Consider the following 57671-nt stretch of genomic DNA (forward strand, 5'->3'; position numbering starts at 1 on the left):
GAGACCTACGAGCTGACGACGGGCATCGCCAAGAAATTCGGCGGAGCGTATGGTCTCGGCATCATCTACGCCAAGACCATGTTCGGCGCCTCCGAGGCGCACTGAGCCAAGCGCCTGCCCTACCGCGTTCCGCCTGCCCGCACCGCCTGCGGGCGGGCACTCGATCCATGATGGAGGGAAGCCTGTGATGAAAATCTATCTCCTCTCGCTCGGTGCCGGCCTGCTTGTGGGCGTGATCTACAGCCTCTTGAACGTGCGCTCGCCGGCCCCGCCGGTGGTGGCGCTGATCGGGCTGCTCGGCATTCTCGTCGGCGAACAGATCGTGCCGCTCGCCAAGTCGTTTTGGAACCGTGACCCGGCCGCGCAATCCTGGCTGCAGCATCACGTCAAGCCGCATGTCTTCGGCGAAATGCCGAAGGGCGGAAAACCCTCTGACAGGACACACGCCTGATGCCGACCCGTCGTAAATTCCTCGGCGCGACCGCCGCCGCCCTCACGATGGGCGGCGCCAGCGCGCATGCCCAACAGGAGACCCGTTCGATGACCGCTGATCTCATCCTTCGCAACGGCCGTTTCACCACCCTCGACCGCAGCAATCCGCAGGCGACCGCCGTGGCGATTGCCGACGGCACCTTCCTCGCCGTCGGCGACGAGCGCGAGGTGATGGCGCTGGCCGGGCCGGAAACGCGGGTGATCGACCTCAAGGGCCGCAGCGCCCTGCCCGGCCTTTGCGACAACCACACCCACGTCGTTCGCGGCGGGCTGAACTTCAACATGGAACTGCGCTGGGACGGCGTGCGCTCGCTTGCCGACGCCATGGACATGCTGAAGCGCCAGGTGGCGATCACCCCGCCGCCGCAATGGGTGCGCGTCGTCGGCGGCTTCACCGAGCACCAGTTTGCGGAAAAACGCCTGCCGACCATCGAGGAGATCAACGCCATCGCGCCCGATACGCCGGTCTTCCTGCTGCATCTCTACGACCGCGCGCTGCTCAACGGCGCCGCACTCAGGGCAGTCGGCTACGGCAAGGACACGCCGAACCCGCCGGGCGGCGAGATCACCCGCGATGCCAACGGCAACCCGACCGGCCTGCTTTTGGCCAAGCCGAATGCCGGCATCCTCTATTCGACGCTCGCGAAGGGGCCGAAGCTGCCCTTCGATTATCAGGTCAATTCCACCCGCCATTTCATGCGCGAACTGAACCGGCTCGGCGTCACCTCCGTCATCGATGCCGGCGGCGGTTTCCAGAACTACCCGGACGATTATGCCGTCATCCAGAAGCTTGCCGACGACAACCAGATGACCGTGCGGCTCGCCTACAATCTCTTCACGCAGAAGCCGAAGGAGGAGAAGCAGGATTTCCTCAACTGGACGAAGTCGGTCAAGTACAAGCAGGGCAACGACTATTTCCGCCACAACGGGGCCGGCGAGATGCTGGTCTTCTCCGCCGCCGATTTCGAGGATTTCCGCGAGCCGCGGCCGGACATGCCGCCGGAAATGGAGGGCGATCTCGAAGGCGTGGTGCGCATCCTCGCCGAAAACCGCTGGCCCTGGCGCCTGCACGCCACCTATGACGAGACGATTTCGCGGGCACTCGACGTGTTCGAGAAGGTCAACCGCGATATTCCGCTGCAAGGCCTCAACTGGTTCTTCGACCATGCGGAAACCATTTCCGAACGCTCGATCGACCGCGTGGCGGCCCTTGGCGGCGGCATCGCCGTGCAGCACCGCATGGCCTATCAGGGCGAATATTTCGTCGAGCGCTACGGCAATGCCGCGGCGGAAGCCACGCCCCCCGTCGCGCGCATGCTGGAAAAGGGCATAAAGACCTCCGCCGGCACGGATGCCACCCGCGTCGCCTCCTACAATCCCTGGGTCTCGCTGTCCTGGATGGTGACCGGCAGGACGGTCGGCGGCCTGGCGCTCTATCCGCGCGCCAACTGCCTCGACCGCGAGACTGCACTCAGGATGTGGACGGAAAACGTCACCTGGTTTTCCAACGAGGAGGGCAAAAAGGGCCGCATCGAAAAGGGCCAGTTCGCCGACCTCATCGTGCCCGACAAGGACTTTTTCGCCTGCGCCGAGGACGAGATCTCGTTCCTGACCTCGGAACTCACCATGGTCGGCGGCAAGATCGTTTATGGGGCCGGCGACTTTGCCGCGCTCGACGAAAACCCCGTGCCGCCGGCAATGCCCGACTGGTCGCCGGTGAAGACGTTTGGTGGTTATGCCGCCTGGGGCGAGCCGGAGGGCGCGGGCAAACGCTCGCTGCGGCGCACGGCGATCTCGACCTGCGGCTGCGCCACTTCCTGCGGCGTGCATGGCCACGACCATGCCGGCGCCTGGACGTCGAAACTGCCGATCGGCGATCTCAAGGGCTTTTTTGGCGCGCTCGGCTGCGCCTGCTGGGCGGTATAAGGGAGATAACATGCTGCAAACCATGGAACAGCGCGCGGCAAAGGTCTGCGCGCCCTTCATCATCAGCCATCCGGTGCGGCTTGTCGCCCTGCTCGGGCTCTGCGCCGCCTATATCCAGGGCAGCCTGATGAAGCTCTTCGATTTCAACAGCGCCATTGCCGAGATGGAGCATTTCGGCCTGACGCCCGCCGCCCCCATCGCTGCCGCGGTCATCTTCTTCGAGCTCGCCTGCTCGGCCATGGTGCTGACCGGCTTCTGCCGCTGGATCGGCGCGCTGGCGCTCTCGGCCTTCACGCTGATGGCGACCTTCATCGCGCTGCGCTTCTGGGAAATGACGCCCGGCATGGAGCGCATGATGGCGACCAACGCCTTCTTCGAGCATCTCGGCCTGGCCGGCGCCTTCCTGCTCGTCGCCTGGTATGACCTGCACCGCTGGAAGACGGCACCCCGGGAGGACTGGACCTGATGGCCGCCGACACCGCCCGCCCGCCCGGCGCCTTCGCGCCCCTGCGCCAAAAAGTCTTCGCCGTGCTCTGGGTGGCGACGATCGTCGGCAATATCGGCACCTTCGTGCGCGATGTCGCAAGCTCCTGGCTGGTGACCGACCTTTCCGCCGCCCCGGCCGCCGTCGCCCTCATCCAGGCCGCCTCCACCTTCCCGATCTTCCTGCTGGCGATCCCCGCCGGCGTGCTTTCCGATATCCTCGACCGGCGCAAATTCCTGATCGTCATCCAGCTCATCCTCGCCACCGCCAGCATCTCGCTGCTGACGCTGTCGGCGACCGGCCTGCAATCGATCACCTCGCTCGTCGCCTTCACCTTCATCGGCGGCATCGGCGCGGCGCTGATGGCGCCCACCTGGCAGGCGATCGTGCCGGAACTGGTGACGAAGGCCGACGTGAAGGGCGCTATCGCGCTGAACTCGCTCGGCATCAACATTTCGCGCGCCATCGGCCCGGCCCTCGGCGGCGTGCTGCTCGCAACGTTTGGCGCGGCGGTCACCTATGGCGTGGACGTCATCAGCTATGTCTTCGTCATCGCCGCCCTGCTCTGGTGGCGACGGCCGGCAAACAGCGAGGATGCCCTGTCGGAGCGCTTCTTCGGCGCCTTCCGCGCGGGCCTGCGTTATGCCAAGTCGAGCCGCGAGCTGCATGTCGTGCTCGTGCGCGCCGCCGTGTTCTTCGCCTTTTCCAGCGCGGTGTGGGCGCTGCTGCCGCTCGTCGCGCGCAACCTGCTCGGCGGCACGGCCGGTTTCTATGGCGTGCTTCTCGGCGCGGTGGGTGCCGGTGCCATCGGCGGCGCTTTCCTGATGCCGATGCTGCGCGCGCGTTTCGACGTCGACGGGCTAATGCTGCTCGCCGCCATCGCCGCCGCCCTTGTCATGGCGGGGCTGTCGCTCGCCCCGCCGCAATGGGTGGCGATCCTGCTGCTTCTGCTGCTGGGTGCCGGCTGGATCACCGCGCTCACCACGCTCAACGGCACGGCGCAATCCGTGCTGCCGAACTGGGTGCGCGGCCGCTCGCTTGCCATCTACCTCACCGTGTTCAACGGAGCGATGACGGCCGGCAGCCTCGCCTGGGGCACGATCGCCGAGGCGCTCGGCATTTCCGCGACGCTCCTGGTCGCCGCCGCGGGCCTCCTGGTCGTCGGCCTGGCCTTCCATCGGCTGAAGCTGCCGAAGGGCGAGGCGGACCTCGTTCCCTCCAACCATTGGCCCGAGCCGCTGACCGCAGGCACGGTGGAAAACGACCGCGGCCCCGTGCTGATCACCGTCGAATACCGGGTGGATGCCGCCGACCGCGCGGCCTTCCTTGCCGCACTCGACACCTTCTCCTCCGAACGGCGGCGCGACGGCGCCTATGGCTGGGGCGTGACGGAGGACGCGGCCGACCCGGAGATCTTCCTCGAATGGTTCTTCGTTGAATCCTGGGCCGAACACCTGCGCCAGCACCGCCGCATCTCGAAAGCCGATGCCGACCTGCAAGCGGAGGTGCGCAAATTCCACAAGGGCGACGACCCGCCGACCGTCCGTCACCTGCTCGCCGCCGACCGGCGCTGACAGACGCCAACATCACCCGATCAAAGGAGGAGGTTCATGACCGACTGGAGCACCCTATTGCCCATCACCCGGCGCCAGACGCTGACTGCCGCGGCCCTTACCGGGGCGGCCACGCTGCTGCCCCGCCTCGCCTTTTCTGAGACCCAACCCGAAGGAGCAGAGACCATGAGCACCATCACGACGAAGGACGGAACCCGGATTTTCTACAAGGACTGGGGCACGGGCCAGCCGATCCTGTTTTCCCATGGCTGGCCGCTTTCGGCGGATGCCTGGGATGCGCAGCTGCTGTTCTTCGGCCAGAACGGCTTTCGTGTCATCGCCCATGACCGGCGCGGCCATGGCCGGTCCGATCAGCCCTGGGACGGCAACACGATGGACCAATATGCCGACGACCTCGCCGAGCTCATCGAAAAGCTCGACCTCAAGGATCTCGTCATGATCGGTCATTCCACCGGCGGCGGCGAAGTCGCGCATTATATCGGCCGCCACGGTACGGCGCGCGTCGCCAAGGTGGTGCTGGTCGGCGCGGTGCCGCCCCTGATGCTGAAGACCGAGGCCAACCCGGAAGGCACGCAGCTCGAAGTCTTCGACGGCATCCGCCAGGGCACCGCGACCAACCGCTCGCAGTTCTTCAAGGACCTCACCCTCCCCTTCTACGGCTTCAACCGCGAGGGCGCCAAGATCAACGAGGGTTTCCGCGAGAGCTTCTGGCTGCAGGGCATGGCGGGCTCCATCAAGGGCCACTATGACTGCGTGCACGAATTCTCCGAGGTCGACTACACCGAAGACCTCAAGAAGATCGACCGCCCGACCCTGATCATCCACGGCGACGACGACCAGATCGTGCCCATCGCGGCGTCCGCGGAGAAGTCGGCGAAGATCGTGAAGGATGCGCAGCTGCTCGTTTACAAGGGCGGTGCGCATGGGCTGGCGGAAGTCCAGGCGGAAAAGTTCAATGCCGATGTGCTGGCGTTCGTGAAGGGTTGAAGGGGTTGGGGTGCCGCCAAGGCACCCCCCTCTGCCCTGCCGGGCATCTCTCCCTCAAGGTGGGAGATCGGCAAGAGCCGGGAACGGCACTCAAACTGCACCGTCAAAGATGCGCTAAACGTTGCCCCATCCAATCTCCCCCTTGGGGGGAGATGGCCGGCAGGCCAGAGGGGGGATGCAACGGCCACTCCAGAGCGACGCGGATTCCGCTTCAGCCCCGCCCCCGCCACTCCCGATACCACTCCACGAACGCCGCAATCCCCTCCTCCAGCCCCACGCTCGGCGTAAACCCGGTGAGGCTGTGCAAGAGATCGGTGGAGGCGAAGGTGCGGGGGACGTCGCCTTGTTGCATGGGCATGTAGTTGCGCGTAGCGGGGCGGCCGAGGGCTTTTTCGATCGTTTCGATGAAGGCCATCAGTTCTACCGGGTGGCCGCCGCCGATATTGACGACGCGGAAGGGCGCCTGCGCCGAGAGCGTATCGAAGAGGCCGGGCGTGGTGACGCGGCTTTCCTCCAATGGCACGACGTTGGCAAGGCGGACGATCGCCTCGACGAGGTCGTCGATATAGGTGAAGTCGCGGCTCATATTGCCCTGGCCGTAGACGTCGATTGCGCGGTCGCTGAGGATCGCGTCGGCGAACTTGATCGGCGCCATGTCCGGCCGGCCCCAGGGGCCGTAGACCGTGAAGAAGCGGAAGGCCGTGGTCGGCACCTGGTAGAGATGGGCGTAGGAATGCGCCATGAGTTCCATGGATTTCTTCGAGGCCGCATAGAGCGTCATCGGCTCGTCGGCACGGTCACCCTCGGCAAAGGGGATTTTTTCGTTGGCGCCGTAGATCGAGGAGGTCGAGGCGAGCAGCAGGTGGCGCGGCTGAAGCGCCTTGGCGAGTTCCAGCACGTTCCACGAACCGACGAGGTTGGAATTCACGTATGCGCCGGGGTTTTCCAGGCTGTAGCGCACGCCCGCCTGCGCGGCGAGGTGGATGATCACGTCCGGCCTTTCTAGTGCGGCGGCCGCCTCCAGCGCCGAGCGGTCCTCCAGCATGCCCGTCACCTGGCGGAAGCCGTCGCGGGGGGCAAGCAGCGCGAGACGCGCCTCCTTCAGGCGCACGTCGTAATAGGGCGTCATGCCGTCGAAGCCCGTCACCGAATGGCCGTCGTCGAGTAGGCGCCGCGCGAGGTGGAACCCGATGAAACCCGCGGTGCCCGTGACGAGGAAATGCGTCATTGCGCCGCCTCGGCGATCGGCACGACCATGGGCGACGTGCCGCGGCCGATGCCGACATAGGCGATGCCGTGGCGCTTCACCTCATCCGGCTTGTAGACATTGCGGAGATCGACGACGAGCGGCCTGCCCATGATGGTCCTCAGCCGCTGGAAATCCAGCGCGCGGAACTGGTTCCATTCGGTCACGATGACCAGCGCGTCCGCACCTTCGGCAATGTCATAGGGCGAGGTGCCGTAGGTGATGTTATCGAGCATGGCGCGGGACGCCTCCATGCCTTCCGGATCATAGGCGAAAACCTTCGCGCCGCCGTCCTGCAGGGCCTGGATGATCGAGATCGACGGCGCGTCGCGCATGTCGTCGGTCTCCGGCTTGAAGGTGAGGCCGAGCACGGCGATCTTCTTGCCGCGCACGTCGCCGTTCAGCGCCGAAATCACCTTGCGGGCCATGGCGCGCTTGCGCGTGTCGTTGATGGCGATGGTCGTTTCGATGAGGCGCACGGGGCTGTCATTGTCCTGCGCGGTCTTCACCAGCGCCAGTGCGTCCTTCGGGAAACACGAGCCGCCATAACCGGGGCCGGCATGCAGGAATTTTCCGCCGATGCGCCCGTCGAGCCCGATGCCGCGGGAAATCTCCTGCACGTCCGCGCCGACCTTTTCGCAGAGGTCGGCGATCTCGTTGATGAAGGTGATCTTCATCGCGAGGAAGGCGTTGGCGGCATATTTGGTGAGTTCGGAGGTGCGCCGGCTGGTGAAGAGCAGCGGCGACTGGTTGAGGTAAAGCGGCCGGTAGACCTCGGTCATCACGTCGCGGGCGCGCTCGTCCTCGATGCCGACGACGATACGGTCCGGCCGCTTGAAATCGCTGATCGCGGCACCCTCGCGCAAAAATTCCGGGTTGGAGACGACGGCGACATCCGCGTCGGGCCGGGTTTCGCGCATGATGCGCTCCACCTCATCGCCGGTGCCGACGGGCACGGTCGACTTGGTGACGACCACGGTGAAACCCTTGACCGACTGGGCGATTTCGCGCGCGGCGGCATAGACATAGGAGAGGTCCGCATGGCCATCGCCGCGGCGCGACGGCGTGCCGACGGCGATGAAGACGACATCGGCATCGCCGACCGGGCCGGCAAATTCCGTGGTGAAGGAGAGCCGCCCTGCCCGGACGTTTTCGGCCACCAGTGCGTCGAGCCCCGGCTCGAAGATCGGGATCTCGCCGCGGTTCAGCGCCGCAATCTTCGCTTCCGCCTTGTCGATGCACACGACGGTATGGCCGAAATCCGCAAAACAGGCGCCGGATACCAGCCCCACATAACCGGAACCAATCATCGCGATCTTCATGCTGGTCTTCTCCAAACGGGACTCTGTGGCGGCTGTGCTACCCGCCGATCGTCACAGATAGAATACAATAGGTCGGGTCAACCCCGATACACCGTGAATAGAGCAGTTGATGTGACGCATAGCAGGGTATGCTTTCGAGTGCCGAATCAGAAAAGGCCTTAAGCATGCGGCTTTCATTAGACATCCCTGAAGGGGAAAAGCAAAAAACGTTTATTGAACACCTCAATTCGTGTCTTCGGCGAGAAATAGATGGTTATAGTGGCCAAGCGTACTATAAAAATGGAAATATATTTAATGTTATAACGGGATCGTGTAAGAGTGAAGGTGATTCAATTCGCCCATTTGAGATTAAATTTATGAGAGATAAGCATGGTATTCTGAGGTATGCGGAATTTAAGGACGATTCCATATCGTTTTTTTTAAATAAAGTTTTGGTTAGTGCGTTTTCGGATAGGAGAACGAAATTCCTCTCTAGAGATAAATACTTTTATATCGGACCGTCATTTGAGGGGGAGTATTGGATTGATGGAATTAGAGTTGCTCCCCTCATCCCAAAAGAAGAGCAACCTTTTGAAATTACAGAGAGGGTAATTGCGTTTGATAGTAATGTATTCGCAATTGATCAAATTGATGCTTTCGAAGTCGCACGAGAGAGGTCGGCCAAATTTGCGGCACGACTTTCGTTGCTACTGGATATTGGCCTCTATAGGGAGGACCATTCCAAGCGGTGGGTGGTGCCAGAATGGGAACCGGATGGCTTGGCCAAACCATCTGTTCGGCTCCACTTAGGCTTTCATATAAATGAGCCACCGCCGATTGAAATGCCCGGAAAAGGGCAGATTTGCCAAGCTGGCAGATGGCTAGGGAATTTGGCGTCGCAACAAAGAAATGCTACCGAATTCATTACTTTTCCGAAAGATATCAGAAAAGTACTAAAATATTTTTCGAACACTGACTTGCGTTCTGCACAAGCATTTGATGGAGCGGCTAGGCTTTATCAAATTGAGCTTGGTGTTGGGGCGTGGCTATCCTACGGTCAGCTTAGCTTATAGGGCCGCTGCTGTAGATGCAGCCAGTTTGGGAAGTGAGTTCCCTGGAAAATTTAAAAATTTTATGCTGCACTATGGCGGGAATGACCAAAAATCAATCTACGCTATAAAATATTTATATGAAAAAATTAGAAATTGTCATTTCCATGCGGGCCTCTTTGAAAGAGGAGAATACTCAAAAGAGAACTTTCTCGGTCCTTATATTGACAAGAATTTATTTGCGAATTCTCCGTTAGGATCATTTTGCATGAATATCACAAGAAAAGCGATAATAAATTGGGTAATCGAGAAGACTAAAGAATCGTAGTTTAAATTCTTCTTTTCTGTGTAGTTTTGCAATTTTAGCGCGTTTTGCACCCGCTTATTTGAAGTGGCCCTACCAGGACTTCCAAGCCAACAGCAGCCCGCCATCCCCCGCCTCCGCCCTCCTGCACGCCGCCTCCACCTCCGAGAACGGCGCCCCCCGCGGCAGTTCGGCGGCGACGATGGCCGCATCCGCCAGCGTCAGCGAGCCGCCGCGGGCGATGACGGTGAAGAGGAGCGGGCCGGTCGACCACCAGGCGGGGGCGTCCGGCATGGCTTCGATGGCTCTGGGCAGGGCGTCGTTGAGCCGGAGGATGATCGGGTGATGCGCGGGGGCGGCGAGGAAGGAGTTGGCGAGGAGCAGGCTGCCGCGGCCGGTCTGGCGCGGCACCGCCTCGGCCATGGCGATGAGGCCGGTCATCGGCAGGATATCGTGGAAGCCGATATCGCTGCGGGCCGGATACCAGTCGCAATCGAGATAGATGCCGCCTTCCTGCTCCAGGAGCAGGTAGCGCGCGACATCCACCGCGCCCGGATAATCGCCCTGTTCCAGCATCGCGCGGAAGGCGGCGTTTTCGAAGACGCCGGCGGTTTCGAGGTCCTTTTCGCGCCAGAGGAAATGGCCGTAGCCATGCGTCTTGGCATGGCGCGCCCAGGCCTCGGTCGAGGGCGGAATGGGGCCGTCGCCGATCCACACCTGGTGGATGATCGGCGGGATCGACGTGCGGTTGGCCTCGGCGATCGCGCGGCGCTCGGTGGAGGTGAAGGCGGCGAAGGGCGCGAGTACCGCCGGATCGGGCACGAGATGATACTGGTAGCCGATGCGTTTCAGCGGGTCGCGCTCGGCCTTGGCGAGCTTCAGGAAGGCCGAATGCAGGCGCCGCGGCAGGCCGAGCGCAGTCTCGGGCCCGAGCGCGGAACGCTCCGGATCCTGCGCCACGGCCTCCAGCACCGCGCGCGCCGCGTCAAAAGCGCCGGCATCGCGCTCAGCGGCGGCTTTTTCGAGTTCCGCGTTCAATCGTTGCTTGGCTGACATCAATCTGTCCTAAGGAGGCGCCGGTGCACGGCAATATGGACTGTCATATTCGGTCCGCGCCCGAGCAACGACAACCCCAAACCTGCCGTAAAGTAAGGCGTGGACAGAAAAAAATGCGCGCGCTAGTGTCAAGGCGGGGAACAAGAAAAAGCCGCATGGATAAATATCCGACAGGCGAGAAAGCGCATATGGATTCGAATGGGATCGGCCGGCCGCGAGACCTGCTGCGGATTGAAGGCCTGCACGTCTCCTTCGCGCTGATGGGCGCAAGGATCACGGCCGTCAGGGGCGCGAGCCTCAGGGTGTTACCCGGCAAGGTGACGGCCCTGGTGGGGGAATCCGGCTCCGGCAAGTCCGTCATCAGCCTGGCGGCGATGGGCCTGCAGGCGCCGAGCGCCCGGGTTTCCGGCAAGATCCTGTTCGACGATCCGCTCTCCGACAAAGGCCCCATCGACATCCTGTCCCTGCCGCATGACGGCCAGAAGATCCGCTCGATCCGTGGCGGGCGCATGGGCATGATCTTCCAGGAGCCGATGACCTCCTTTTCGCCGCTGCACACGATCGGCGACCAGATCAGCGAGACGCTGCGCATCCATACCGGCCTGACGGGTGCCGAAATGCGCGAGCGCTGCGAGGACATGCTGTCGCGCGTCGGCTTCCACAATCCGCGCAAGGTCTACGACATGTATTCCTTCGAATTGTCGGGCGGCATGCGCCAGCGCGCGATGATCGCGATGGCGCTGGTCTGCGGCCCGGCGCTCTTGATCGCCGACGAGCCGACGACCGCGCTCGACGTGACCATCCAGGCGCAGATCCTGAAACTGCTCAAGGACCTGCAATTGCAGATGGACATGGCCGTGCTGCTCGTCACGCACGATCTCGGCGTCGTCGCCAACATCGCCGACGAGGTGGTGGTGATCTACCAGGGCGAGATCATGGAGGCCGGGCCGGTCGAGACGATCTTCCACCGCCCCGCCCATCCCTATCTCAAGGGCCTGATGGCGGCGATCCCGCATTTCGGCATGCAGCGCGGCGACCGGCTGAAGCCGCTGCGCGAGATCGAGGTCAACCAGGAAAGCCTGCTGTCGAAGAAATACCAGGCGCGCACCGGGCCGGACATCATCCTGTCGGTGCGTGATCTTTCAAAAACCTTCGCGATCCGCAAGGACAACTGGCAGATGCCGGGCAAGGCGAAGGAAAAGGCGCGGCCCGCCGTCGACGGCGTCAGCTTCGATATCCGGCGCGGCGAGTGCCTCGGCCTGGTCGGCGAAAGCGGCTGCGGCAAGACCACGGTCAGCAAGATTTTGATGCGCGCCATCGAGCCGGACACCGGCTCCGTGCTGTTCGACGACGGCCGCGGGCCGATCGACGTGCTGAAGGCCAAGGGCGCGGAATTGCAGGCGCTGCGCACCCGCATGCAGATGGTCTTCCAGGACCCGCTCTCCTCGCTCTCGCCGCGCATGACGATCGGCGAGATCCTGCGCGAACCGCTCGACATCCACGATTACGGCGACGTCGCCAAGCGCAAGATGGCGATCAAGGCGCTGATCCGCGCCATCGGCCTCGACGAGGCCTCGCTGAAACGCTACCCGCACAGCTTTTCCGGCGGCCAGCGCCAGCGCATCGGCATCGCCCGCGCGCTCGCGCTTGGGCCGAGCATGATCATCTGCGACGAGCCGGTTTCCGCCCTCGACGTTTCCGTGCAGGCGCAGATCCTCAACCTCCTGAAGGACCTCCAGAAGGACCTCGGCCTCACCTACCTGTTCATCTCGCACAATCTGGCGGTCGTCGACTACATGGCCGACCGCGTCGCCGTGATGTGGGCCGGGCGCATCGTCGAGATCGCGCCGCGCGAGATCATCATGACGGCACCGGTGCACCCCTATACGAGGGCGCTGCTCGACGCGGTTCCCTTCCCCGATCTCGAACGCCCGTTGAATTTCGAGACGGCGGGCAAGACCAGCGCCGTGTCGCGCGAAAGCTGGGCGCGCGCCTTCCGCGATGACGACGATGGCGGCGACGGCATGGCGCCGGCCGATCTCGGCGGCGGCCATTTCGTGCTGGCGCGCCGAAATGCCGATGTACGGGAACTGTCATCGTGATCACGCGCCGCGCCACACTCGGCCTCTTGGCTGCCGCCTTCCTCCCCGGTCTCGCCCGGGCGGGCGGTGGAGAATCCAAGTATCTGAAGGAGAAGGTCGAGGCCGGCGAATTGCCGCCCGTCGCCGAGCGCCTGCCGAAGGTGCCGCGTGTCGTCAACACGGCGGCGCTTGGCGGGGAGCCGGGCGTGCAGGGCGGCAGCGTGCGCATGCTGATCGGCGGCCAGCGCGACGTGCGCCTGATGCCGATCAACAGCTATTCGCGCCTCGTCGGCTATGACCGCGACCTGAAGCTCCAGGCCGATATCCTCGAAAGCTACACGGTGGAGGAAGAGCGCATCTTCACCTTCCGCCTGCGCGAGGGCCACAAATGGTCGAGCGGCGATCCCTTCACGGCGGAGGATTTCCGCTATTGCTGGGAAGACGTCATTCTCAACCGCGAGCTCTTGAAGGGCGGCCCGCCGACGGACCTTCTTGTCGAGGGCAAGCCGCCGATCTTTTCGGTGATCGACGACGTGACCGTGCGCTACACCTGGGAAAAGCCGATCCCGGATTTCCTGCCCAAGCTCGCCTCGCCCATCCCGCTGGTGCTGGCGCTGCCCGCGGCCTACATGCGGCAGTTCCACAAGAAGTTCCAGGCCGCCGACGTGCTGGAAAAGCACATCATAAAGCAGCGCGTCGATGACTGGCGCGGCCTGCACATCAAGATGTCGCGCCAGACCCGGCCGGAAAATCCCGACCTGCCGACGCTCGAAGCCTGGCGCCCGCGCACCGCGCCGCCGGCCGAACAGTTCATCTTCGAGCGCAACCCCTTCTTCCACCGGGTGGACGAGAACGGCACGCAATTGCCCTATGTCGACAAGGTGGTGATGAACGTTTCCTCGCCCGACCTTATCTCCGCCAAGACGGCGACCGGGGAGAGCGACCTTCAGGTCGCCAATCTCGACTTCGCCGACTATACGCTGCTGAAGAATGCCGAGACGATCTATCCGATCAACGTGCTCTTGTGGAAGCGCACCCTCGGCTCGCGCGTGGCGCTGGTCCCCAATCTCAACTGCGGCGACGAGGGCTGGCGCAAGGTGCTGCGCGACGTGCGCGTGCGCCGCGCCATGTCGCTGGCGCTGAACCGCACGGAAATCAACAAGGCGGTGTTCTACGGCCTCGGCCAGGAAAGCGCCAACACGGTGCTGCCGGAAAGCCCGCTGTTCAAGCCGGAATATGCCAAGGCCTGGGCGGCCTTCGACCCCGACCAGGCCAATCGCCTGCTCGACGAGGCCGGCCTCGACAAGCGCGACGACGAGGGCCTGCGCCTGCTGCCGGATGGCCGCTCTGCCCATATCGTGGTGGAAAGTGCCGGCGAAAGCACGCTGGAGACGGACGTGCTGGAGCTGATCACCGACCATTTCCGCCTGGTCGGCCTCGGGCTTTTCGTGCGCACCTCGCAACGTGATATCTTCCGCAGCCGCGCCATCGGCGGCGAGATCGTGATGTCCGTCTGGTACGGGCTCGACAATGGCGTGCCGACGCCGGAAATGTCGCCGCTCGAACTCGCGCCGACCGCCGACGACCAGCTCCAGTGGCCGGTCTGGGGCATGTATTACGCGACCGTCAAGACCAAGGGCGAGCCGCCCGACATGCCCGAGGTGCAATATCTCGTCGACAAGCTCACCGCCTGGGAGATGACGACGACCGAGGCGGAGCGCGAGACGATCTGGCACGACATGCTGAAACACCATGCCGAACAGGTCTTCACCATCGGCACGGTCAACGGCATTTCCCAGCCGATCGTGCGCTCGCGCCGCCTGCGCAACATCCCCGCCAAGGCCCTCTGCGGCTTCCAACCCACCGCCTTCCTCGGCGTCTACATGCCGGATACGTTCTGGTATGAGGAGAGTGCGTGATGGGGCAAATGATCTTACATGAACGTCCACCGGCCGGTCGGCTGCCCCTCATCCGCCTGCCGGCACCTTCTCCCCGTGAACGGGGAGAAGGGAATTGCGGCATGGTAGCGGCTCAAGCAAACATTTGGCAGGACAGCGCCACCTCCTCCTTCTCCCCGTTTACGGGGAAAAGGTGCCGGCAGGCGGATGAGGGGCAATCTCCGCGTCGCCACGAAAGGCCCACCCGATGATCCGCTATATCCTCGGGCGCATCGCCGTCATGGTGCCGACCCTGCTTCTCATCTCGATGCTGGTCTTCGTCATCATCGAGCTGCCGCCGGGCGATTATTTCGAGAGCTACATTTCTGAACTGCGCGCCATGGGCGAGGCGACCGACATGGCGGAGATCGAGGAGCTGCGCGAGCGCTACGGCTTCGACAAGCCGCCGGTGCTGCGCTACGTGCACTGGGTCGGCGGCATGCTGATCGGCGATTTCGGCTATTCCTTCGAATATCGCCTGCCGGTGTCCGACGTGGTGGGCGACCGGCTGTGGCTGACGGTGCTGGTCTCCTTCGTGACGATCATCTTCACCTGGCTGATCGCCTTCCCGATCGGCATCTATTCCGCCACCCACCAGTATAGCTGGGGCGATTACGGCCTGACCTTCGCCGGCCTCATCGGCATCGCCGTGCCGAACTTCATGCTGGCGCTCGTCGTGATGTATTTCGCCAATATCTGGTTCGGCGTGTCGATCGGCGGCCTGATGGACCGCGAATATATGGGGGCGGCGATGAGCTGGGAGAAATTCCGCTCCATCCTGTCGCATATCTGGATCCCGGTCATCATCATCGGCACGGCGGGCACGGCCGGCATGGTGCGGCGCCTGCGCGCCAACCTGCTCGACGAGCTCAACAAGCAATATGTCGTGACCGCCCGCTCCAAGGGCCTGCATCCGATGCGGGTTCTCTTGAAATATCCGCTGCGCATGTCGCTCAACTTCTTCATCTCCGACATCGGCTCGATCCTGCCCTCGATCATTTCCGGCGCGGAGGTCACGGCCATCGTGCTGTCGCTCGAAACGACCGGCCCCATGCTGATCAAGGCGCTCCAGACCCAGGACATGTATCTTGCCGGCTCCTTCCTGATGTTCCTCGCATTCCTGACGGTCGTCGGCGTGCTGGTGTCCGATATCGCGCTCGCGATCCTCGACCCGCGCATCCGGCTTGGCGGAGGCAGCCGCAAGTGAAGACGCCGCTTCCCGAACCCGGCGCGCCGCTTGGCCATTACGTCTCCGACGCGCCCTTCGACCCCTATGCCGCCGAGCGTAAGGTCGAGGAGCTGAAGACGATCGCCCAGGCCTCGCAGTTCCAGCTCATGTGGTGGCAGTTCCGCCGCCACAGGATGGCGCTTGCCTCCGGCATCTTCCTCATCGCCGTCTACCTGATGATCGCGATCAGCGAGTTCCTGTCGCCCTACAATCTGCACACCCGCAACATCGACTTCATCTATTCGCCGCCGCAGACGCTGCGCTTCATGCACGAGGGCTCGTTCGTCGGGCCGTTCGTCTACGGCCAGACGATGAGGCTCGACATGGACACGCTGCAGCGCGTCTATACCGACGACAGGACCGACGTGCAGAAGCTGCGCTTCTTCTGCCGCGGCGACAGCTACAAGTTCTGGGGGCTGTTCCAGTCGGATGTGCACCTCGTCTGCCCGGCCAAGGACGGCGAGTTCTTCTTCCTCGGCACGGACCGGCTCGGGCGGGACATGCTGTCGCGCATCCTCTATGGGGCGCGCATCTCGCTCACCATCGGCGCGCTCGGCGTCATGATGAGCTTCGTGCTCGGCATCGTCATCGGCGGTCTTGCCGGCTATCACGGCGGCATTTTCGACCTCATCGTGCAGCGTGTCATCGAGGTGTTGCAATCGATCCCCAGCATTCCGCTGTGGATGGCGCTCGCCGCGATCATTCCGGTCACCTGGAGCCCTATTCTCGTCTATGTCGGCATTACCATCATCCTCGGCATGCTGGACTGGACCGGACTTGCGCGCGCCGTGCGCTCGAAACTTCTTGCCTTGCGCGAGGAAGATTATGTATTGGCGGCCCAGGTCATGGGCGCCGGCAGCGCCCGCATCATCCGCCGCCATCTCGTGCCCGGCTTCATGTCCCATCTGATTGCCAGCGCAACGCTGACCATTCCGGGCATGATCCTCGGCGAGACGGCATTGAGTTTTCTCGGGCTGGGCCTTCGGCCGCCCATCACAAGCTGGGGCATTCTTCTGACAGAGGCTCGCAGCATCAACATCATCGCCCTTTATCCGTGGCTGCTTTTTCCGGTAGTACCTGTCGTTTTGGTCATTCTTGCTTTCAATTTCCTCGGCGATGGACTGCGCGATGCGGCTGACCCCTACAAGTGAGATCGTTGGGACGACCAATGCACAAGAGCAGCTTTTCGACGGCGATCCCGGCGCGAGCCTGGAGGCTTTTCCCGTGAGCCGGAGTTTCGAACACGCCCGCATCCTCATGTACAGCCATGACACGTTCGGTCTCGGCCACCTGCGCCGGTGTCGCACGATCGCGCACGCGCTGGTCGAGGAATACCGCGGCCTCAACGTGCTGATCATCTCGGGCGCCACCATCGCCGGCGCCTTCGATTATCGCGCCCGCGTCGACTTCGTGAAGATCCCGAGCGTCATCAAGCTGCGCAACGGCGAATATACCTCGCTGGAGCGCCATATCGACCTCGAAGACACGCTGACCATGCGCCGCTCGATCATCCGCCACACGGCGGAGACCTTCCGGCCAGACATCTTCATCATCGACAAGGAGCCGATGGGGCTTTCCGGCGAGGTGGAGGAGACGCTTGCCTACCTGAAGGGCCGCGGCACGCGGCTGATCCTGGGCCTTCGCGAAGTGATGGACGCGCCGCACCTGCTCGAAGCCGAGTGGAAGCGCAAGGACGTCATGCACAAGATCGAGAAGTTCTACGACGATATCTGGGTCTATGGACCGCCGGATTTCTACGATCCGCTGATCGGCCTCGACGTGCCCGACGGTGTGCGCGAAAAGCTGAAATTCGTGGGCTTCCTGCATCGTAACGCGCTGCAGATGGACCGCGCCCAGTACCAGCCGACCGGCGACTATATCCTCGTCACCACCGGCGGCGGCGGCGATGGGGCGGATCTCGTGCAGGACGTCATCCGTGCCTACCAGCACGATCCCGAACTGACCCACAGGGCGCTGATCGTGCTCGGCCCCTATATGCCGCAGGGCGAGCGAACCAAGCTCACCCAGGAGGCCGCGAAGATCCCCTATATCGAGGTGATCGAGTTCGATTCGCGCATGGAGGACCTGGTCGCGGGCGCGCAGGGCGTGGTGGCGATGGGCGGCTACAACACCTATTGCGAGATCCTTTCCTTCGACAAGCCGGCGCTGATCGTGCCGCGCGTGCAGCCGCGCGAGGAGCAGCTCATCCGCGCAACCCGCGCTGCCGAACTCGGCCTGATCGACATGCTGCTGCCGGAGGAATCGAGCGATCCGGTCCGTCTTGCCGCCGCGCTGAAGGCGCTGCCGAAGCGCCCGCCGCCGTCGAGCGGCCATCCGGGCCTCCGGCTGGAGGGCCTGCGCCACATCGCCCGCATCGTCGGCGACGAGCTGTCGTCGCGCGAACTGATCCCGTCCGGCGAGTGAGAGGCAAGACCGCGTTGGCGCCCCCGCACAAGATCGTCGTGCTGCTGAAGGGCTATCCGCGCCTGTCGGAGACGTTCATCGCGCAGGAACTGCTCGGGCTGGAGCGGGCCGGGCTCGACCTCGTGCTCGTGTCGCTGCGCCACCCGACGGATCGCAAACGCCATCCTGTGCATGACGAAATCAAGGCGCCGGTGTTCTACCTGCCGGAATACCTGCACCAGGAGCCGATCCGCGTGCTGCGCGGCCTGTGGCGGAGTTTTCGCTTGCCCGGTTTCGGCGCGGCCCTGCGGCAGTTCCTGAAGGACCTGCCGCGCGATTTCAGCCGCAACCGCTTCCGCCGCTTCGGCCAGGCGGCGGTGCTCGTCGGCGAGTGGCCGGAGGGCGCCGGCTGGCTGCACGCGCATTTCATCCACACCCCCGCCTCCGTCGCCAATTATGCCAGCAAGATGCTCGGCATCCCCTGGACCGTCTCGGCGCACGCCAAGGACATCTGGACGTCGGAAGACTGGGAACTCGCCGAAAAGCTCTCGACCGCGCACTGGGCGGTGACCTGCACGAAGACCGGCCACGCGCATCTGCAAACGCTTGCCGCAGAGAACCGCGACCGGGTGCATCTGAGCTACCACGGCCTCGATCTGGATCGCTTTCCGCCGGTTGATGCTGGGAGTTCGCCACAACTCCCCTTCTCCCCCGCGGGGAGAAGGTGGCCCGAAGGGTCGGATGAGGGGGGCGCATGCGACTGTGACAGGGATTTGTCTTCGACATCCCCCTCATCCCGCTGCCGCGACCTTCTCCCCGCGGGGGAGAAGGGGGCAAGCGGCAAGGACGCCGTCCAAAGTCCACCCATTGCGATAAGCGAAACACCGCTCCATCCAATCTCCTCCCCCGGAACCCCCCGCCCACCCCGCGACGGCTCCGACGCCGCCGATCCCGTCACCATCATCAGCGTCGGGCGCGCGGTGCCGAAGAAGGGCTATGACGTGCTGCTGCGGGCGCTGGCCCGCCTCCCCGCCGACCTCCACTGGCGCTTCGTCCATGCCGGCGATGGCGGCGAGCGGGCGATGTTGCAGAGGCTGGCCGAGGAGCTCGGCATAACGGAAAAGCTGAGCTGGCTCGGCGCGGTGGATCAGAAGGACGTGCTCGCCGGCTACCGCGAGGCCGATATTTTCGCGCTCGCCTGCCGCATCACCGCCGATGGCGACCGCGACGGCCTGCCGAACGTGCTGGTGGAGGCGGCAAGCCAGCGGCTGACCTGCGTCGCGACCGATATTTCTGGCATTCCCGAACTGTTCGAGAACGATGTCAACGGCATGCTGGTGCCCTCCGAAGACCCGGAAGGGCTCGCCGCAGCCCTCGAACGCGCGATCCGCGATCCCGCCCTGCGCGACCGGCTCGGCCGGGCCGCCGAAGCCAAGGTGCGCGCCAGCTTTGACCACCACACGAGCATCGCGCAGCTGAAATCGCTGTTCGAAACCGCAGCGCGGGAGACGGCATGAACAGCCCGCGCGTCCTCTTCTACGTGCAGCACCTGCTCGGCATCGGCCACCTGGCCCGCGCCAGCCGCATCGTGCGTGCGCTCGGTGACAACGGTTTCGCCGTGACGCTGGTGACCGGCGGCATGCCGGTCGATGGTTTTCCCGGCCCCGGCATCGACCATGTCGCGCTGCCGGCGATCGCCGTCGGCGACGGCGGTTTTGCGGCTCTGGTGGACGAGGACGGCAAGGTCGTCGACGAGGCCTTCAAGGCCGATCGGCGCGACCGGCTGCTTGCCGCCTACCATGCCTGCCGGCCCGATATCGTCATCATCGAGGCCTTCCCCTTCGGCCGCCGCCAGGTGCGCTTCGAGCTGCTGCCGCTGATCGACGCGATCGAGGCCACCACGCCGCGCCCGCTGCTGATGACCTCGCTGCGCGACATCCTGCAGGAGCGCGCCAAGCCCGGCCGCGACGAGGAGACCATCGACCTCGTGCGCCGCCATTTCGACCGGGTGCTGGTGCATGGCGATCCGGGTTTCGTGCGGCTGGAGGATACCTTTCCGCTGGCCGATGCGATTGCCGACCGCGTCGTCTATACCGGCCTCGTCGGCGCCGGCCCGGCCACGCCCGCGGCCGAGCGCTACGATATCGTCGTCTCCGCCGGCGGCGGCGCGGTCGGCGCGGGGCTGGTCGAGGCCGCCCTTCAGGCCTCGCAGCGTCTTGCCGGCAGCGGCCGCTGGCTGGTCATCACCGGCCCGAACCTGCCGCAGGCCGATTTCGACCGGTTTTCCGCCCAAGCGGGCGAGAATGTCGACCTCGTGCGCTTCCGCACCGATTTCCGCAGCCTGCTTGCCGCCGCGCGCCTCTCGGTCTCGCAGGCCGGCTACAACACGGTCTGCGATGTGCTGGAGGCCGGCTGCGGCGCGGTGCTGGTGCCCTTCGCGTCGGGCGGGGAGACGGAGCAGACGGCGCGCGCCGAGCGCCTGGAGCGACTCGGTCGGGCGGTCGTCGTGGCGGAGCATGAGCTTTCTGCGGAAACGATGGCAGGCGCAATTTCCCGCGCACTTTGCGGCGAAACAGAGAAAAATGTGCCCGATTTGCAACTGGATGGCGCCAATCGTACCGCGAATATCCTGAGGGACCTTCTAAAAGGCCACACGGCTTCCTAGCTCTTGCGGTATTGCCGCTGTCTTATAATCTTCATACGGACAGCCGCCGTTCACGCGCATAGAAGTCTCCCATGGAAAAAAGTCTCGCCCGATATATTTGGGACCACACCCGGCCGCAGCAGCTCTTCATCCTGCTGATCGTCGCCCTGTCCATGATCCCTTATTATCTCGCCTTCGACCTGCCCAAGCAGATCGTCAACGGCCCGATCCAGGGAAGCGGCTTCGACCAGCCGGGCGATACCGAGCTGTTCATGCCGATCAGCTTCGACATTCCGTTCTGGGGGCATGTCGAGCTTTATGGCGGCCTGCCGCTGGAGCGCATGCCGTCGCTGCTCGCGCTCAGCCTGACGTTCCTCGTGCTCGTCATCATCAACGGCCTGTTCAAATATTACATCAACACCTACAAGGGCCGCCTCGGCGAGCGGCTCTTGCGCCGCATCCGCTATGAGCTCGTCGACCGCATCCTCCGGTTCCCGCCGAAATATTTCAAGCACGTCAAGGCCGGCGAAGTCTCCTCCATGGTCAAGGACGAGGTGGAGCCGCTCGGCGGCTTCACCGCGGATGCCTTCGTGCAGCCGGCCCTTCTCGGCGGCCAGGCGCTGACGGCGCTGATCTTCATCTTCATCCAGCATTTCTGGCTGGGCTTCATCGCCTTTGCCATGGCGATGATCCAGGTCGGCATCATCCCACGCATGCGCCGCCGCCTGATCGAGCTTGGCCGCGAGCGCCAGATCACCGCCCGCCAGCTTGCCGGCCGCGTCGCCGAGATCGTCGACGGCATCGGCACGATCCACGCCTACGACACCTCCAACTACGAGCGCGCCGACATCGCCGCGCGCCTCGGCCACATCTTCCGCATCCGCTACGACATCTACCAGTGGAAGTTCCTGGTCAAATTCCTCAACAACTTCCTCGCCCAGCTCACGCCCTTCCTGTTCTATTGCATCGGCGGCTACCTCACGATCGTCGGCAAGCTCGACGTCGGCCAGCTCGTGGCGGTCATCAACGCCTACAAGGAACTGCCCGGCCCGCTGAAGGAACTGATCGACTGGGAGCTGGTGCGCCAGGACGTGCAGGTAAAATATGAGCAGGTCGTCGAGCAGTTCGATGCCGACAACCTGATCGAACCGGAAATCCAGGCCCTCAACGCGGCGAACGGCACCATGCTGAACCATCCGCTCAGCGCCACCAACCTGGTGCTGGAGGACGATATCGGCGGGCGCGTTCTGGAACACGTCTCCGTCAAGATATCGCCCGGCGAAACCGTCGCCATCATTGGCACGGCGGCGAGCGGCGGCGACAGGCTGGCCGAAGCGCTCGGCCGCATCATCTGGCCGGCCGGCGGCAAGGTGACGGCCGGCGACGACGACCTGTATGCGCTGCCTGAATCCGTCACCGGCCGGCGGATCTCCTATGCCTCGCCTGACGCCTATTTCTTCCATGGCAGCCTGGAGGACAACCTGCTCTACGGCGTCAAGCATGCGCCCGTTGAGCCCGCCGCCTACAAGGGTGCGGCCTCCGACCAGCGCAAATGGGACGTGCTGGAAGCGCAGCGCTCCGGCAATCCGGATTTCGACCTCAAGGGCAACTGGATCGACCTCGAGACGCTGCATGCCAATGGCTCGGCCGGGCTGTTCGGCTCGATGATGGCGGTGCTCGACATCGTGGAACTGTCCGACGACGTGCTGCAGCTCGCGCTGCACTCGACGCTGCCGGCCGATGCCGAGGTGGCATCCGCCATCGCTGCCGAGATCGTCGCCCTGCGCCGGGACCTGCGCGAGGAATTGAACCGCCGCGACATGAACAACCTCGTCATCCCCTTCGAGGAGGACGCCTACAACACCGAGGCGCCGGTCGCCGAAAACCTGTTCTTCGGCATGATGCCGGACCCGAAGGCCTCGACCCGGGCGATCGTCAAGACGCCGTATTTCCGCAACATCATGCGCGAAAGCGGGCTTGGCGACGCGCTGTTCAAGATGGGCCAGGGCATTGCGGAAAGCACGGTCGAGCTCTTCAAGGACCTGCCGCCCGACCATCCGTTCTTCGAGCAGCTGACCTATATGCGGGGCGACGAGATCCCGACCTATCAACACCTGCTTCAGCGCCTGCGACACAATGCCACGCCGAGCGACGAGGACCGCATCGCGCTCATCCGCCTTTCGTTCTTCTATGTCGAGCCGCGGCATCGCTTCGGCGTGCTCGACGAGGCGCTGATGCGCAAGATCGTAGAAGTGCGCCACCAGTTCCATGCAAACCTGCCGCAGGAACTTCAGGGCTATATTGAACGTTACGACCCGAATGCTTATCTGACGTCAGGAACGCTGGTCGACAATATCGTCTTCGGCAAGCTTAACCATCGTTATAGCGATGCTGTTCCGAAGTTGAGAGAGATCGGCGGAGACCTGCTCAGGAAAAGGCCCGAGCTTTACCGCGCGCTGATGGCGCTGGGGCTCGAGTCGAATGTCGGGGCAGGCGGACGGCGGTTGAACAACTTGCAACGGCTGAAGCTCAGCCTGGCACGCGCGCTCATCCGCCGATCGGATTATTACATCTTCAACCGGCCGCTCTCGGGGTTGGACCACCACCTCCAGGAGCACATCGTGGAGGCAGCACTTGCGTTCCTGGCCAAGAGCGGTGATAATCCGGCGATTGTCTGGGTTTTGTCAAATACCCCGCTTGCAAAACACTTTAAAAGAGTGCTTGCTTTTGATGGCGGAACATTGGTGGAAGACGGAGCCTACGACACGATTGTCGAAAGCGGTACGGTATACAAGCAACTGATAGCATGACTGGTGAGAATTGATCGAGTAGCCGAAATCGAGGCGGTTGACTATTATGATCCTGAACGACGAAGTACAGATGCTACGACGGGTTCCGCTCTTCTCGGGGATTGATGCGGCAAAGCTCAAGCTGCTCGCATTTGCCTCCAACCGCGTCTGCTACCGTGAAGGCCAAGAACTCTTCCATCAGGGCGACGAAGGCGATGCTGCCTATGTCGTGCTGTCGGGCGTCGTCGATGTCTACAAGGCAGGCCCTTCTGGAGACGAGAAAATTGCCTCCGCCGGCTGCTGTTCGGTCGTTGGCGAAATCGCCATCCTCTGCGGCACGGCGCGCAATGCCACGGTGAAGGCCTCAACGGCCGTCGAGGCCCTGCGCATCAGCAAGGACTGCTTCCTGAAGGTCCTCTCGACCTGCCCGCGCAGCATGGCCGAAACCATGCGTGTGGTCGGCCAGCGGCTTGCCCATAGCCACTGAAGGCGTCTTCAGCGCTTCCTCTTCCGACGACAACCTGTCCGGTGTCGCCCGCCTTTCGGCGGGCGTTTGCGTTTCCAGTAGTCTTGCCGATCGACTGCATTCGTTCGCGAATCCGCCTGTTTGCGTGGCGAAGAAATGCCGGCGAAATGCGGCGGAAACAAGGGGATAAGGTTAACGCCAGCTCATATTTCCGTGAGCAGATCGTCAACGCCGAACCAGCCGCAATCGGCTCTCCCAGCGGTCGCCTCGAACACCAGCGCCATCACATCCCAAGCCGCTTCGTCATGCACGAGATGATGGGTGAGAAGCCCGATCGGCCCCGCCTGTGCCTGCGATACCCGCACCAGATCGGCGATTACCGCCTCCACTTCCCGCCCGCCGCGCGTGCCGCGCCAGTCGATAATGTCGACATGGGTGTTCAGCATCTGGAGTGGCGCCGGCTTTTCCGCGCCGAAAACCGAAAGCGCCCGAAAGCCGATGCCCGGCAGGCCGGCGACGACGGACGGGGCGATGCGGTTCCACGGCGGCACGAGCATCGGCACGAAGCGGCCGGCATGCAGGGTGGACAGTTTTCCAAACCCCTCGCTCAGTTCGGCGAGAACCTCTTGCGCTGGCCGATGGTCGCCGAGTTCCTGGTTCTTCTCGCCCGCTCCCGCATAACTTTTGTGCGCCCAGCCGTGCACCGCCACTGAGACGCGGCTTTCGCTCGCAAGGCGATCGGCCAGCGCCTGCCCGGTGAACGCCGGAATGGCGGCGAGCAGGACCGGAACGTCATGCGCGGCGGTCAGCGCGAGCAGGTGGTCGAGCGCGGCGGTCGGCTCGACGGCGTCGTCGTCGCGCAGCCACAGGCGGAGCGGCTTGCCGCTATCGGCCCGGCGGGCGATTTCGTCCAGCAGGGGTTTTGCGATTGCAGGCAGCGTCATCTCTTCTCTCCGAGGGATTGGCGCAGGATGGCATCGAGGGCCGTGGCGGCGGCCGGCAGGGAATGCTCCGCGACAACACGGGCGCGGGCATTTTTCGCCATGCGGCTGCGCTCCGCTTCATTGCTAAGCAGGGCCGAAATCGCCGCCGCATAGGCGGCGGCATCGCCCGGTTCGGTCAACAGGCCTGTTTCGCGGTGTTCGACGACCTCCGGCACCCCCGCCGTCGCGAAGGCGACGACCGGCAGGCCGGCGGCCTGCGCCTCCAGATAGGCAAGCCCATAGGCCTCGCCGCAGCCCGGCCAGACATAGAGCGCACCCTTCGACAGGATATCCGCCACCTCCGCCCGCTCCCGCTGCCCCAGCCAGTCGATCCGCCCTTCCCCAAACCCGGCAAAGAGCGCTTGCACCTCCGCGCGCAACGGCCCATCGCCGACCACGGAGAGGCGCCAGGGCACGTCCACGATGCGGCTCAGGCCATCGGCGAGCGCGCGAAAACTCGCCAGCTTGTCGCCGACGCGCATCATGGCGACCGTGACGAGGTGGTGAGGCTCCGGCTGCGCCGCTTGCGCGGTAAAAAGCCGCTCGTCGATGAAGGGTTTCAAGGCGGCGATCGCCGCATCCGGGGCGGCATCCGTAAGGCCCGCGCGGTCGCGGGCGGTGAGGCCGATATTGACGGCCGCGCCGCGCACCGCCTCCAGCACGCCGGCCTGCATCTCGATCCAGATGCCGAGATTGCGGCGCGGCGAATAGGAGGCTTCGGCCGTGACATAGGCGAGCCCGAACATCTGGCAGAGCGCCGGCCCGATCAGGTCCGGCGCCTTGTAATAGGGGTGGTAGCAGAACCACAGGTCCGGCGCGCCCTCGTCCTGCCACAGCGTCGAAAGCCGGGTGATCTCCGCCTCGGCCGCCGCCTTGAGGCGCGCATAACCGGCTTCATCCGCGCTATCGCCGAGGAAGGCGCGCAGCCCGGAGGCAAGCGTCACCTCATGGCCGGCGCGCTTCAGGCATTCGACGATCTGGCGCGCCATCAGCCGGTCCCCCGAGGGAACGGCATGTTCCGGCGACTTCAGCGGGGCGTAGAATGCGATCTTCATGGACTCGTTGCGCTGGTTTCGGCGGCGGATGGGCGAGACTTGACAGGCCGGCCAAACTCTCCCATCTGAACACGCCGGTCTTGTATATGTGCGCGGAGTGCCGATGCCAACAGCCTTGCCTTCCCACGAGACGCTGCTTGCGCGCATCCAATCCCGCGAGGCGCGCATCGGCATCATCGGCCTCGGTTATGTCGGCCTGCCGCTCGCCATCACCGTCGCGCGCGCCGGCTTCACCGTCCTCGGCTTCGACATCGACCCCGGCAAGATCGTCGCGATCGACGCGGGCAAGAGCTATATCGAGGCGGTTTCCAGCGAGATCCTCGCCGAGGAACACCGCGCCGGCCGCTTTGCCGCCACGAGCGATTTCGGCCGGCTCGGCGATTGCGACGTGATCGCCATCTGCGTGCCCACGCCGCTCACCCGCCACCGCGATCCCGACATGAGCTTCGTCGAAAAGACCTGCCGCGACATCGCGCGCACGCTGCGGCCCGGCCAGCTCATCGTGTTGGAATCGACCACCTATCCCGGCACCACCGACGGCCTCGTGCGCCGAACGCTGGAGGCCGGCGGACTGAAATCGGGCCATGATTTCTTCCTCGGCTTCTCGCCTGAGCGCGAGGACCCCGGCAACCGCCAATTCCAGACCTCGACCATCCCGAAGGTCGTCGCCGGTGATGGTGCAGAAGCGCAGGCGCTGGTCGTCGCCTTCTACGGCGCGGTGGTGAAGACCGTCGTGCCGGTTTCATCCACCGCCACGGCGGAGGCGGTGAAGCTCACCGAAAACGTCTTCCGCGCCGTCAACATCGCGCTGGTGAACGAACTCAAGGTGATCTACGAGGCTATGGGCGTCGACATCTGGGAGGTGATCGACGCGGCAAGCTCGAAACCCTTCGGCTACATGCCCTTCTATCCCGGCCCCGGCCTCGGCGGCCATTGCATCCCGATCGATCCCTTCTACCTCACCTGGGCGTCGCGTGCCTATGAACTGCCGACCCGCTTCATCGAGCTTGCGGGCGAGATCAACTCCGCCATGCCGCGCCATGTGGTGGAAAAACTCGCCGAAGCGCTCGACCGGCGGCAGGGCAAGGCGCTCAGCCGCTCGAAAGTGCTCGTGATCGGCCTCGCCTACAAGAAGAACGTGCCGGATATCCGCGAAAGCCCCTCGCTGAAGCTGATCGAACTGATCGAGGAGCGCGGCGGCTCGGCGAGCTATTACGACCCGCATGTGCCGGAAATCCCGCCGACGCGCGAATATGGCGCCTTCAAGGGCCGGCCCTCGGTCGCCTGGGGCGAGGCGGAAATCCGCGCCTTCGACGCCGTGTTGATCGCCACCGACCATGACGGCGTCGACTATGCGGCGATCGCCGACTGGAGCGCGCTCATCGTCGACACCCGCAACGTCTTCGCCCGGCGCGGCATAACCGCCGACACGATCATCAAGGCCTGATATCCATGAGCCGTCTGGAAAGTTTTATCCGCCGCATGTCCGCCCAGCGCGACGTCATCGATCATGTGCGCGAGAGCCTGCCGCTGCCCGCCACCGGCGCCATCCTGGAAATCGGGCTCGGCAATGGCCGCACCTTCGATCACCTGCGCGAAAAATTCCCTGGCCGGCGCATCGTCGCCTTCGACCGGGCTTTTGGCGCGCATACATCCTCCGCGCCGCCGGCCGAAGACCTGGTGCTCGGCGAGATCGCCGAGACGGCGAAGGCCTTTGCCGGCACGGGTGCGGCCCTCGTCCATGCCGATATCGGCACCGGCTACGAGGACAAGGACGCCATCACGCTGACCTGGCTGCCCGGCATCGTCGCGCAGGCGCTCGGCACGGGCGGCATCGCCGTCAGCGGCCTGCCGCTCGACCATGCGGCCCTCGAACCGCTGCCGCTGCCCGCAAGCGTCGATAACGACCGCTATTTCCTCTATCGCAGAAAGCCGTGACGCCATGCCGGCCGTCGCCGTCATCGCGGACGCCCATTTCCACGACATCGAGGGCGACTACGATTTCGCCGGCATTACGCTCGCCGGCCGCAAGCTGACGGTGCGCAGCTGGGCCGATACCGCTGCCTCGACCCGCGTGTTCAACGAAAGTTATGCTGCCTTGCCCGCCGCCCTCGACCGCATCGTCGCGCGCGGCATCCGCCATGTCGTGCTGCTCGGCGATTACAGCGACGACGGCCAGCGCGAGACGGTGGCGAGCCTGGTGCGCCTGCTCGAAAGCTACCGCGACCGCCACGGCCTCGCCTTCTATGCCACGCCCGGCAACCACGACGTCTTCGGCCCGCTCGGCAAGCATCGCGACACCCGCTATGTCGATGCCACCGGCGGCACGACGCTGGTGACGAGCGACGCCGAAAAGGCCGCCGCCGACCCCGGCAACCCGGTCGTCACGCCAAAAATGTATTGCGAGGGCATTCCGGCGGGCCTCATGCCGATGCGCGATTTCGGCTACTTCCGCCGCCCGGAATATCTGCACTGGGAGACGCCCTTCGGCGAGAGCGACGACACGGCCGCGCGCGAACACGACCTCTTTTCCGCCGACGGAAAGACCGTGCGCCGGCTGATGGACGCCTCCTATCTGGTCGAGCCGGAGGCCGGCCTCTGGCTGCTGATGATCGACGCGAATGTCTTCGAACCGCGCAATGGCGGGCGCGATATCTCCCGGAAAAAGGCCTTCATCGACAGTTCGGACGCCGGCTGGAACGCGCTTTTGCGGGTCAAACCCTATCTCATCGACTGGATCGCCGACGTCACGGCGCGCGCCGAGCGTGAGGGCAAGCAGCTCCTCGCCTTCTCGCATTATCCGGCAATCGATCCGTTCGAGGACGATGCGCAAACCGAGCGGCGGCTGTTCGGCGAGACCAATGTGGCGAAACGCACGCCGCGCCCCGCTGTGGCGGAGACGCTCTCCAAGGCCGGCCTGCGGCTGCATTTCAGCGGCCACCTGCATGTCGAGGCCCGTACCCGCCTCGCTGGCCTCATCAATATCGCCGTACCCTCGCTCGTCGCCTTCCCGGCCGGTTTCGTCGTCGTGCATGCGGAAGGTGACGCCCCGGTGGTGGAGAGCGTGTCGCTCGCCGAAGAGCCGCTCGATGCCGATCTCCTCGCGCTCTACCGCGCCGAACACGCCCGCGCCGGCCTCGCGCCGGACCCGGCAATGGCGGCGCCAGACTATGGCACCTTCCTCCACCGCCACATGCGCCCGCTGGTGCTGGAGCGCTTCCTGCCGAAGGAATGGCCGCCGGAAATGGCGGAGCGCGCGCGGCGCATGACGCTGTGGGATCTCGGCCTGTTGATGGCCGGTGCGGAGCTGGAGGCAAAGGCGGCGGAATCCGGCGTCGATGCCGCCTGGATGCAGGCCCGGCCCCTGCTGGATCTCGTGGTCGACGGGTACTCCCTGCGCCAATCGCCAGCGCAGGCGCCCGACTACATTCCGCCCGAAAACCTGCACGCCTACCGCTTTCTCGCCGAGGCCTATGGCGACAGGCAGGCCGACCCGCAGACGCCGCGCGGCTTTTTCGCACTCTTCCTCGGCGTGCTGGCCGTGAGCCTTGAGCGCATGGCGCGCGAGGGCGTTATTGCAGCGCGTCCATGAGGGCCGGGACGCGCTCTTCGAAATATTTCGAGAAGGTGGCGATGCGGGGTGGCAGCGCCTGGTAGGGCGGGTAGTAGAGGGTCAGCCACAGGTCGGGCGGCGACCATTGCGGGAAGACATGCACGAGCCGGCCGGTTGCCAGGTGCTCGGCGATGTGGAAGTGCGGCAGCAGCGCCACGCCTGCGCCTTCCGCCGCCATGTCGGCGAGCAGGTCGCCATTGTTGGCGCTGAAGGCGCGGCCGGCGGAGATTTCCACGCTGGCGCTGCCGTCCGTCAGAAGCCAGGCCTCGCGCCGGCTCTCGCCGTTGTAGGCGAGGCATGCATCCGGCGTCAACTCGCCCGGATGCGCCATGCCCGCGAACCGGCTGCCGGGGGCGGCGACCAGCACGCGGCGGATCAGGCAGACCTTGCGCCAGATGGTGAACTTGTCGGAGGGGGCGGCCGAGATGCGGATGGCGAGATCGAAATCCTGGTCGAGGATGTTGACGAAGCCGTCGGCGAGCGAGATCTCGAAATTGATCTTCGGGTAGAGCGCGCGGAAACCCGAGAGCACGCCCGGCAGCGCGGTCTTGCCGAACCAGGTCGGCGCGCTGATCCGAAGCCGCCCCTGGTCCGCCTTGTTGGCGTTGATCACGTCCTTGCGCGCCGTCTCCAGCGCCTGCATGGCCGGCTGCACCTGGGCGGCGAAGATCGCGCCGTCCGTCGTCAGCGACACCTGCCGCGTCGTGCGCACGAAAAGCTGGATGCCGAGGTCTTCTTCGAGTGCGGCGATCGCCCGGGTGATGGCGGCGGGCGCCATGTCGAGCTCGCGCGCCACCTGGGCGAAGTTGCGCTTTTCGGCGGCGAGGAGGAAGATGCGCAGGGCCTTGGTGTCGTTCATCTCTATTATTCCAAAAATCGCAATTCAATCGGAATTATTATTGCAATTCCGTGGTCCAATCAACTCCGGTAGCTTCATCTCCATAGACAGCGGCGCCACGGCGCACCAACCCGAGAGAGGAGAACACCATGTCCGGCAAACTCGAAGTCCTGACCCCGAAGAACAGCCAGCTCATCTTCATCGACCAGCAGCCGCAGATGGCCTTCGGCGTGCAGTCGATCGACCGCCAGATGCTGAAGAACAATGTCGTCGGCCTTGCCAAGGCGGGCAGGATCTTCGATATCCCGACCACCATCACCACGGTCGAGACCGGCTCGTTTTCCGGCCATACCTATCCTGAGCTGCTCGCCGTCTTCCCGGAAAACGACATTCTCGAACGCACCTCGATGAACTCCTGGGACGACCAGAACGTGCGCGACGCGCTGGCGAAGAACGCCGCCAACGGCCGCAAGAAGATCGTCGTCTCCGGCCTCTGGACGGAAGTCTGCAACACCACCTTCGCGCTGTCGGCCATGCACGACACCGACTACGAGATCTACATGGTGGCGGATGCCTCCGGCGGCACCTCGGTCGACGCCCACAAATACGCCATGGACCGCATGGTGCAGGCCGGCGTCGTGCCGGTGACCTGGCAGCAGGTGCTGCTGGAATGGCAGCGCGACTGGGCGCACAAGGAAACCTACGACGCCGTCACCGCGCTGGTGAAGGAACATTCCGGCGCCTATGGCATGGGCATCGATTATGCCGTGACCATGGTCCACAAGGGCGAGGAGCGCGTCCACCACGGCAAGCGCATTGGCCCGAACCCGGCGAAATAAGCCTCCCAGATGCAACGATGCGACCGGTCCCGCGAGGGGCCGGTCGCTGCTTTTTCGGAGACCGCTTTAGCCGCGACCTAATCAGCGCTGAAGCAAACGCTCATGTCGAGCATTTCCGGCGTGCTTTACACCTGTGGTCATGCATCAGCCGCGCGGGCTGAACACCCTGGTAAAGCGAAGAGGACGCCGGCATGTCAGTGGAAAAAGTGGATACGCTCGTCATCGGCGCCGGCCAGGCCGGGGTGGCGATGAGCGAACATCTCGGCAAACGCGGCGTCTCCCATCTCGTGCTGGAGAAGAACCGCATCGCCGAAAGCTGGCGCACCGCGCGCTGGGATTCACTGGTGGCGAACGGTCCGGTCTGGCACGACCGCTTTCCCGGCATGAATTTCGACGATTACCAGCCGGATGAATTCGCGCCGAAGGAGAAGGTCGCCGACTATTTCGTCGCCTATGCCGAGCAGATCGAGGCGCCGATCCGCTGTGGCGTCGAGGTGAAATCGGTGGTGAAGGACGGCGACATTTTTCGCGTGGAGACCTCCGAGGGCGCAATCGAGGCGCGGAACGTGGTCGCCGCCACCGGCGCCTTCCAGCGACCGATCATCCCCACCGTCGTGCCGGCGGAAACGGGCATCATGCAGATCCATTCGCATGCCTATCGCAATCCCGGCCAGCTGCCGGAGGGTGCCGTGCTGGTGGTCGGCGCCGGTTCCTCCGGCACGCAGATCGCCGACGAGCTGCTGCGCTCCGGCAAGTCCGTCTACCTCTCCATCGGTCCGCACGACCGGCCGCCGCGGCGTTATCGCGGCAAGGATTTCGTCTGGTGGCTGGGCGCGCTCGGCATCTGGGATCTCAAGGTCCCCGCCCCCAACACCGAACATGTGACGATCGCCGTTTCCGGCGCCTATGGCGGCAACACCGTCGATTTCCGCAGGCTTGCCGCGCGCGGCATGACGCTGCTCGGCCGGGCGGAGACATTCGAGGACGGCAAGCTGCATTTTGCCCCCGACCTTGCAAAGAACATCGCGCTCGGCGACGCCAACTATCTCTCGCTGCTCGACCAGGCCGACGCCTATGCGACCCGGAACGGCCTCGACCTGCCGGAAGAGCCTGAGGCCCGCGAGATGGAGCCAGACCCGGCCTGTGTCACCGACCCGATCCTGACGCTCGATCTCAAGGTCGCTGGCATCACCGCGATCATCTGGGCGACCGGCTATGCGCAGGATTTCGGCTGGGCGAAACTCGACGCCTTCGACGAGAAGGGCCGGCCGGTGCACGAGCGCGGCGTCTCGAAGGTGCCGGGCCTCTATTTCGTCGGCCTGCCCTGGCTGTCGCGCCGCGCCTCCTCCTTCATCTGGGGCTGCTGGCACGATGCGGATTATCTCGCAGGCTACATCGCCGAAGGGCAATCCAGCCGCTCCAGCAAGAGCGCCTGACGGTCCCCTATCGAGCAGCGTCCCGGGCCGTCGGGGCGCGGCGTGCCGCAAGCAGGAAGCGAGTTGACCATGATCCGCAACCCAGATCCACGCGAGGTCCCTGCCTTTCCATCCTCCGGCAGCGAGGCTGCCCTTTCCCCGCGCATGAATCTGTTCCTTAATTGGCGGCTCAACAAGGATACAGACATGGTCTTGCGCTTCACGCTTCGGCAACTGGAATATCTCGTCGCGGTCGGCGAGTACGGCTCGGTCACGGAAGCCGCCGAGCGGGTGAACGTGTCGGCGCCCTCCGTTTCCGCCGCGATCTCCCAGCTGGAGCGGGAATTCGGCATCACGCTCTTCGTGCGCCGCCATGCGCATGGTCTGTCGCTGACGCAGGCCGGGCGCATCTTCGTCGACCAGGCCCGCCAGATTCTCGGCGAGGCGGCGAAGCTCAACGCGCTCTCCAACGAACTGACCGGGCAGATCCGCGGGCCGCTGCATGTCGCCTGCCTCGTCACCTTCGCGCAGGCCGTCATTCCCTCGCTGCGCCGCGCCTTTTCCGATACCTATCCGGATGTCGATTTCTTCCAGTACGAGCGCGACCATGCGCGCATCCTCGAAGGCCTGCGCATGGCGCGCTTCGACATCGCGCTCTCCTATGATCTCGACATTCCCGCTGACATGGAATTTCACGAACTCGCCGTGCTGCCGCCCTATGCCGTGCTGCACGAGGAGCATCCGCTGGCGGGCCGCAGCGACGTGACGGTGGAGGATCTGGCGCCGCACCCGATGATCCTGCTCGACCTGCCCTATAGCTCCGCCTATTTCCTCTCGCTCTTCCGCGAGGCGGGGCTGACGCCGCATATCGTCGAGCGCACGCGCGACATGTCGGTGATGCGGGCGATGGTCGCCAACCGCTTCGGCTATTCCATCGCCAATATAAGGCCCGTCTCCACCTATGCGCTGGATGGCGGCAAACTCTCCTTCGTCTCGCTCAACGGTAACCTGCGGCCCATGCGCATGGGCATCATCGCCATGCGCGGCGCAAGCCCGCCGCTGACCGTGCGGCGCTTCATCGATTTCTGCGGCGAAAAGATCCTCGGCATGGGCATGGACCTGCCGGTTTCCGCCGACGACACCCCGGAACAGAAAGGCATTTCATGACCACGACCGATTGGCGCAGCCGCGCCGCGAGCCTGAAATTTCGCAACGGCCTCTATATCGACGGCGGCTTTCGCGAGGCCGCGAAGGGCGGGCTCTTCGAGACGGTGAACCCTGCCAATGCCCAGGTGCTGACGGCCGTCGCGCGCGGCACGGCCGAGGACATCGACGCCGCCGTCGCCTCGGCGCGCCGTGCCTTCAACGATGGCCGTTGGTCGGGAAAATCGCCGGCCGAGCGCAAGGAGGTGCTGCTGCGCCTTGCCGCCCTCATCCGCGAGAACGTGCCGGAACTGGCGCTGCTCGACACGCTCGACATGGGCAAGCCGATCAGCGACAGCACGACGATCGATGCGCCCGGTTCCGCCCATTTCTTCCAGTGGCATGCGGAAGCCATCGACAAGCTCTATGACGAGATCGCGCCGACCGGCCGCGGCGACCTCGCGCTGATCCGCCGCGTGCCGCTCGGCGTCATCGGTGCCGTCGTGCCGTGGAATTTTCCGCTCGACATGGCGACCTGGAAGCTGGCGCCGGCGCTCGCCACCGGCAATTCCGTGGTGCTGAAGCCGGCCGAGCAATCGCCGCTGTCCGCCCTGATGCTGGCGGAACTGGCCTCCGAGGCCGGCCTGCCGGATGGCGTGCTCAACGTCGTGCCCGGCTTCGGCGAGGATGCCGGCCGCGCGCTGGGCCTGCACCCGGATGTCGATGCGCTGGTCTTCACCGGCTCGACCAAGGTCGGCAAGCTCTTCATGACCTATGCCGGGACAAGCAACATGAAGCAGGTCTGGCTGGAGACCGGCGGCAAATCGCCGAACCTGATCTTCGCCGACGCCGATCTCGACAAGGCGGCCGAAATGGCGGCCTTCGGCATCCTGTTCAATTCGGGCGAAGTCTGCTCCGCCAATTCCCGCCTGCTGGTGCACCGCTCCGTGCAGGAGGAATTCACGCAAAAGCTGATCGCCGCCACCGCCGCCTGGCCGCTCGGCGATCCGCTGGACCCGGCGACCCGCATGGGGCCGCTGGTGGAAAAGACCCATGCCGACCGCGTGGCGGGCTATATCGACATCGGCCGCACGGAAGCCCGCCTCGCCCACGGCGGCGCGCGCGAGACGCGCGACGGTTCGGACTGCTATATCCAGCCGACGATCTTCAACGACGTGCCCGCCGACGCCCGCATCGCGCGGGAGGAAATTTTCGGCCCCGTGCTCGCCATCACGCCCTTCGACCAGGACGAGGAGGCGCTGCGCATCGCCAATGACAGCGAATACGGCCTCGCCGCCTCCGTCTGGACGCGGGACCTGTCGCGGGCGCTCTCCGTGTCCGACCGGCTGAACGCCGGCACGGTTTCGGTGAACACCGTCGACGCCCTCTCCGCCATGACGCCGTTCGGCGGCATGAAACAGTCCGGTTTCGGCCGCGACCTCTCGCTGCACAGCTTTGACAAGTATTGCGCGCTCAAAACTGTGTGGGTCAAATACTAGGCACCTGCCCGCCCCGCGGCACGGCGCTGCCTACGCCATGAGCATATGAAGCGATGGTTCCCGAACGCAACGGAAGGCGCTATCGGGAGCCGGCATCCGCTTCGCCGCAACGACTTGAAAAGACGAGAGAATTTTCCGGCCGTCTTTGCTCGGCCGGCCCTTCGCGCCAGGATTGAAATCTGGCGCAACCACACGGAAGCCCTTGATTAGTCTGAACCTAATCCCTGTTTCCGGAACGCGTCATTTACCAAGACCCCTTCGCCCAATCCAATAGGCCCTGTAAAACCCCGAGGACTGCCATGCGCGACGCCAAATACGATATCCTGTTCGAACCTCTCGCGATCGGCCCGCACGTCGCGAAGAACCGGTTCTACCAGGTGCCGCATTGCAACGGCGGCGGTTACCGCGACCCCTCCGCCGCGGCCGCCATGCGCGGCATTAAGTCCGAGGGCGGCTGGGGCGTCATCTTCACCGAGCAGACCGAGATGCACCACACCTCGGAAATCACGCCTTTCATCGAACTGCGCCTGTGGGAGGACAAGGACATTCCGGGCCTGCGCCGCATGTCCGACGCGATGAAGGTGCACGGCGCGCTCGCCGGCATCCAGCTCGCCTATTCCGGCATCAACGGCCCGAACTTTTACACCAAGGAAGTGCCGCTCGCCCCCTCCGCGCTGCCGATCCGCACCTTCACCAACGACCCGGTGCAGGCCCGCGCGCTGGACCGCACCGATATCCGCGACCTGCGCCGCTGGTTCGTCAACGCGGCGAAGCGCTCGAAGATCGCCGGCTTCGACCTGATCTGTCTTTACGGCGCGCACGGCTTCGGCATCTTCCAGCACTTCCTGTCGCGCGCCACCAACCAGCGCACCGACGAATACGGCGGGAGCCTCGAAAACCGCTCGCGCTTCGCCCGCGAAGTGGTGGCCGATATCCGCGACGCGGTCGGCGACACGACCGCGATCACCATGCGCGTCAGCCTCGACGAGACGATCGGCGAACTCGGCTTCTCCAATGCCGAAGTGCGCGAATTCGTCGAGATGAATGCCGACCTGCCGGACCTCTGGGACCTCGCGCATGGCGCCTGGGAAGACTGTTCCGGCCCCTCCCGCTTCAAGGAGGAGGGCGCGCAGGAGATCCTGGTCAAGGGCATCCGCGAACTCTCGACCCGCCCCGTCGTCGGCGTCGGCCGCTTCACCTCGCCGGATGTGATGGCGCGCATGATCCGCCAGGGCATTCTGGATTTCATCGGCTGCGCCCGCCCCTCGATTGCCGATCCCTTCCTGCCGAGGAAGATCGAGGAAGGCCGCATCGAGGATATTCGCGAGTGCATAGGCTGCAACATGTGCATCACCGGCGACATGACCATGTCGATCAGCCGCTGCACGCAGAACCCCACCTTCATGGAGGAATGGCGCAAGGGCTGGCACCCCGAACGCATGAACGAAAAGGGCGAGAGCCAGACCGTGCTCGTCGTCGGCGCCGGCCCCGCCGGCCTGGAGGCCACCCGGGCGCTGGCACTGCGTGGCTACGACGTGACGCTCGCCGAAGCCACCACGACGCTCGGCGGCCGTGTCGCCCGCGAACGGCTGCTGCCGGGCCTCTCCGCCTGGGGCCGTGTCGTCGATTACCGCCAGTACCAGATCAGCCAGCGCACCAATGTCGAGACCTATTTCGACAGCCGGCTCACCGCCGAGGACGTGCTCGCCTTCGGCTTCGAACATGTCGCCATCGCCACCGGCTCGCACTGGCGCCGCGACGGCGTCGCCCGCCAGCATGTCGTGCCCATGCCGATCGACCCGGGCATGACCGTCTGGACGCCCGACGACATCATGGGCAAGGTCCACCCGGAAAACCTCGCGGGAAAAACCGTCGTGGTCTATGATGACGACCACTATTACATGGGCGGCGTCATGGCCGAGGTGATGGCCAAGGCCGGCGCCAAGGTCATCCTCGTGACGCCCTCCGCCTACGTTTCCGACTGGACGCGCAACACGCTGGAACAGGGCGCGATCCATGTGCGCCTCGACGATCTCGGCGTCGACATCCGCCTCAACCGCGGCGTCACCGCCATCCGCGCCGGCGAGGTCGAGACGAACTGCACCTATACCGGCCGCCGCAAGGCCATTGCCTGCGACGCCGTCCTCATGGTCGCCTCGCGGCTTTCGGAAGATGCGCTCTACAACGATCTTCTCGCCCGCCAAGGCGACTGGGCGGATGCCGGCATCAAGAGTGTAAAGATCATCGGCGATGCCGCGGCACCCGCCCCCATCGCCTGGGCGACCTATGCCGGCCATCGTTATGCGCGGGAGCTCGACACGCCCGACATCGGCGATGCCCTGCCGTTCCGCCGCGAAGTCACCCAACTCGAACCGGCATGAGGAACGGGTCATGAGCAAGGCCATCGAAGTGAAATCGGTCTCGAAAAGTTTCGGGACCTATCAGGCGCTGAATTCCGTCAGCTTCGACATTGGCGGCAACGAGTTCTTCACGATGCTCGGCCCCTCCGGCTGCGGCAAGACCACGCTTTTGCGCATGCTGGCCGGCTTCGAAAGCCCGAACAGCGGCTCGATCCTGCTCAATGGCCGGGAGGTCGTCGACATCCCGCCACACAGGCGCCGCGTCAACACGGTGTTCCAGAGCTACGCGCTCTTCCCGCACATGACGCTGGAGCAGAACGTCGCCTATGGCCTGGAAAACCTCGGCTGGGAGAAGGTGCGCATCAGGAACCGCGTCGGCGAAATGCTGGAGCGCGTGCACATGTCGGCGATGGCCAGGCGCAAGCCCGCCCAGCTTTCCGGCGGCCAGCGCCAGCGCATCGCGCTCGCCCGCGCGCTGGCGCCCGAGCCGGAAGTGCTGCTGCTCGACGAACCGCTCTCCGCCCTCGACCTGAAGCTGCGCCAGGCGATGCGTGACGAGCTGCGCACCCTGCAACGCGACACCGGCATCACCTTCGTCTTCGTCACGCACGACCAGGAAGAGGCGCTGGACATGTCCGACCGCATCGCCGTGCTCGGCGGCGGCGAGGTGCAGCAGATCGGCACGCCGACGGAAATCTACGAGGAGCCGGTCAACCGCTTCGTCGCCGATTTCGTCGGCGAGACGAACTTTCTCGACGTGGAAGTGCTGGAAAGTGCCGCCGGCCAGGCGACCATCCGAACCCCCTTCGGCCTGTCGATCACCGTGCCGTCACCCGGCCATGCCGCCAAGGGCCGCGCGACGCTGTCGGTGCGCCCGGAGAAGATCAACCTCGGCGACCAGGCCCAGGGGATCACTTTCGAGGGCCGCATCACCAACAAGAACTATATGGGCGGCTACACCCATTACACGCTCGACGTCGCCGGCACGGAACTGCGCGCCTCGCGCCGCAATGCCTCGCGCGAAGGCGACACGATCCCGCTCGGCGCCACCGTTCCCGTCGGTTTCGTCGCCGGCTCCGCCCGGGTGCTGGCGGCATGACCGACACCGCCCTCCACGCCCCCGCCGGAACGGACAGCGCCCCCCGCGCCCGTTTCTGGCATGACCTCTCCTTCTGGGGCCTGCTGCCGTCCTGGCTGCTGATGGGCTTCGCGCTGATCCTGCCGATCGCCATCATCGCCGCCGTCTCCGTCGCCACGCGCGGCGCCCATGGCGGCTTCGCCTGGGATTTCAACCTTGCCGGCTATCGCCAGATCCTCTGGAACGAAGGCTGGACGGGCGAGCTGGAATTCACCCCGCAATATCTGCTGATCATCGCGCGCACCTTCCTGCTCGCCGGCGCCACGACGCTGATCTGCCTCGCCTTCGCCGTGCCGGTCGCCTATTTCATCTCCCGCCAGCCGCCGGGCCGCAAGGCCATCCTCGTCTATCTCGTGACGCTGCCCTTCTGGGTCTCGATGATTCTCCGCGTCTACGCCTGGATGATCATCCTCGGCAAGGACGGCACGCTGCCGAAAGCTCTGGAATTCCTCGGTTTCCCCGCCGGCATGAGCTTCATGTTCAACGACGGCGCGACGCTGACGGCCATGGTCTACACCTACATGCCCCTGATGGTGCTGCCGGTGTTCGCCTCCATCGAGAAACTGGATGGCACGCTGATCGAGGCCTCGCACGACCTCTACGGCAACCGCTGGGTGACGCTGCGCCGCGTGATCCTGCCGCTGACCGCGCCCGGTATCATCGCTGGCGCCATCCTCGTCTTCGTGCCTTCGCTCGGCGCGGTGCTGGAGCCCTCGCTGATGGGCGGCGGCAAGGAGATGATGATGGGCACGCTGATCCAGCTGCAATTCGGCGGCGGCCGCAACTGGCCGTTTGGCGCGGCCATCGCCATGGCGCTGATGGCGCTCGTCATGCTCTTCCTGGTCTTCACGGCGCTCCGCGCCGCCCGCAGGGAGGCCGCCCAATGAGCCTCCACCACGACGTCAAGCGCTATCCCGGCCTCGGCCCCCTCACCGCGCTGTTCTTCGTCTATCTCTACGCGCCGCTCGCCGTCATCGTCGTCTATTCCTTCAACGCCAACCGGGTTGCCGGCGTCTGGACGGGGTTTTCGACGCAATGGTACGCCTCCGCGCTGAACAATGCGGCGCTGATGAACGCGCTTGAAACCTCGCTGATCGTCGCCGCCATCGCCACCACCGTCTCCACGCTGATCGCGCTGTCCGCGGCGCTCGCCATCATCCGCGGCAAGAATGTGCGCTTCCGCAAACTCTCCGAGACCGTCGTCAACCTGCCGCTGCTGCTGCCGGAAATCGTGCTGGCCGTCGCGACCCTCATCCTCTTCTCGCTGATCGATGTGCAGAACGGCATGCTGCGGCTCACCATCGCGCATTCCGCCTTCTGCACGCCCTTCGCCTTCCTGCCGATCCGCGCCCGCCTGCAAGGCATGTCGCTCGACCTGGAAGAAGCGAGCGCCGACCTTTACGCCGACCGCTGGACGACCTTTCGCCGCATTACGCTGCCGCTGATCTTCCCCGGCGTCTTTTCCGGCGCGATGCTCGCCTTCCTGATCTCGATGGACGACTTCATCACCTCGAACCTGCTGTCGACCGGCGGCTCGACGACGCTTCCCGTCTACATCTTCTCGCTGATCCGCGCCGGCACCTCGCCGGAGCTGAATGCCATCGCGACGCTGCTGATCCTGGCGTCGCTCATCCTCGCCACCGTCGCCCTGCTGGTTGCGGCGCGGGGCGCCCGAGAGACTGCCTGAGCCATAATCCCAGAACCATAATCAAGAGAGGAACGACCATGAAAAAATACCTAGCCGCCACCGCACTCGCCCTGTGCTTCGCCACCGCCGCGCACGCGGAAGGCCAGCTCAACATCTACGCCTGGGCCGAATCCATCTCGCCTGCGCTGATCGAAAAGTTCTCCAAGGAGAACGACGTGAAGGTCAATGTCGACAGCTTCACCTCCAACGAGGACCTGCTGACCAAGCTGCAGGCCGGCTCCTCCGGCTACGACATCGCCACGCCCTCGCAGCATTTCCTGCGCGTGATGATCGATGAGGGCATCATCGAGAATTTCGAGGCCAACAAGCTGAAGGCCTTCGAGAATGTCGAGGAGAAGTGGCGCAATCAATGGTGGGACGAGAAACAGGAATATTCCATCCCCCTCGCCTATGGCACCGCCGGCTTCGTGGTGAACACCGCGCAGTACAAGGGCCCGACCGACAGTTTTAAATACTTCTTCGAGCCGGATGGCGAGCTGAAGGGCAAGATCGCCATGCTCTCCTATCCCGACGAGATCATCGGCGCCGCCCAGCTCTATCTCGGCGTGCCCTTCTGCTCGGAAGACCAGGCGGAGATGAAGAAGGTGCTGGACCTCTTGATGGCGCAAAAGCCTTCGGTCGCGGTCTACTCCTCTGACAACATCGCAAGCCGACTATCCTCCGGCGAAGTGTCGGCGCATTTCTGGTGGGACGGCGATTCGCTGCGCGCCCGCGTTGCCGGCTCGCCGGTCAGCCTCGCCATGACGAAGGAAGGCCTCGTCGGCTGGATGGACAGCCTGGTCATCCCCAAGGGTGCGCCCAACCGCGACAATGCGATCAAGTTCATCGAGTTCATGTCGACCACGGAAAACGCCACCGAGCAGATGAATTTTTACGCCCATTCCTCGCCGATTAAGGTCATCCAGGACAAGGTCGTCTACACCAAGGACAAGGCGCCGGAGCTCTATCCGGAGGTGCCGATCACCTTCTCGCGCACTTGCTCGGCAGCGGCGCAGGACCTGGTGACGCGCGTCTGGACGCAGCTTCTGCAGTAAGCCCGCCGCCGCGCCGCGGGTCACTGCGGCGCGGCCTTACCATTCATACCCATCAAAGGAGACATCCATGCCCGTGCACACCCGCATCCGCCCGTTCAACACCAAGGAAACCTATCCGGAGCAGAAGCTGAACAACGATCTCTGCCAGGCGGTGGTGGCAAAGGGGGCGACGGTGTTCGTGCGCGGGCAGATCGCGCAGGATCTCGATACGCGCGAGAGCCTGCATATCGGCGATGCCGGCGCGCAGGCGCGCAAGGCGATGGAAAACATCAAGATGCTGCTGGAAGAGGCGGGCTCCGACCTCAGCCATATCTGCCGCGTCGTCGTCTATTTGATCGATATCCGCTACCGCGAGGCCGTCTATACCGAGATGGGCAAGTACCTCCAGGGCGTCTTCCCGGTCTCGACGGGCCTCGTCGTCTCCGCGCTCGCCCGGCCGGAATGGCTGGTCGAGATCGAAGCGACCGCCGTCATTCCCGACGAAGGCTGAGGAGGGCACCATGACCTTTTCCGTCTCCGGCCGCTGCGCCGATACCGGCATGTTCGGCATCGCCGTCTCCTCCTCCTCGCCGAGCGTCGCGGCACGTTGCGCCCATGTGCGCGCCGGTGTCGGCGCCGTCTCGACCCAGAACGTCACCGACCCGCGCCTCGGCCCGAAGGGGCTGGACCTGATGGCCGGCGGCCTCTCCGCCGAAGCCGCCCTCGAACGGCTGATCGCCGAGGCTCCCCATATCGAATACCGCCAATTGGCGCTGGTAGACGCGCAGGGCGGCACCGCCGCCTATTCCGGCGCGAAGACGCTCGGCACCCACGCCACCGCACGCGGCGACAACGTGGTCGCCGCCGGCAACATGCTGACGACCACCGACATCCCGCAAAAAATGGTCGAGGCCTTCGAGGCCGCGAAAGGCCAACATCTCGGCGACCGCCTGATCGCCGCCATGCGCGCCGCCATCGCCGCGGGTGGCGAGGAAGGGCCGGTGCATTCCATGGGCCTCGTCATGGTCGACACGGTATCGTGGAACGTCGCAGACCTGCGCGTCGACTGGACGGACGGCGACCCGATCGAGGAATGCGCGGCGCTGTGGGAACGCTGGCGCAACGAGATGGACGCTTATGTGACACGCGCGCTGAACCCGAGCGGAGCGCCGAGCTATGGGGTGCCGGGGGATTTGTGATCTGCCGTGACAGTGCGGCACCCTCCCACTGATCTCCACCCTTGTGGGGGAGATGTCGGCGAAGCCGACAGAGGGGGGTGGCGACGGTTCGGCAAAATCAGCCGTCTGAGGACCGGATGCGGCGCACCCCCCTCTGCCCTGCCGGGCATCTCCCCCTCAAGGGGGGAGATCCGCAAGAGGCACGAACCCTGCTCAAGTCTCGACGCCATTGATTGGGCAGAACACTTCCCCATCCAATCTCCCCCCCTTGAGGGGGAGATGCCCGGCAGGGCAGAGGGGGGGTGCTGCCTCGATACGTCGCGAAACGCCGTAGGTTGATCGCCCTGCTATTCTATCTCCACGAACGGACGGCCATATGATCCCACCCACCCCGGAAATCCTTGCCCGCCTCATCGCCGAACCAACCGTCTCGCGCACCTCGAACCTCGCGCTGCTGGATTACGTCGAGGCCCTGCTCGCCCCCACCGGCGCGCGCATTGAACGTTTCGCCCACCCGGATGGCACTCGCGCCAATCTCTGGGCGACGATCGGACCGGAGGGGCCGGGGGGCGTGGTGCTTTCGGGGCATACGGATGTCGTGCCGGTCGAAGGGCAGGATTGGAGCGGCGATCCGTTCACGCTGGTCGAGCGCGACGGCCGGTTCTTTGGCCGGGGCACGGCGGATATGAAGGGGTTTGTCGCGGCGGCACTGCGGGCAGCGCTTCTGGCCGCCGAGCGGCCACTGAAGACACCGCTGCATCTTGCGCTGTCCTATGACGAGGAAATCGGCTGCATCGGCGTGCGCGGCCTGATCGAGGCTCTTTCGGCGCGGGCGGAGCGGCCGGCGCTCTGCATCGTCGGCGAGCCGACTGGCATGCGCATTGCCACCGGCCACAAGGGCAAGCTGGCGCTAAAAGCCTGCTGCCATGGGCAGGAGGGCCACTCCGCGCTTGCGCCCAATGCGCTGAACGCGCTGCACCTCGGTGCGGCTTTCGTCACCGCGCTGCAAACGCGGCAGGAGGAGTTGGCGTTCAAGGGCGCGCGCGATGCGGATTACGACATCCCCTATTCCACCATCCATGCCGGCATGATGCGCGGCGGCACGGCGCTCAACATCGTGCCGAACCGCTGCGAGATCGACTTCGAGATCCGCAACATCGCCGAGGACGACCCGTTGAAAATCCTGGAAGGCATTACGGCCGACGCCGAAACCATCGCGGCGCCCTATCGCAACCGCTTTCCCATGGCCTGCATCGAGATCGAGCAGATTTCCGGCTATCCCGGCTTGAACACCACCCCTGACGCCCCGGCCGTGCGCCTGCTGGGCCGCATCCTCGATCACGACGACCCGACGCTGAAGGTCGCCTTCGGCACGGAGGGCGGGCTGTTCCACGAGACGCTCGGCATCTCCACTGCCGTCTGCGGCCCCGGTTTCATGGACCAGGGCCACAAGCCCGACGAATTCGTCAGCGCCGAGCAGCTCGCGCGCTGCGACGCCATGCTCGCCCGGCTGGTCGATGTGCTGGAGGCCGGCAACCCCTGACTACGCCACCGCCTGCGCCCCCGTGATTTCCACCAGCGAGCCGCAGATGAAGGCGGCCTCGTCGGAGGCGAGGAAGGCGACGAGGGCGGCGACCTCTTCCGGCTTGCCGATGCGGCCGAACGGCACGAGCCGGTCGAGATCGGCGATGGTGCGGCCCGAACGTGTGACGCCCGCCTCCAGCATCGGCGTGTGGATTTCGCCGGGGCAGACGGCGTTGACGCGCACCTTGTCCGGCGCGTAGTCGCGGGCGAGGTTCTGCGTGAAAGCGGCGACGGCGGCCTTGGTCGTGTTGTAGGCGATGTGGTTGGGCGCCGGGTAGAGCCCCCATTGCGAGGCGGTGTTGACGATGGCGCCGCCGCCGGCCGCAATCATATGCGGCAGCACGGCGCGGCAGAGGTGGAACATCGAATCGAGGTTGACGGCGAAGCTCACCGCCCAGTCCTCATCCGAAAGGGACAGGAGATTGCCGCGCCGGTTGATGCCGGCATTGTTGACCAGCACGTCGATCCGGCCTTCGAGCGCGAGGGCCTGCTCGACGAGGCCGAAGCAGGCGTCCTTCTGCGCGATGTCGGCGGCGATCGCCACCGCCTTGCCGCCGCCGGCTTCGATCTCGGCGACCACCGTGGCTGCCGCCTCGCGGTTGACATCTGTCACCACCACCAGCGCGCCCTCCTCCGCCAGCCGCCGCGCGATGGCCGAGCCGATGCCGCCGCCGGCACCGGTGACGATGGCGACCTTGTTGTCGAAACGCTTCATGAAAAATCCTCCAAAATTACCGGATATAGCTGCCGCCGTTGACATCGAGCGTCGCGCCGTTGAGCGAGCCCTGCGAGGGGCGCAGCACGAAGGCGACGAGCTCGGCCACCTCTTGCGGCGACGCCATCTCGCCGATCGGGATATCGGCCACCGCGGCCTGTTTGCCATGGGCGGCGATGAAGTCCTCCGCCATGTCGGTGCGCACCCAGCCCGGCGCGATCGCCACGGCCGTCACGCCATCGGCGCCAAAACTGCGGGCGATGGATTTCGTGAGGTTTACCAGCGCCGCTTTCGTGGCGCCGTAGGGCATGGCATCCGCCGCGTAACCGCGCTGCCCGGCCCGGCTCGCCATGTTGACGATGCGCCCGCCGCCTTCGGCCTTGAAATGCCGGATCGCCTCCTTGCAGAGATCGGCGGCGGCGAAGAGATTGACCTGGAACTCCCGCTGCCACGCCACCTTCCAGTCCTCGAATGAGGACTCTATGGAGATTTCCGTGCGGATGCCGGCATTGTTGACGAGGCCGTGGATGCGGCCTGCCGCGGCGGTGGCCTTCGCCCACAGCTCGAACGGACCCTCCGCGGCGGAAAGATCGACCTGCACGACAAACCCGTTGCCGCCGATCTGCGCCAGCAGGCTTTCGGCGCTCGCCTTGTCCCGCCCGTAATGGATGATCGGCCGCGCACCTTCCGCCGCGAGGCGCCTGACGATGGCGGCGCCGATGCCGCCGGAGGCGCCGGTGACGAGGATGGTCTGTCCGTTGAGGTCCATGAAAACTCCTATTTCAAAAGGCCGACCTGCGGCCCCCAAGTATCGGACAGCGCAAACCCGGTGGCGAAGGGATCGTCCCCGTCGAGACGCAGCTCAGAGCGGCCATAGACATAACCGCGCCCGGTGATGCGCGGCAGCACGGCGCGGCGCCCGCCGATCTCCGTCTCGCCGATCGCCTCGGCGCGGAACTCGCCGCCGATGATGGAGCGCGAGACGCGCGCATCGCCGACCGACACCTCGCCACGGGCGAAAAGCACCGCCAGGTTGGCGGAGCTGCCGGTGCCGCAGGGCGAGCGATCGACCCGGCCCGGCTGGAGTGTCGTGCAGGTGCGCACCGCGCCGTCCGGTTCCCTGTCGCGGAACATGGCATAGGCGATCTCGTCCACGCCGGGCAGCGTCGGGTGCTGGACTTTTATCCGCTCGGCAAGCAGTTGCTTGAGTTCGATGCCCGCTTCGGCGAGCGCGCGGGCGTTTTCCGGGGCGATGGCCAGGCCGATCTGCCCGACATCGACCAGCGCATAATAGACGCCGCCGAAGGCGATATCGACCTTTAGGCGACCCCAGGCCGGGGTGTCGATTTCGTGGTCCAGCAGTTCGGCAAAACTCGGCACATTGTCGAGGCTGACGGAAAGGCAGCGCCCGCCCTCGCACCGCGCCCGTGCCAGGATCAGCCCGGCGGGCGTATCGAGCCGCACGATGGTCTCCGGTTCCTGCATCGCCACCCGGCCGCTTTCCAGCAGCGCCGTGACGACGCAGATGCAGTTGCTGCCGGACATCGGGTGGGCGCGGTCCGCCTGCAACACGATGAAGCCGGCATCCGCATCCGGCCGCGTCGGCGCGGTGATGAGGTTCACCGACATGGCGACATTGGCGCGCGGCTCGAAGGTCACGAAGCGGCGCAGGCTGTCGTCCATCGTGTTGATGTGGTTCATCTTGTCGAGCATGGTCGCGCCCGGAATGTCCGGCGCGCCGCCGATAAGCACATGGCCGAGCTCGCCCTGGCAATGGACGAGCAGCAGGTCGAGGGATTTTTCGAAATGCATGGCGCCGGCTCCTACTTGATGTACCAGCCCCAGGGGTCTTCGCTGACGTAGCGGGTGATCTGCTTGACCTCCAGATAGTTGTCGAGGCCCCAGCGGCCGAGCTCGCGGCCGATGCCGGATTCCTTGTAGCCGCCCCAGGGCGCCTCGGTGAAAGTCGGTTGCGAGCAGTTGATCCAGACGATGCCGGCGCGAAACGCCTTGGCGACGCGCTCGGCCCGCGCGTCATCTGCCGACATGACGGCGGCGGCGAGGCCGAAGCGGCTGTCACTGGCAAGCGCGATCGCCTCCTCTTCCGTCTCGAAGGGGCGCAGGCAGACGACCGGGCCGAAGATTTCTTCGACCCAGGCGGCGCTGTCGAGCGGCACGTCGGTGAGAATCGTCGGGCGGAGGTAATAGCCCTTGTCGAAACCCTCCGGCCGCGTGCCGCCGCAGGCGACCGTGGCGCCCGCCGCCCGTGCCGCCGCGATGGCGGCGACGACCTGTTCGTGCTGTTTCTTGGAGACGAGCGGGCCGAGCAGCACGCCCTCGTCGAGGCCGTTGCCGATGGCGATCTTGTTCGTCTCCTCGATCAGCCGGGCCAGCAGTTTCTCATAGATGCCCGCCTGCACCAGCACGCGCGAGGTCGCCGAGCAGACCTGGCCCTGGTTCCAGAAGATGCCGAACAGGATCCATTCGACGGCCTTGTCGATCTCGGCATCGTCGAAGACGACGAAGGGCGACTTGCCGCCGAGTTCCAGGCTGACGCGCTTGATGTCACGCGCGGCGGCCGCCATGATCTTCGAGCCGATCGGGCCGGAGCCGGTGAAGGCGAGCTTGTCCACGCCTTTGTGATCGATGATCGCCTGTCCGGCGACGGAGCCCGCGCCGGTGACAATGTTGAGCACGCCGGGCGGCAGGCCCGCCGCGTCGGCAATGGCGGCGAGTTCCAGGGCGGTGAGCGAGGTGACTTCGGCGGGTTTCAGCACCACGGTGCAGCCGGCGGCAAGTGCGGGGGCTACCTTCCACGAGGCCATCAGCAGCGGGTAGTTCCACGGGATGATGGCGCCCGCGACGCCGATCGGTTCCTTGACCGCCTTGGAGGTGAAGCGGTCGTCGGAAAGCGCGATCGTCTCCTCCGGATGGCCGTCGAGCTGTTCGGCGAGGCCGGCGTAGAAGTCGAAGCAGCCGGCGGCGTCGGCGATGTCCCAGTCGGCTTCCGGGAAGGGTTTGCCATTGTCGAGCACTTCGAGGCGGGCGATTTCGGCCTGCCGGGCGCGGATGCCGTTTGCGATGGCGCGCAGGTATTTGGCGCGCTCGGTGCCCGTCTTATGCGGCCAGCCGCCCGTGTCGAAGGCGCGGCGGGCGGCCTTGACGGCGGCATCGACATCCTCGGCCGTGGCGGCGGCGATGTGGTGGATCACCTCTTCCGTCGCCGGGTTGATGACCTCGAAGGTTTCGCCGTTGGAGGAGGGTTTCCACGAGCCGTCAATGTAGAGTTCGCTGCGCATGAAAAGTCCTTTCAGAAACGGTCGATGCGGTAGGGCTTGAGATCGACGGGCGGGGTGGCGCCCGTCATGAGATCGGCGATCAAGCGCGCGGTCGTGGCGGCATAGGTGAGGCCGAGATGGCCGTGGCCGGTGGCGTAGACGACATTTTTGCGCGTGGCCGAGGGGCCGATGACGGGCACGGTATCGGGAAGCGCCGGGCGGTGGCCCATCCATTCGCTCGTCTGTTCGGCCTTGAGATCCGGCAGGGCTTCCTTCGCCCGCTTCACCAGCACTTTTGCGCGGCGGTAGTCCGGGGGTGCGTCGAGGCCGGCCATCTCCACCGTGCCGCCGACGCGGATGCCGCCGGCCGTCGGCGTCACCATGAAGGCGCGGGCGGGCCAGATGATGGAGTGGCGCATGGAAATGCCGGGCGCCATGATCTGCGTGTGATAGCCGCGCTCGGTTTCCAGCGGGATCGGCTCGCCGAGCAGCTTCGACAGCCGCCCGGTAAAGGCGCCGGCCGCCAGCACCACCCGGTCCGTCGTCAGCCGGCGGCCATCGGCAAGCCGGAGCGCTAAGACGCGGCCTTCGCTCTCCTCGAACCCGGCGACTTCGCCAGTCTCGATGATGCCGCCGAGTGCCTGGAATTTTTCCGCAAGCGCCGTCACCAGCTTGTACGGGTCGGCCACCGAACGGTTGTCGGGGAAGAGCACGGCCTTGGCGATGCTGCTCGTCAAAGCCGGTTCGAGATCGCGGATGGCATTGCCGCCGAGGATTTCGTGGCGGAAGCCGAAACGTTCGAGGATTTCGATGTGATCGCGGTCGGCGCGGAACTCCGCCTCGTCGGCATAGAGGCTGAGGCAGCCCTCGGCGCTCAGCATCTGGGTAAGGCCGGTTTCCGCCAGAAGGGCGTCGAGGTCTTCATGCGCGCGTCCGCAGAGGGCGGCGCCGGCGGCCTCCAGTTCGCGCAGTTTCGAGGGGCGGCTGGCGGCGAGAAAGCGTAAAAACCACGGCACGAGTTTCGGCATATAGGCGGGGCGGATGCGCACCGGGCCTTCAGGATCGAGCAGCCATTTCGGCATCTGCGCCCAGACGCCGGGGCGCGAGGCGGGCATGAATTCGGTGACCGCGATGCTCGCCATGTTGCCGTAGGAGGCGCCCCGGCCCGGTGCGTCGCGGTCGACCAGCGTCACGGCGAGGCCGCGACGCTGGAGGGCATAGGCGATGGTCGTGCCGATAATGCCGGCGCCGACGACGGCGATGGATGACACGGGGTTTTCTCCTGCGCTCGGTCTCGTTAGAGCATTTCCGGTGAACCTCGGTTCACCGGAAATGCTCTAGGGGCTGGAAATGCTCTAGTTGAGGATCGGCGCGATGGCGGCGCGGAAATCGGCCTTTTCCTGCGCGGTCAGTTCGCCGAGTGGCGCACGGCAGGTGCCGACGGGCGTGCCCTGGAGCTCGCAGCCATATTTGATCTTCTGCACGAACTTGCCGCTCTCCAGGATGTTCATGGCGCGGTAGAGCACCGTCATCTTGTCGCGCGCGGCTGCGAGATCGCCTGCGCGGAAGGTGCGGTCGAGATCGACGCAGGCCTCCGCCATGCAGTTCGCCGGGCCGCAGATCCAGCAATCGGCGCCCCAGAACATGAAGTCGAGCGCGATGTCGTCCGAGCCGGAGATCAGGTCGATGCGGCCCTTGTAGCGGGCATGGATATCGACGGCGCGTTGCAGCACGCCGGAGCTTTCCTTGATGGCGATGACGCGCGGATCGTCCGCCAGCGCATCCATCAGCTCGAAGCCGATCTCGATGCCGTCCTTCGGCGGGTAGTTGTACATCACCAGATTGACGTCGGCGGCATCCAGCACCGCGCGGTAATGGGCGAGAAGCTCGTCCTGCGTCGGGCGGGTGTAGAAGGGGGTGGCGAGCAGCACGGTGTCGTAGCCGATTTCCTTGGCGCGCAAGGTGTTCTCGATGACCTCGCGCGTGGCGGGCGCATTGGTGCCGGCGATGAGGGCCTCACCCTCGTTGGCGAAATCCTTGACGAATTTCAGCACGTCCTCGCGCTCTTCGGTCGACATGGAGAAATATTCGCCGGTCGAGCCCAGTGGCACCCAGCCGGTGACGCCGGCGGCGCGAAGGTTGGTGAGGTGTTTTTCGAAGGCCTTGAAGTCGACCCGGTTGTTGGCGTCGAAGGGGGTGACGAGGGCGGGCATGACGCCGGACAGTTTCATGGTCTTTCTCCTAGATGGCGAGTTTCTTGAGGATACAGCCTTCGATGAGCGTGACGGCGCGCGTCAGCGGGAAGGCGATGGCGAAATAGATGAGCGCGACGATGGTCAGCACTTCGACGGGGCGGGCCGTGTTGTTGGAAATGTTCTGGCCGACGAACATCAGGTCGGCCATGCCGACGGCCGAGACGAGCGCGCTTTCCTTGAACAGGCTGACGCAGTTGGACAGCAGCGTCGGAACGGCGCGCAGGACGGCCTGCGGCAGGATGACGTTGAGGATCTGCGCCCGCTTGGGCAGGCCGAGCGCGACGCAGGCGTCGAGCTGTTCGCGGCCGATGGATTTCAGCGAGGCGCGGAAGGTCTCGCTTGTAATGGCGCCCATGTAGAGCGTCAGCGCGATGACGCCGGAGGCGAGGTTGGAGAGCTCGACGCCGAGGATCAGCGGCAGGCAGAAGAAGATCCAGAACAGCTGGATCAGCACCGGCGTGCCGCGGAAGAATTCGACATAGACGCTGGCAATGCCGCGCAGGATGACGCTGGGCGCGGTGCGGGCAAGGCCGACGAAGAAGCCGAGCGTGCAGCCGAGCACCATGCAGATCAGCGTCAGCTTGACCGTCGTCCAGAGGCCGAGCGCCAGCGCTTCCTGGAAGCGCAGCAGGACGGAGAAATCGAGCGCCATGGGTTTCTCCTAGCTCGTCAGGATCTGGCGGCGGCGTTCGAGCCAGCCGACGACCTGGGTGACGGGAAACGACACGGCGAAATAGATGAGCGCCGCGATGGTGAAGGTCTCGATCGGCCTATACGTCTCCGTCGCCAGCGTCTTCGCCTGGTACATGAGGTCCTGCACGGCGACGATGGCGACAAGCGCGCTCTGCTGGAAGATGACGATGCCGTTGGTGAGCAGCACCGGAATGGAGGCGCGCAACGCATTGGGCAGCACGATATGGAACACGCGCTGGAAGGGATTGAGGCCGAGCGCGATGCCGGCGTCGAGCTGCTCGCGCGGCACGGCCTGGATGGAGGCGCGGTAGGCCTCCGCGTTGAACGCCATGAGGTTGAGGCCGAGCGCCAGGATGCCCATCGTCATCGAGCCGAGGAAGACGTTGAACAGCATGGGCACGCAGTAGAAGAACCAGACGATCTGGACGATCGCCGGCGTGCAGCGGAAGAACTCGACGAAGAGCGTCGCCGGCCAGCGGATGACGGCGACGCGGCTCATCAAAAGCAGCGCCAGCGGGAAGCCGAGGATCACGCCGATCAGATTGGCGGCGATCGTCAGCTCCAGCGTGACGACCAGGCCCTCGATCAGCGGCCCGAGCGAGACGGCGTTGAAATCGAACGTATAGTTCACGGCCCGCCCCTATTGCTTGATGTGGAAGACGCGGTCGATGAATTCGCGCGTGCGCTCCTCGCGCGGCGCCGACAGAACCTGCTCGGGCGGCCCATCTTCGACCACCACGCCGCCGGCGCAAAAAATGACGCGCGAGGCGATGTTCTTGGCAAACCACATGTCGTGGGTGACGATCATCATCGGCATGTCCTGCCGGGCGAGCTGGAGGATGACCTGCTCGACTTCCGCCACCAGTTCCGGATCGAGCGCCGAGGTGACCTCGTCGAACAGCATCAGCTTCGGATCGAGCATCAGCGCGCGGGCGATGGCGACGCGCTGTTTCTGGCCGCCGGAAAGCTGGGCAGGGAAGGCGTTGGCCTTGGCCGCGAGGCCGAAGCGCTCCAACAGGGCGAGCGCGCGCTGCGTGGCGCTCGCCTTCTTCTCGCCGCGCACCTTGCAGGGGGCGAGCACGAGGTTCTGGATGACGCTCAGATGCGGGAAGAGCGTGTAGTGCTGGAAGACCATGCCGATCGAGCGGCGCACCTCGGTGTCGATCAGCGTCTTCGCCTCGGCGCTGGCGGACGAGATATAGGGTTTTCCGCCGAAGGTGATGGCGCCGCTGTCGATGGTTTCGAGGCCCATCATGACGCGCAAAAGCGTCGACTTGCCGCCGCCGGAGGGGCCGATGACGACGACGCGCTCGCCGGGCTTCATCTCGATATCGAGACCCTTCAGCACCTGGATATGCGGGCCGAAACTCTTGTGCAGCGACTGGATGGAAACGAGCGGAGCGGATGCGGACGTCATGACATGCCTCCCTGATGGGGCTTCCTGTGAACGGGAGGGAAAAGCACGCGGCCACCCCCCTCTGCCCTGCCGGGCATCTCCCCCTCAAGGGGGGAGATCGAATCGCGGTGCCGCCCTGCCCCATCGCGAAGGGCGCTTTTCGAGCCGGGTCCTCGCCCCCTCCAATCTCCCCCTTGAGGGGGAGATGCCCGGCAGGCCAGAGGGGGGTCCTATGCGGGCGGAGGCCGTTTACTGCGCCGCCTTCAGCACGTCGTCGACGGCTTTCTTGATCAGCGCGTCGACATGGCCGGTGGCGACCCGTTCTTCGAGGAAGATGTTGACCACCTCGACATCGGAGGCGGAGAGCTGGTGCGGCAGGCCGAAGGCGACGCCCTGTTTGGCGAGCGCCGGCGTCGGGTTCAGCGCGACGGCCCAATCGGGGTTCGACTGGGTGAAGAGCTGGTTGGTGTCGGACGCATCGACCAGGATGTCTGCACGGCGCGAGACGACGGCAAGGCGCGTCTCGTCATTGCCGGGCAGGCGCAGGATGGTGGCGTTCTTGACGGCGGCGGAGATCGCCTTGTCCTGCGCGGTGCCGGACATGACGGCGAGCGTGACGTCGGCCTTGTCGATATCTGCGACCGAGACGGCGCTGGCCGGGATCTTCGGGTTCTCCTTGTTGTAGGCAAGCGAGATCTGGTACTCCATCGCGGGAATGGAGAACTGCACGGCCATGGCGCGCGCCGCGGTGCGGTTCAGCGCCAGCGACACGTCCCATTTGCCGGCCTGGAGGCCCGCGACGATATTGTCCCAGGTCGTGTCGACGAATTCGGGCTTCACCTTCAGCACCTCGGCGAATTCGCGGCAGAGATCGGCGAAGAAGCCGGAATATTCGCCGCTGGCCGGATCGCGCATCACATAGGGCGGTGCCACGGCCGCGCCGCAGCGCAGCGTGCCGTTCTTCTGCACGGTCTGCCAGTATCCCTCGGCGGTCTGAGCCGAGGCGGTGGTGGCCGAAAGGCCTGCCATAAGGGCGAGCGCCGCCGTCGCCCGCAGTGCGGACGTCATCCAGTTCGAAAGCATGTGCGTTCCTCTTTTTTGAGCGCTTGGAAAGCGCGGTTCCACCCGTCGGCTTCGGCCGTTTTTTAGTCTTTTTCTGTCGGCTCCGTGTCGACTGACAAATTTATGTCGTCTGCGTGTCGACAAAGTCAAGCGGAAATTTTACGATTGCTGTGCCGTCGGTTTTCTGGCCCAATGGCCACGGAATACGGAAAGGGACGTAAGTGTCTGACGAAATTGAAATGAAACGGGTGCGCGGCACCGGCTGGAAAAACGTCTACGACACGCTGCGCACGGAAATCCTCGCGCTGGCGCTGCCGCCGGGCCAATTGCTCGACGAGACGACGCTGGCCGAGCGGTTCGACATGTCGCGCTCCCCCGTGCGCGAGGCGCTGATCCGGCTGGCCGGCGAGGACCTGGTGGTGACGCTGTCGAACCGCAGCACCATCGTCGCGCCGATCGAGGTGGCGAGCTTTCCGAAATATGTCGAGGCGCTCGACGTCGCCCAGCGCATGAACACGCGGCTTGCCGCAGCACTCAGGACCGATGCGGACCTGAAGATCATCGCCAAGCGGCAGAAGGAATTCGAGGCGGCGGTGAAGACCGGCCAGCACCTGAAGATGTCGGAGGCCAACAAGCAGTTTCACATGGCCGTCGCCTATGCCGGCAAGAACGCCTATCTCGCCGCCTTCTACGAGCGGCTCCTGAACCAGGGCCAGCGCATGCTGCACCTGCATTTCGAATATCTGGAACGCACCGGCGACGGCTACCTGCTCACCGACGAGCACGACGCCATGCTGGAGGCGATCCGGGCGAAGAATGTCGAGCTTGCCGACGAGCTGGCGCACGCCCATACGCGGCAGTTCCAGGATAATTTCATCGCGTTCCTGCGCGAAAACTACACGACCGACGTGTCCTTCGGGCCCCTCGCTGCAGCGGAATAAAAGATGTCCCTCCCCCAGAAAATCGGCTTCATCGGCACCGGCGCCATCACCGACGCCATGGTGCGCGGCCTGCTCGCAAAACCTGCCGCCGTGCCGCATGTCATGGTCTCCATGCGCAGCGCCGACATTTCGGCGGCGCTTGCCGCGGATTTCCCCGCCGTGCTCGTTGCCGGCGACAACCAGGCGATCGTCGACGGCTGCGATACCGTGGTGCTGGCGATCCGCCCGCAGATCGCCGAAGAGGTCATCCGCCCGCTGCGCTTTCGCGATGGGCAGGGCGTGATCAGCGTCGTCGCCGCGACGGGGCGGCCGGCCCTGCTCGACTGGATCGGCGCGGATGTGCGCCTCGTCCAGGCGGTCCCGCTGCCCTTCGTCGCGCGGCGCAAGGGCGTCACCGCGATCTATCCGCCGGACCCGACGACCGCAGCACTCTTCAACGTGCTCGGCAATGCCGTGGAATGCGACACCAAGGAGGAATACGACCTGCTGGCCGCCGCAAGCGCCCTGATGGCCACCTATTTCGGCCTGATGCAGCGCACGACCGACTGGCTTGCGGCAAAGGGCCTGCCGGAGGAGAAGGGCCGCGCCTATCTCGCGCCGCTCTTTGCCGAACTCGGCCAGACCGCCGTCGCGGCCGGCGACGGCACGGCCTTCATCGACCTCAGCCACGAGTTCGCCACCAAGGGCGGCCTCAACGAGCAGGTGTTCCGCCATTTCGACGAGGGCGGCGGCTCGCAGGCGCTGGCCGAGGCGCTCGACCGCGTCTATGCGCGCATTTCGGGATAAGGTTTTTCCTACTCGCGCGGGCTTTGTTGCCGATTTGCAACAGGGGTCGGGAGATTTCGGGAGCATCGGGCGGACGGTCTTCGCTCAGGCAAGCGGCTATCTGTCCGAATAATATGAGTTTTCCGTGAAGGTTTTCCTCTTCGAGGTGTCTCCCCGCCTAATCCGTTGAACTTGCGCGACAATCGTGCTTCGGCGAAAGGTGCGGCTGGACATCAACCCGCCGCCACCGGGCGTGGCGGCAGGACCGAAGGGAAGGGCTCGCGATGAGCTGGGATTTCTCGAACCTCTTTCGCCGCCATGCGAAGGACATCACGCGCACGCTGCGCCGGCGCGGCCTGAGCGCCGAGACGGCTGCCGACCTGACCCAGGACACCTTCGTGCGCGTTTTGGCCTCCCCGCCGAGAGACGGCGCCGGCGTGCACAATCCCGTCGCCTATCTCTTCCGCATCGCACGCAACCTGCGCATCGACCATCTGCGCCGCGAGCGGCTGTTCGTGCGCGTCGAGCTCAGCGACGGCGAATTCGCCGAGATCGCCGACCACGCGCCCAATGCCGAAACCATCGTCTACGACCGCCAGCGGCTCGCGCTCACCAAGGCGGCGCTGGCCGAACTGCCTGAGCGCACGCGCCGGGCCTTCGAGCTGCACCGGCTGGGCGACCTGACGATTGCCGAGACCGCAAGCGCGATCGGCCTGTCGACCACCCGCACCTGGACCCTGCTGCGCGACGCCTACGAACATATCGATGCGCGCCTCAACGGCCTGTGATAGACGTCCCGCCACGGAAAATCCCGCGCCCCCATTCGTAGAACAGGTATGAGCGCCTGCCGACGGGGCCTGCGCGACTGAGGGACGGGTCATGAACGAGTTGTCCGAGGACAGGCGCCTCTTCCGCGAGGCGGCCGATCTCGCCATCCGCCTGCAGGGCGACCCGGACAATCCCGTGTCGATCGACATGGTGCGCGCCTGGACGGCCCGCAGCCCCGCGCACCAGAAGGCCTGGGCGCGGGTCGCCGAAATCCACGGCATGACCGGCCGTATCCTGACCGAGCGATATGACACGGGCGAGCGTTCGGGCGGCATCGGCCGGCGGACCTTCCTGATCGCGGCGCTGGCCGGCACCGGCGCGCTTGCCGGCGGATCGCTGGTGCTGCCGGATCTGCTCGTCGGGCTTCGCGCCGACCATGCCACCGCGACGGGCGAAATTCGCCGCATCGCGCTCGACGACGGCAGCGTGGTGACGCTCGGCCCGGCAAGCGCCATCGATGTGGACTATGCGGCGGCGGCCCGCACCATAAGGCTCCTCGCCGGCATGGCCTATTTCGAGGTCTCGGCCGATCCTGGCCGCCCGTTCTCGGTGGTCTCCGACGACGTCAGCGCGACGGCGCTCGGCACCGCCTATGACGTCTCCAACGATGCCGGCATCGTCTCCGTCTCGGTCGATCACGGCCGGGTTGCGGCGCGCATGGCGGATGGTTCGGTGGCCGAAGAACTCGCCGCCGGTGACTGGATCGTCTTCGATCCGGACCGCCACGGCATCGCGAGCCGCGGCACGCGGGAGGCCACCCAGATCGCCGCCTGGCGCAGCGGCATGATCGTCGCCGAGCGGGAAACCGTTTCGGCGCTGGTTGCCCGGGTGTCGCGCTGGCTGCCCGGCAAGGTCGTCGTCGCCGATCCGTACCTCGGCGCCCGTCTCGTCAGCGGCGTCTTCGACCTCGGCGATCCGCTGCGCGCGCTGGAGGCCGTGGTGCGGCCGTTTGGCGCGCGGGTGCGCACCGTCGGGCCGGTGACCGTCGTTTCGCCCGTCTGAAAAACAAAAGGGAAAAAATCCCGATCCCGCTCGTAGAGGCCTTTAGGGGCGCACGGCGACCGGCCGTGCCGATGACAAAGTTTGACGGAGTGCTTTCATGGGACGGGGATCTCGAAACGGGTTTGCCGGCATCGGCCGCAAGGCTTTGCTGGCGACGATGCTGGCGACGATGCTGGCGACGGCATCGTTTGCCGGGGCGACGCTTGCGGGCGCGCTGCCGGCCTTTGCGCAGGTGCAGACCTATGCCATCCCGGCCGGCCCGCTTTCTTCGGCGCTCGCGGCCTTCGGCAGCCAATCGGGCACGCAGATAGCCTATGATGCCTCGATTGCGCGTGGAAAAACCTCGCCCGGCCTTTCGGGCGCTGCCACCCGCGAACAGGCGATCGCCCGCCTGCTCGCCGGC

51 protein-coding genes and 1 pseudogene (2 of these 52 running past the window's edge) are annotated in these 57671 nt (G+C 65.1%); 36 read left to right on the forward strand and 16 right to left on the reverse strand.

Going from position 1 to position 57671, the window contains the following annotated elements:
- The 6 genes from AC1RWL_RS29195 to AC1RWL_RS29220 all read left to right on the forward strand — a co-directional run.
- Window positions 1-105: the 3' portion of a hydrolase gene (locus AC1RWL_RS29195; protein ID WP_493096992.1), read on the forward strand. 546 nt of this gene lie to the left of the window's left edge; only the last 105 of its 651 coding nucleotides appear in the window; its start codon lies beyond the left edge, outside the window; its stop codon occupies window positions 103-105.
- A gap of 82 nt (window positions 106-187) precedes the next feature.
- Window positions 188-451, forward strand: coding sequence for a XapX domain-containing protein (locus AC1RWL_RS29200; protein ID WP_439629346.1), 264 nt, complete (start codon window positions 188-190; stop codon window positions 449-451).
- Window positions 452-540: 89 nt separating this feature from the next.
- Window positions 541-2418 carry an amidohydrolase gene (locus tag AC1RWL_RS29205; RefSeq protein ID WP_493096991.1) on the forward strand — a complete coding sequence of 626 codons (1878 nt, stop codon included), beginning with the start codon at window positions 541-543 and terminating at the stop codon, window positions 2416-2418.
- A 22-nt stretch (window positions 2419-2440) separates the two neighbouring features.
- Entirely contained in the window at window positions 2441-2884 is a 444-nt protein-coding gene (locus AC1RWL_RS29210; protein WP_256119362.1) for a DoxX family protein, read from the forward strand.
- The gene (locus AC1RWL_RS29215; protein ID WP_493096946.1) at window positions 2884-4476 is read left to right on the forward strand and encodes an MFS transporter; all 1593 of its coding nucleotides are present in this window, start codon (window positions 2884-2886) and stop codon (window positions 4474-4476) included. Before AC1RWL_RS29210 ends, AC1RWL_RS29215 begins: the two co-directional genes overlap by 1 nt.
- Window positions 4477-4641: 165 nt before the next feature.
- Window positions 4642-5463, forward strand: a complete 822-nt coding sequence (locus AC1RWL_RS29220) for an alpha/beta fold hydrolase (RefSeq protein WP_493096990.1) — start codon at window positions 4642-4644, stop codon at window positions 5461-5463.
- A gap of 211 nt (window positions 5464-5674) precedes the next feature.
- Here AC1RWL_RS29220 and AC1RWL_RS29225 read toward each other — a convergent pair whose 3' ends face one another.
- Window positions 5675-6691: an NAD-dependent epimerase gene (locus tag AC1RWL_RS29225; protein ID WP_493096945.1), complete on the reverse strand. Its 1017-nt coding sequence runs from the start codon at window positions 6689-6691 to the stop codon at window positions 5675-5677.
- A complete protein-coding gene (locus tag AC1RWL_RS29230) occupies window positions 6688-8031 on the reverse strand; it encodes a UDP-glucose dehydrogenase family protein (protein ID WP_493096944.1) in 1344 nt (447 codons plus the stop codon). Before AC1RWL_RS29230 ends, AC1RWL_RS29225 begins: the two co-directional genes overlap by 4 nt.
- 128 nt (window positions 8032-8159) lie before the next feature.
- On the opposite strand from AC1RWL_RS29230, the gene AC1RWL_RS29235 reads away from it, so the two are divergent.
- Complete coding sequence (locus tag AC1RWL_RS29235) at window positions 8160-9083, forward strand: hypothetical protein (RefSeq protein ID WP_493096943.1); 924 nt, start codon at window positions 8160-8162, stop codon at window positions 9081-9083.
- Window positions 9084-9456: 373 nt separating this feature from the next.
- On the opposite strand, the gene AC1RWL_RS29240 is transcribed toward AC1RWL_RS29235, so the two are convergent.
- Window positions 9457-10419, reverse strand: coding sequence for a glycosyltransferase family 32 protein (locus AC1RWL_RS29240; protein ID WP_493096942.1), 963 nt, complete (start codon window positions 10417-10419; stop codon window positions 9457-9459).
- Window positions 10420-10607: 188 nt separating this feature from the next.
- Between AC1RWL_RS29240 and AC1RWL_RS29245 the strand changes: the two genes are divergently transcribed.
- The 9 genes and pseudogenes from AC1RWL_RS29245 (at window position 10608) to AC1RWL_RS29285 (ending at window position 23988) form a co-directional block, all read left to right on the forward strand.
- Window positions 10608-12521: a dipeptide ABC transporter ATP-binding protein gene (locus AC1RWL_RS29245; RefSeq protein WP_439629316.1), complete on the forward strand. Its 1914-nt coding sequence runs from the start codon at window positions 10608-10610 to the stop codon at window positions 12519-12521.
- Complete coding sequence (locus AC1RWL_RS29250) at window positions 12518-14419, forward strand: ABC transporter substrate-binding protein (protein WP_493096941.1); 1902 nt, start codon at window positions 12518-12520, stop codon at window positions 14417-14419. The genes AC1RWL_RS29245 and AC1RWL_RS29250 overlap by 4 nt, the downstream gene beginning before the upstream one ends.
- A gap of 226 nt (window positions 14420-14645) precedes the next feature.
- A complete protein-coding gene (locus tag AC1RWL_RS29255) occupies window positions 14646-15644 on the forward strand; it encodes an ABC transporter permease (RefSeq protein WP_439629312.1) in 999 nt (332 codons plus the stop codon).
- Complete coding sequence (locus AC1RWL_RS29260) at window positions 15641-16816, forward strand: ABC transporter permease (protein WP_493096940.1); 1176 nt, start codon at window positions 15641-15643, stop codon at window positions 16814-16816. Before AC1RWL_RS29255 ends, AC1RWL_RS29260 begins: the two co-directional genes overlap by 4 nt.
- A 73-nt stretch (window positions 16817-16889) precedes the next feature.
- Window positions 16890-18089, forward strand: coding sequence for a glycosyltransferase family protein (locus AC1RWL_RS29265; protein ID WP_435268172.1), 1200 nt, complete (start codon window positions 16890-16892; stop codon window positions 18087-18089).
- A gap of 896 nt (window positions 18090-18985) precedes the next feature.
- Window positions 18986-19585 (forward strand): annotated as a pseudogene (locus AC1RWL_RS29270) (glycosyltransferase); the annotation flags it as partial.
- On the forward strand, window positions 19582-20733 hold the full coding sequence (locus AC1RWL_RS29275; RefSeq protein WP_493096939.1) for a glycosyltransferase family protein: 1152 nt from the start codon (window positions 19582-19584) through the stop codon (window positions 20731-20733). The pseudogene AC1RWL_RS29270 and the gene AC1RWL_RS29275, both read left to right, overlap by 4 nt.
- 71 nt (window positions 20734-20804) lie before the next feature.
- Complete coding sequence (locus AC1RWL_RS29280) at window positions 20805-23522, forward strand: ABC transporter transmembrane domain-containing protein (protein ID WP_493096938.1); 2718 nt, start codon at window positions 20805-20807, stop codon at window positions 23520-23522.
- A gap of 46 nt (window positions 23523-23568) precedes the next feature.
- A complete protein-coding gene (locus tag AC1RWL_RS29285; protein ID WP_256119233.1) occupies window positions 23569-23988 on the forward strand; it encodes a cyclic nucleotide-binding domain-containing protein in 420 nt (139 codons plus the stop codon).
- A gap of 182 nt (window positions 23989-24170) precedes the next feature.
- Here the strand turns inward: AC1RWL_RS29285 and AC1RWL_RS29290 are convergent, their stop codons facing one another.
- Both AC1RWL_RS29290 and AC1RWL_RS29295 read right to left on the reverse strand, forming a co-directional pair.
- Window positions 24171-24911, reverse strand: a complete 741-nt coding sequence (locus AC1RWL_RS29290; RefSeq protein WP_493096937.1) for a polysaccharide deacetylase family protein — start codon at window positions 24909-24911, stop codon at window positions 24171-24173.
- Complete coding sequence (locus AC1RWL_RS29295) at window positions 24908-26005, reverse strand: glycosyltransferase family 4 protein (protein ID WP_493096936.1); 1098 nt, start codon at window positions 26003-26005, stop codon at window positions 24908-24910. The genes AC1RWL_RS29290 and AC1RWL_RS29295 overlap by 4 nt, the downstream gene beginning before the upstream one ends.
- 103 nt (window positions 26006-26108) lie before the next feature.
- Here AC1RWL_RS29295 and AC1RWL_RS29300 point away from each other — a divergent pair, with 103 nt between their 5' ends.
- From AC1RWL_RS29300 to AC1RWL_RS29310, 3 genes are read left to right on the forward strand one after another with little or no spacing between them, the layout of a single operon-like run.
- The gene (locus tag AC1RWL_RS29300) at window positions 26109-27452 is read left to right on the forward strand and encodes a nucleotide sugar dehydrogenase (RefSeq protein WP_493096935.1); all 1344 of its coding nucleotides are present in this window, start codon (window positions 26109-26111) and stop codon (window positions 27450-27452) included.
- A gap of 5 nt (window positions 27453-27457) precedes the next feature.
- The gene (locus AC1RWL_RS29305; RefSeq protein ID WP_493096934.1) at window positions 27458-27943 is read left to right on the forward strand and encodes a class I SAM-dependent methyltransferase; all 486 of its coding nucleotides are present in this window, start codon (window positions 27458-27460) and stop codon (window positions 27941-27943) included.
- Between the two features lie 4 nt (window positions 27944-27947).
- Complete coding sequence (locus AC1RWL_RS29310) at window positions 27948-29597, forward strand: metallophosphoesterase family protein (protein ID WP_493096933.1); 1650 nt, start codon at window positions 27948-27950, stop codon at window positions 29595-29597.
- Here AC1RWL_RS29310 and AC1RWL_RS29315 read toward each other — a convergent pair.
- Window positions 29578-30477 carry a LysR family transcriptional regulator gene (locus tag AC1RWL_RS29315; protein WP_439617231.1) on the reverse strand — a complete coding sequence of 300 codons (900 nt, stop codon included), beginning with the start codon at window positions 30475-30477 and terminating at the stop codon, window positions 29578-29580. The two genes, AC1RWL_RS29310 and AC1RWL_RS29315, sit on opposite strands and share 20 nt — an antisense overlap.
- A gap of 128 nt (window positions 30478-30605) precedes the next feature.
- Between AC1RWL_RS29315 and AC1RWL_RS29320 the strand changes: the two genes are divergently transcribed.
- From AC1RWL_RS29320 to argE, 12 genes are all read left to right on the forward strand, one after another.
- On the forward strand, window positions 30606-31295 hold the full coding sequence (locus AC1RWL_RS29320) for a hydrolase (RefSeq protein ID WP_493096932.1): 690 nt from the start codon (window positions 30606-30608) through the stop codon (window positions 31293-31295).
- A 191-nt stretch (window positions 31296-31486) separates the two neighbouring features.
- Window positions 31487-32731 (forward strand): flavin-containing monooxygenase, encoded by a 1245-nt coding sequence (locus AC1RWL_RS29325; protein WP_493096931.1) that lies wholly within the window; start codon window positions 31487-31489, stop codon window positions 32729-32731.
- A 186-nt stretch (window positions 32732-32917) separates the two neighbouring features.
- Complete coding sequence (locus tag AC1RWL_RS29330; protein WP_493096930.1) at window positions 32918-33877, forward strand: LysR family transcriptional regulator; 960 nt, start codon at window positions 32918-32920, stop codon at window positions 33875-33877.
- Window positions 33874-35352: an aldehyde dehydrogenase gene (locus AC1RWL_RS29335; protein WP_493096929.1), complete on the forward strand. Its 1479-nt coding sequence runs from the start codon at window positions 33874-33876 to the stop codon at window positions 35350-35352. Before AC1RWL_RS29330 ends, AC1RWL_RS29335 begins: the two co-directional genes overlap by 4 nt.
- A 299-nt stretch (window positions 35353-35651) precedes the next feature.
- The gene (locus tag AC1RWL_RS29340) at window positions 35652-37733 is read left to right on the forward strand and encodes an oxidoreductase (RefSeq protein WP_493096928.1); all 2082 of its coding nucleotides are present in this window, start codon (window positions 35652-35654) and stop codon (window positions 37731-37733) included.
- A 10-nt stretch (window positions 37734-37743) separates the two neighbouring features.
- Window positions 37744-38811: an ABC transporter ATP-binding protein gene (locus tag AC1RWL_RS29345; protein WP_493096927.1), complete on the forward strand. Its 1068-nt coding sequence runs from the start codon at window positions 37744-37746 to the stop codon at window positions 38809-38811.
- Entirely contained in the window at window positions 38808-39737 is a 930-nt protein-coding gene (locus tag AC1RWL_RS29350; protein WP_493096926.1) for an ABC transporter permease, read from the forward strand. Before AC1RWL_RS29345 ends, AC1RWL_RS29350 begins: the two co-directional genes overlap by 4 nt.
- Window positions 39734-40537 carry an ABC transporter permease gene (locus AC1RWL_RS29355; RefSeq protein WP_493096925.1) on the forward strand — a complete coding sequence of 268 codons (804 nt, stop codon included), beginning with the start codon at window positions 39734-39736 and terminating at the stop codon, window positions 40535-40537. The genes AC1RWL_RS29350 and AC1RWL_RS29355 overlap by 4 nt, the downstream gene beginning before the upstream one ends.
- 38 nt (window positions 40538-40575) lie before the next feature.
- Entirely contained in the window at window positions 40576-41592 is a 1017-nt protein-coding gene (locus tag AC1RWL_RS29360; RefSeq protein ID WP_493096924.1) for an extracellular solute-binding protein, read from the forward strand.
- A gap of 67 nt (window positions 41593-41659) precedes the next feature.
- Window positions 41660-42082 carry a RidA family protein gene (locus tag AC1RWL_RS29365; protein ID WP_319316115.1) on the forward strand — a complete coding sequence of 141 codons (423 nt, stop codon included), beginning with the start codon at window positions 41660-41662 and terminating at the stop codon, window positions 42080-42082.
- 10 nt (window positions 42083-42092) lie between these two features.
- Window positions 42093-42770 (forward strand): DUF1028 domain-containing protein, encoded by a 678-nt coding sequence (locus AC1RWL_RS29370; protein ID WP_493096923.1) that lies wholly within the window; start codon window positions 42093-42095, stop codon window positions 42768-42770.
- Between the two features lie 355 nt (window positions 42771-43125).
- Window positions 43126-44292 (forward strand): acetylornithine deacetylase, encoded by a 1167-nt coding sequence (gene argE, locus AC1RWL_RS29375; RefSeq protein ID WP_493096922.1) that lies wholly within the window; start codon window positions 43126-43128, stop codon window positions 44290-44292.
- On the opposite strand, the gene AC1RWL_RS29380 is transcribed toward argE, so the two are convergent.
- From AC1RWL_RS29380 to AC1RWL_RS29425, 10 genes are all read right to left on the reverse strand, one after another.
- Entirely contained in the window at window positions 44293-45048 is a 756-nt protein-coding gene (locus tag AC1RWL_RS29380) for an SDR family NAD(P)-dependent oxidoreductase (protein ID WP_493096921.1), read from the reverse strand.
- 16 nt (window positions 45049-45064) lie between these two features.
- The gene (locus AC1RWL_RS29385; protein ID WP_493096920.1) at window positions 45065-45817 is read right to left on the reverse strand and encodes an SDR family NAD(P)-dependent oxidoreductase; all 753 of its coding nucleotides are present in this window, start codon (window positions 45815-45817) and stop codon (window positions 45065-45067) included.
- A gap of 8 nt (window positions 45818-45825) precedes the next feature.
- Complete coding sequence (locus AC1RWL_RS29390; RefSeq protein WP_493096919.1) at window positions 45826-46860, reverse strand: proline racemase family protein; 1035 nt, start codon at window positions 46858-46860, stop codon at window positions 45826-45828.
- Window positions 46861-46871: 11 nt separating this feature from the next.
- Window positions 46872-48347: an aldehyde dehydrogenase family protein gene (locus AC1RWL_RS29395; RefSeq protein WP_493096918.1), complete on the reverse strand. Its 1476-nt coding sequence runs from the start codon at window positions 48345-48347 to the stop codon at window positions 46872-46874.
- Window positions 48348-48358: 11 nt separating this feature from the next.
- Entirely contained in the window at window positions 48359-49597 is a 1239-nt protein-coding gene (locus AC1RWL_RS29400; protein ID WP_493096917.1) for an NAD(P)/FAD-dependent oxidoreductase, read from the reverse strand.
- Between the two features lie 84 nt (window positions 49598-49681).
- Entirely contained in the window at window positions 49682-50557 is an 876-nt protein-coding gene (locus AC1RWL_RS29405) for a dihydrodipicolinate synthase family protein (RefSeq protein ID WP_493096916.1), read from the reverse strand.
- 10 nt (window positions 50558-50567) lie between these two features.
- The gene (locus AC1RWL_RS29410; RefSeq protein ID WP_493096915.1) at window positions 50568-51233 is read right to left on the reverse strand and encodes an amino acid ABC transporter permease; all 666 of its coding nucleotides are present in this window, start codon (window positions 51231-51233) and stop codon (window positions 50568-50570) included.
- A 9-nt stretch (window positions 51234-51242) separates the two neighbouring features.
- The gene (locus tag AC1RWL_RS29415) at window positions 51243-51905 is read right to left on the reverse strand and encodes an amino acid ABC transporter permease (RefSeq protein WP_493096914.1); all 663 of its coding nucleotides are present in this window, start codon (window positions 51903-51905) and stop codon (window positions 51243-51245) included.
- A 9-nt stretch (window positions 51906-51914) separates the two neighbouring features.
- Window positions 51915-52691, reverse strand: a complete 777-nt coding sequence (locus tag AC1RWL_RS29420) for an amino acid ABC transporter ATP-binding protein (RefSeq protein ID WP_435268142.1) — start codon at window positions 52689-52691, stop codon at window positions 51915-51917.
- A gap of 228 nt (window positions 52692-52919) precedes the next feature.
- Window positions 52920-53753, reverse strand: coding sequence for a substrate-binding periplasmic protein (locus AC1RWL_RS29425; RefSeq protein ID WP_435268141.1), 834 nt, complete (start codon window positions 53751-53753; stop codon window positions 52920-52922).
- Window positions 53754-53953: 200 nt separating this feature from the next.
- Between AC1RWL_RS29425 and AC1RWL_RS29430 the strand changes: the two genes are divergently transcribed.
- From AC1RWL_RS29430 to AC1RWL_RS29450, 5 genes are all read left to right on the forward strand, one after another.
- Complete coding sequence (locus AC1RWL_RS29430) at window positions 53954-54673, forward strand: GntR family transcriptional regulator (RefSeq protein WP_327508993.1); 720 nt, start codon at window positions 53954-53956, stop codon at window positions 54671-54673.
- A 3-nt stretch (window positions 54674-54676) separates the two neighbouring features.
- A complete protein-coding gene (locus tag AC1RWL_RS29435; protein WP_493096913.1) occupies window positions 54677-55459 on the forward strand; it encodes a pyrroline-5-carboxylate reductase in 783 nt (260 codons plus the stop codon).
- A 263-nt stretch (window positions 55460-55722) separates the two neighbouring features.
- Window positions 55723-56226: an RNA polymerase sigma factor gene (locus AC1RWL_RS29440; RefSeq protein ID WP_493096912.1), complete on the forward strand. Its 504-nt coding sequence runs from the start codon at window positions 55723-55725 to the stop codon at window positions 56224-56226.
- 91 nt (window positions 56227-56317) lie between these two features.
- A complete protein-coding gene (locus tag AC1RWL_RS29445; protein WP_493096911.1) occupies window positions 56318-57268 on the forward strand; it encodes a FecR family protein in 951 nt (316 codons plus the stop codon).
- Between the two features lie 97 nt (window positions 57269-57365).
- A protein-coding gene (locus AC1RWL_RS29450) for a TonB-dependent siderophore receptor (RefSeq protein WP_493096910.1) crosses the window boundary here: on the forward strand, window positions 57366-57671 show its 5' end (the start). Its footprint extends 2139 nt past the window's final position; only the first 306 of its 2445 coding nucleotides appear in the window; the start codon lies at window positions 57366-57368; its stop codon lies off the right edge, out of view.

It is taken from the genome of Shinella sp. GW821-FHT10F02, assembly GCF_058809275.1.

Coding starts and splice junctions, on each gene's coding strand:
- AC1RWL_RS29355 (WP_493096925.1), top strand. CDS start 39,734: ATGAGCCTCCACCACGACGTCAAGCGCTATCCCGGCCTCGGCCCCCTC.
- AC1RWL_RS29410 (WP_493096915.1), bottom strand. CDS start 51,233: ATGGCGCTCGATTTCTCCGTCCTGCTGCGCTTCCAGGAAGCGCTGGCG.
- AC1RWL_RS29335 (WP_493096929.1), top strand. CDS start 33,874: ATGACCACGACCGATTGGCGCAGCCGCGCCGCGAGCCTGAAATTTCGC.
- AC1RWL_RS29405 (WP_493096916.1), bottom strand. CDS start 50,557: ATGAAACTGTCCGGCGTCATGCCCGCCCTCGTCACCCCCTTCGACGCC.
- AC1RWL_RS29345 (WP_493096927.1), top strand. CDS start 37,744: ATGAGCAAGGCCATCGAAGTGAAATCGGTCTCGAAAAGTTTCGGGACC.
- AC1RWL_RS29300 (WP_493096935.1), top strand. CDS start 26,109: ATGCCAACAGCCTTGCCTTCCCACGAGACGCTGCTTGCGCGCATCCAA.
- AC1RWL_RS29215 (WP_493096946.1), top strand. CDS start 2,884: ATGGCCGCCGACACCGCCCGCCCGCCCGGCGCCTTCGCGCCCCTGCGC.
- AC1RWL_RS29320 (WP_493096932.1), top strand. CDS start 30,606: ATGTCCGGCAAACTCGAAGTCCTGACCCCGAAGAACAGCCAGCTCATC.
- AC1RWL_RS29420 (WP_435268142.1), bottom strand. CDS start 52,691: ATGACGTCCGCATCCGCTCCGCTCGTTTCCATCCAGTCGCTGCACAAG.
- AC1RWL_RS29330 (WP_493096930.1), top strand. CDS start 32,918: ATGGTCTTGCGCTTCACGCTTCGGCAACTGGAATATCTCGTCGCGGTC.
- AC1RWL_RS29315 (WP_439617231.1), bottom strand. CDS start 30,477: ATGAACGACACCAAGGCCCTGCGCATCTTCCTCCTCGCCGCCGAAAAG.
- AC1RWL_RS29380 (WP_493096921.1), bottom strand. CDS start 45,048: ATGAAGCGTTTCGACAACAAGGTCGCCATCGTCACCGGTGCCGGCGGC.
- AC1RWL_RS29200 (WP_439629346.1), top strand. CDS start 188: ATGAAAATCTATCTCCTCTCGCTCGGTGCCGGCCTGCTTGTGGGCGTG.
- argE (WP_493096922.1), top strand. CDS start 43,126: ATGATCCCACCCACCCCGGAAATCCTTGCCCGCCTCATCGCCGAACCA.
- AC1RWL_RS29290 (WP_493096937.1), bottom strand. CDS start 24,911: ATGACGCTGCCTGCAATCGCAAAACCCCTGCTGGACGAAATCGCCCGC.
- AC1RWL_RS29340 (WP_493096928.1), top strand. CDS start 35,652: ATGCGCGACGCCAAATACGATATCCTGTTCGAACCTCTCGCGATCGGC.
- AC1RWL_RS29435 (WP_493096913.1), top strand. CDS start 54,677: ATGTCCCTCCCCCAGAAAATCGGCTTCATCGGCACCGGCGCCATCACC.
- AC1RWL_RS29305 (WP_493096934.1), top strand. CDS start 27,458: ATGAGCCGTCTGGAAAGTTTTATCCGCCGCATGTCCGCCCAGCGCGAC.
- AC1RWL_RS29370 (WP_493096923.1), top strand. CDS start 42,093: ATGACCTTTTCCGTCTCCGGCCGCTGCGCCGATACCGGCATGTTCGGC.
- AC1RWL_RS29225 (WP_493096945.1), bottom strand. CDS start 6,691: ATGACGCATTTCCTCGTCACGGGCACCGCGGGTTTCATCGGGTTCCAC.
- AC1RWL_RS29425 (WP_435268141.1), bottom strand. CDS start 53,753: ATGCTTTCGAACTGGATGACGTCCGCACTGCGGGCGACGGCGGCGCTC.
- AC1RWL_RS29240 (WP_493096942.1), bottom strand. CDS start 10,419: ATGTCAGCCAAGCAACGATTGAACGCGGAACTCGAAAAAGCCGCCGCT.
- AC1RWL_RS29365 (WP_319316115.1), top strand. CDS start 41,660: ATGCCCGTGCACACCCGCATCCGCCCGTTCAACACCAAGGAAACCTAT.
- AC1RWL_RS29245 (WP_439629316.1), top strand. CDS start 10,608: ATGGATTCGAATGGGATCGGCCGGCCGCGAGACCTGCTGCGGATTGAA.
- AC1RWL_RS29230 (WP_493096944.1), bottom strand. CDS start 8,031: ATGAAGATCGCGATGATTGGTTCCGGTTATGTGGGGCTGGTATCCGGC.
- AC1RWL_RS29280 (WP_493096938.1), top strand. CDS start 20,805: ATGGAAAAAAGTCTCGCCCGATATATTTGGGACCACACCCGGCCGCAG.
- AC1RWL_RS29220 (WP_493096990.1), top strand. CDS start 4,642: ATGAGCACCATCACGACGAAGGACGGAACCCGGATTTTCTACAAGGAC.
- AC1RWL_RS29325 (WP_493096931.1), top strand. CDS start 31,487: ATGTCAGTGGAAAAAGTGGATACGCTCGTCATCGGCGCCGGCCAGGCC.
- AC1RWL_RS29285 (WP_256119233.1), top strand. CDS start 23,569: ATGATCCTGAACGACGAAGTACAGATGCTACGACGGGTTCCGCTCTTC.
- AC1RWL_RS29275 (WP_493096939.1), top strand. CDS start 19,582: ATGAACAGCCCGCGCGTCCTCTTCTACGTGCAGCACCTGCTCGGCATC.
- AC1RWL_RS29395 (WP_493096918.1), bottom strand. CDS start 48,347: ATGCGCAGCGAACTCTACATTGACGGCTCGTGGAAACCCTCCTCCAAC.
- AC1RWL_RS29255 (WP_439629312.1), top strand. CDS start 14,646: ATGATCCGCTATATCCTCGGGCGCATCGCCGTCATGGTGCCGACCCTG.
- AC1RWL_RS29385 (WP_493096920.1), bottom strand. CDS start 45,817: ATGGACCTCAACGGACAGACCATCCTCGTCACCGGCGCCTCCGGCGGC.
- AC1RWL_RS29210 (WP_256119362.1), top strand. CDS start 2,441: ATGGAACAGCGCGCGGCAAAGGTCTGCGCGCCCTTCATCATCAGCCAT.
- AC1RWL_RS29445 (WP_493096911.1), top strand. CDS start 56,318: ATGAACGAGTTGTCCGAGGACAGGCGCCTCTTCCGCGAGGCGGCCGAT.
- AC1RWL_RS29295 (WP_493096936.1), bottom strand. CDS start 26,005: ATGAAGATCGCATTCTACGCCCCGCTGAAGTCGCCGGAACATGCCGTT.
- AC1RWL_RS29350 (WP_493096926.1), top strand. CDS start 38,808: ATGACCGACACCGCCCTCCACGCCCCCGCCGGAACGGACAGCGCCCCC.
- AC1RWL_RS29360 (WP_493096924.1), top strand. CDS start 40,576: ATGAAAAAATACCTAGCCGCCACCGCACTCGCCCTGTGCTTCGCCACC.
- AC1RWL_RS29310 (WP_493096933.1), top strand. CDS start 27,948: ATGCCGGCCGTCGCCGTCATCGCGGACGCCCATTTCCACGACATCGAG.
- AC1RWL_RS29390 (WP_493096919.1), bottom strand. CDS start 46,860: ATGCATTTCGAAAAATCCCTCGACCTGCTGCTCGTCCATTGCCAGGGC.
- AC1RWL_RS29440 (WP_493096912.1), top strand. CDS start 55,723: ATGAGCTGGGATTTCTCGAACCTCTTTCGCCGCCATGCGAAGGACATC.
- AC1RWL_RS29205 (WP_493096991.1), top strand. CDS start 541: ATGACCGCTGATCTCATCCTTCGCAACGGCCGTTTCACCACCCTCGAC.
- AC1RWL_RS29235 (WP_493096943.1), top strand. CDS start 8,160: ATGCTTTCGAGTGCCGAATCAGAAAAGGCCTTAAGCATGCGGCTTTCA.